44 protein-coding genes and 1 pseudogene (1 of these 45 running past the window's edge) are annotated in these 57,671 nt (G+C 61.0%); 26 read left to right on the top strand and 19 right to left on the bottom strand.

What is annotated here, in order from left to right; all coding sequences use genetic code 11:
- Window positions 1-1,055, bottom strand: partial view of a flagellin N-terminal helical domain-containing protein gene (locus tag BX592_RS29965; RefSeq protein ID WP_134196914.1) — the 5' portion only. The gene continues 391 nt to the left of window position 1, outside the view; 1,055 of the gene's 1,446 nt are visible here — the first part of the coding sequence; it begins with the start codon at window positions 1,053-1,055; the stop codon falls past the left edge of the window.
- A 227-nt stretch (window positions 1,056-1,282) separates the two neighbouring features.
- On the opposite strand from BX592_RS29965, the gene BX592_RS29960 reads away from it, so the two are divergent.
- The 4 genes from BX592_RS29960 (at window position 1,283) to BX592_RS29945 (ending at window position 6,281) form a co-directional block, all read left to right on the top strand.
- Window positions 1,283-2,395: a hypothetical protein gene (locus BX592_RS29960; RefSeq protein ID WP_134196913.1), complete on the top strand. Its 1,113-nt coding sequence runs from the start codon at window positions 1,283-1,285 to the stop codon at window positions 2,393-2,395.
- A gap of 406 nt (window positions 2,396-2,801) precedes the next feature.
- Window positions 2,802-3,713: a helix-turn-helix domain-containing protein gene (locus tag BX592_RS29955; RefSeq protein ID WP_166676506.1), complete on the top strand. Its 912-nt coding sequence runs from the start codon at window positions 2,802-2,804 to the stop codon at window positions 3,711-3,713.
- 294 nt (window positions 3,714-4,007) lie between these two features.
- Window positions 4,008-5,027 (top strand): helix-turn-helix domain-containing protein, encoded by a 1,020-nt coding sequence (locus BX592_RS29950; RefSeq protein ID WP_134196911.1) that lies wholly within the window; start codon window positions 4,008-4,010, stop codon window positions 5,025-5,027.
- Between the two features lie 192 nt (window positions 5,028-5,219).
- Window positions 5,220-6,281 (top strand): class I SAM-dependent methyltransferase, encoded by a 1,062-nt coding sequence (locus BX592_RS29945; protein ID WP_134196910.1) that lies wholly within the window; start codon window positions 5,220-5,222, stop codon window positions 6,279-6,281.
- A gap of 32 nt (window positions 6,282-6,313) precedes the next feature.
- Here the strand turns inward: BX592_RS29945 and BX592_RS29940 are convergent, their stop codons facing one another.
- From BX592_RS29940 to BX592_RS29920, 5 genes are all read right to left on the bottom strand, one after another.
- Window positions 6,314-6,793, bottom strand: a complete 480-nt coding sequence (locus BX592_RS29940; protein WP_134196922.1) for a RidA family protein — start codon at window positions 6,791-6,793, stop codon at window positions 6,314-6,316.
- Between the two features lie 102 nt (window positions 6,794-6,895).
- Window positions 6,896-7,096 (bottom strand): DUF2905 domain-containing protein, encoded by a 201-nt coding sequence (locus tag BX592_RS29935; RefSeq protein ID WP_134196909.1) that lies wholly within the window; start codon window positions 7,094-7,096, stop codon window positions 6,896-6,898.
- Between the two features lie 552 nt (window positions 7,097-7,648).
- A complete protein-coding gene (locus BX592_RS29930) occupies window positions 7,649-8,224 on the bottom strand; it encodes a hydrolase (RefSeq protein ID WP_134196908.1) in 576 nt (191 codons plus the stop codon).
- Window positions 8,225-8,329: 105 nt separating this feature from the next.
- Window positions 8,330-9,589, bottom strand: a complete 1,260-nt coding sequence (locus BX592_RS29925; RefSeq protein WP_134196907.1) for an MFS transporter — start codon at window positions 9,587-9,589, stop codon at window positions 8,330-8,332.
- 213 nt (window positions 9,590-9,802) lie between these two features.
- Complete coding sequence (locus tag BX592_RS29920; protein ID WP_134196906.1) at window positions 9,803-10,408, bottom strand: LysE family translocator; 606 nt, start codon at window positions 10,406-10,408, stop codon at window positions 9,803-9,805.
- 155 nt (window positions 10,409-10,563) lie between these two features.
- Between BX592_RS29920 and BX592_RS29915 the strand changes: the two genes are divergently transcribed.
- Window positions 10,564-11,748: a sensor histidine kinase gene (locus BX592_RS29915; RefSeq protein ID WP_243849799.1), complete on the top strand. Its 1,185-nt coding sequence runs from the start codon at window positions 10,564-10,566 to the stop codon at window positions 11,746-11,748.
- A 142-nt stretch (window positions 11,749-11,890) separates the two neighbouring features.
- Here BX592_RS29915 and BX592_RS29910 read toward each other — a convergent pair whose 3' ends face one another.
- Together BX592_RS29910 and BX592_RS29905 are read right to left on the bottom strand one after the other, a co-directional pair.
- Entirely contained in the window at window positions 11,891-12,898 is a 1,008-nt protein-coding gene (locus BX592_RS29910; protein ID WP_134196905.1) for a zinc-dependent alcohol dehydrogenase family protein, read from the bottom strand.
- 129 nt (window positions 12,899-13,027) lie between these two features.
- Window positions 13,028-14,017, bottom strand: a complete 990-nt coding sequence (locus BX592_RS29905; protein WP_134196904.1) for a 2-keto-3-deoxygluconate permease — start codon at window positions 14,015-14,017, stop codon at window positions 13,028-13,030.
- Between the two features lie 302 nt (window positions 14,018-14,319).
- Here BX592_RS29905 and fusA point away from each other — a divergent pair, with 302 nt between their 5' ends.
- Complete coding sequence (fusA, locus tag BX592_RS29900) at window positions 14,320-16,371, top strand: elongation factor G (protein WP_134196903.1); 2,052 nt, start codon at window positions 14,320-14,322, stop codon at window positions 16,369-16,371.
- Window positions 16,372-16,433: 62 nt separating this feature from the next.
- Here the strand turns inward: fusA and BX592_RS29895 are convergent, their stop codons facing one another.
- Window positions 16,434-17,408 carry a cysteine synthase A gene (locus BX592_RS29895; protein WP_134196902.1) on the bottom strand — a complete coding sequence of 325 codons (975 nt, stop codon included), beginning with the start codon at window positions 17,406-17,408 and terminating at the stop codon, window positions 16,434-16,436.
- Between the two features lie 298 nt (window positions 17,409-17,706).
- Between BX592_RS29895 and BX592_RS29890 the strand changes: the two genes are divergently transcribed.
- From BX592_RS29890 to pdxR (BX592_RS29875), 4 genes are read left to right on the top strand one after another with little or no spacing between them, the layout of a single operon-like run.
- Window positions 17,707-18,189, top strand: coding sequence for a GNAT family N-acetyltransferase (locus BX592_RS29890; protein ID WP_134196901.1), 483 nt, complete (start codon window positions 17,707-17,709; stop codon window positions 18,187-18,189).
- A complete protein-coding gene (locus tag BX592_RS29885) occupies window positions 18,186-18,812 on the top strand; it encodes an FMN-dependent NADH-azoreductase (RefSeq protein WP_134196900.1) in 627 nt (208 codons plus the stop codon). Before BX592_RS29890 ends, BX592_RS29885 begins: the two co-directional genes overlap by 4 nt.
- Window positions 18,813-18,839: 27 nt before the next feature.
- Entirely contained in the window at window positions 18,840-19,580 is a 741-nt protein-coding gene (locus BX592_RS29880; protein WP_134196899.1) for an NAD-dependent epimerase/dehydratase family protein, read from the top strand.
- Between the two features lie 4 nt (window positions 19,581-19,584).
- Window positions 19,585-21,036 (top strand): MocR-like pyridoxine biosynthesis transcription factor PdxR, encoded by a 1,452-nt coding sequence (pdxR, locus tag BX592_RS29875; protein ID WP_243849798.1) that lies wholly within the window; start codon window positions 19,585-19,587, stop codon window positions 21,034-21,036.
- Window positions 21,037-21,186: 150 nt separating this feature from the next.
- Here the strand turns inward: pdxR (BX592_RS29875) and BX592_RS29870 are convergent, their stop codons facing one another.
- Complete coding sequence (locus BX592_RS29870) at window positions 21,187-22,032, bottom strand: helix-turn-helix domain-containing protein (protein ID WP_134196898.1); 846 nt, start codon at window positions 22,030-22,032, stop codon at window positions 21,187-21,189.
- A 979-nt stretch (window positions 22,033-23,011) separates the two neighbouring features.
- On the opposite strand from BX592_RS29870, the gene BX592_RS29865 reads away from it, so the two are divergent.
- Window positions 23,012-24,151 (top strand): porin, encoded by a 1,140-nt coding sequence (locus BX592_RS29865; RefSeq protein ID WP_134196897.1) that lies wholly within the window; start codon window positions 23,012-23,014, stop codon window positions 24,149-24,151.
- A 63-nt stretch (window positions 24,152-24,214) separates the two neighbouring features.
- On the opposite strand, the gene pdxR (BX592_RS29860) is transcribed toward BX592_RS29865, so the two are convergent.
- Window positions 24,215-25,657 (bottom strand): MocR-like pyridoxine biosynthesis transcription factor PdxR, encoded by a 1,443-nt coding sequence (gene pdxR, locus BX592_RS29860; RefSeq protein WP_166676505.1) that lies wholly within the window; start codon window positions 25,655-25,657, stop codon window positions 24,215-24,217.
- A gap of 199 nt (window positions 25,658-25,856) precedes the next feature.
- Between pdxR (BX592_RS29860) and BX592_RS29855 the strand changes: the two genes are divergently transcribed.
- From BX592_RS29855 to BX592_RS29845, 3 genes are all read left to right on the top strand, one after another.
- A complete protein-coding gene (locus BX592_RS29855) occupies window positions 25,857-26,882 on the top strand; it encodes a hypothetical protein (protein ID WP_134196895.1) in 1,026 nt (341 codons plus the stop codon).
- A gap of 92 nt (window positions 26,883-26,974) precedes the next feature.
- Entirely contained in the window at window positions 26,975-27,757 is a 783-nt protein-coding gene (locus tag BX592_RS29850; RefSeq protein ID WP_134196894.1) for a DeoR/GlpR family DNA-binding transcription regulator, read from the top strand.
- A complete protein-coding gene (locus BX592_RS29845) occupies window positions 27,758-28,942 on the top strand; it encodes an MFS transporter (protein ID WP_134196893.1) in 1,185 nt (394 codons plus the stop codon). It begins immediately after the preceding gene.
- A gap of 51 nt (window positions 28,943-28,993) precedes the next feature.
- Here the strand turns inward: BX592_RS29845 and BX592_RS29840 are convergent, their stop codons facing one another.
- A complete protein-coding gene (locus BX592_RS29840) occupies window positions 28,994-29,446 on the bottom strand; it encodes a BON domain-containing protein (protein ID WP_243849800.1) in 453 nt (150 codons plus the stop codon).
- Window positions 29,447-29,835: 389 nt separating this feature from the next.
- On the opposite strand from BX592_RS29840, the gene BX592_RS29835 reads away from it, so the two are divergent.
- The 5 genes from BX592_RS29835 to BX592_RS29815 all read left to right on the top strand — a co-directional run bounded on the left by BX592_RS29835 (window position 29,836) and on the right by BX592_RS29815 (window position 36,385).
- Window positions 29,836-31,470 carry an L-lactate permease gene (locus BX592_RS29835; protein WP_134196892.1) on the top strand — a complete coding sequence of 545 codons (1,635 nt, stop codon included), beginning with the start codon at window positions 29,836-29,838 and terminating at the stop codon, window positions 31,468-31,470.
- A 10-nt stretch (window positions 31,471-31,480) separates the two neighbouring features.
- Window positions 31,481-31,699, top strand: coding sequence for an EmrB/QacA subfamily drug resistance transporter (locus BX592_RS29830; RefSeq protein ID WP_134196891.1), 219 nt, complete (start codon window positions 31,481-31,483; stop codon window positions 31,697-31,699).
- 136 nt (window positions 31,700-31,835) lie between these two features.
- A complete protein-coding gene (gene ggt, locus BX592_RS29825; RefSeq protein WP_134196890.1) occupies window positions 31,836-33,497 on the top strand; it encodes a gamma-glutamyltransferase in 1,662 nt (553 codons plus the stop codon).
- A gap of 56 nt (window positions 33,498-33,553) precedes the next feature.
- On the top strand, window positions 33,554-35,362 hold the full coding sequence (locus tag BX592_RS29820; protein WP_134196889.1) for an SLC13 family permease: 1,809 nt from the start codon (window positions 33,554-33,556) through the stop codon (window positions 35,360-35,362).
- Between the two features lie 102 nt (window positions 35,363-35,464).
- Window positions 35,465-36,385 carry an AEC family transporter gene (locus tag BX592_RS29815; RefSeq protein ID WP_134196888.1) on the top strand — a complete coding sequence of 307 codons (921 nt, stop codon included), beginning with the start codon at window positions 35,465-35,467 and terminating at the stop codon, window positions 36,383-36,385.
- Between the two features lie 67 nt (window positions 36,386-36,452).
- Here the strand turns inward: BX592_RS29815 and BX592_RS29810 are convergent, their stop codons facing one another.
- On the bottom strand, window positions 36,453-38,273 hold the full coding sequence (locus BX592_RS29810) for a chloride channel protein (protein WP_134196887.1): 1,821 nt from the start codon (window positions 38,271-38,273) through the stop codon (window positions 36,453-36,455).
- 198 nt (window positions 38,274-38,471) lie between these two features.
- Here BX592_RS29810 and BX592_RS29805 point away from each other — a divergent pair, with 198 nt between their 5' ends.
- Window positions 38,472-39,686: a YeeE/YedE family protein gene (locus BX592_RS29805; protein WP_134196886.1), complete on the top strand. Its 1,215-nt coding sequence runs from the start codon at window positions 38,472-38,474 to the stop codon at window positions 39,684-39,686.
- Window positions 39,687-39,750: 64 nt separating this feature from the next.
- Here BX592_RS29805 and BX592_RS34675 read toward each other — a convergent pair whose 3' ends face one another.
- The 4 genes from BX592_RS34675 to BX592_RS29785 form a co-directional block, all read right to left on the bottom strand.
- Entirely contained in the window at window positions 39,751-40,062 is a 312-nt protein-coding gene (locus BX592_RS34675) for a hypothetical protein (protein WP_243849797.1), read from the bottom strand.
- A gap of 436 nt (window positions 40,063-40,498) precedes the next feature.
- Window positions 40,499-42,037 (bottom strand): efflux transporter outer membrane subunit, encoded by a 1,539-nt coding sequence (locus BX592_RS29795; RefSeq protein ID WP_134196885.1) that lies wholly within the window; start codon window positions 42,035-42,037, stop codon window positions 40,499-40,501.
- The gene (locus tag BX592_RS29790; protein WP_134196884.1) at window positions 42,030-45,221 is read right to left on the bottom strand and encodes a multidrug efflux RND transporter permease subunit; all 3,192 of its coding nucleotides are present in this window, start codon (window positions 45,219-45,221) and stop codon (window positions 42,030-42,032) included. Before BX592_RS29790 ends, BX592_RS29795 begins: the two co-directional genes overlap by 8 nt.
- Window positions 45,222-45,232: 11 nt before the next feature.
- The gene (locus BX592_RS29785; RefSeq protein ID WP_134196883.1) at window positions 45,233-46,393 is read right to left on the bottom strand and encodes an efflux RND transporter periplasmic adaptor subunit; all 1,161 of its coding nucleotides are present in this window, start codon (window positions 46,391-46,393) and stop codon (window positions 45,233-45,235) included.
- Window positions 46,394-46,803: 410 nt separating this feature from the next.
- Here BX592_RS29785 and BX592_RS29780 point away from each other — a divergent pair, with 410 nt between their 5' ends.
- Both BX592_RS29780 and BX592_RS29775 read left to right on the top strand, forming a co-directional pair.
- Window positions 46,804-47,121: an RcnB family protein gene (locus BX592_RS29780; RefSeq protein WP_134196882.1), complete on the top strand. Its 318-nt coding sequence runs from the start codon at window positions 46,804-46,806 to the stop codon at window positions 47,119-47,121.
- Window positions 47,122-47,687: 566 nt separating this feature from the next.
- Window positions 47,688-53,180: an AAA family ATPase gene (locus BX592_RS29775; protein ID WP_134196881.1), complete on the top strand. Its 5,493-nt coding sequence runs from the start codon at window positions 47,688-47,690 to the stop codon at window positions 53,178-53,180.
- On the opposite strand, the gene BX592_RS29770 is transcribed toward BX592_RS29775, so the two are convergent.
- A complete protein-coding gene (locus tag BX592_RS29770; protein WP_134196880.1) occupies window positions 53,161-54,120 on the bottom strand; it encodes a homocysteine S-methyltransferase family protein in 960 nt (319 codons plus the stop codon). The two genes, BX592_RS29775 and BX592_RS29770, sit on opposite strands and share 20 nt — an antisense overlap.
- Before the next feature lie 671 nt (window positions 54,121-54,791).
- On the bottom strand, window positions 54,792-55,718 hold the full coding sequence (locus BX592_RS29760; protein WP_134196879.1) for a LysR family transcriptional regulator: 927 nt from the start codon (window positions 55,716-55,718) through the stop codon (window positions 54,792-54,794).
- Between the two features lie 129 nt (window positions 55,719-55,847).
- On the opposite strand from BX592_RS29760, the gene BX592_RS29755 reads away from it, so the two are divergent.
- From BX592_RS29755 to BX592_RS34660, 4 genes and pseudogenes are all read left to right on the top strand, one after another.
- On the top strand, window positions 55,848-56,780 hold the full coding sequence (locus BX592_RS29755) for a DMT family transporter (protein ID WP_134196878.1): 933 nt from the start codon (window positions 55,848-55,850) through the stop codon (window positions 56,778-56,780).
- Between the two features lie 113 nt (window positions 56,781-56,893).
- Window positions 56,894-57,061: a hypothetical protein gene (locus BX592_RS34670; RefSeq protein WP_243849796.1), complete on the top strand. Its 168-nt coding sequence runs from the start codon at window positions 56,894-56,896 to the stop codon at window positions 57,059-57,061.
- A gap of 52 nt (window positions 57,062-57,113) precedes the next feature.
- Window positions 57,114-57,209 (top strand): zinc-binding dehydrogenase, encoded by a 96-nt coding sequence (locus BX592_RS34665; protein ID WP_243849795.1) that lies wholly within the window; start codon window positions 57,114-57,116, stop codon window positions 57,207-57,209.
- 202 nt (window positions 57,210-57,411) lie between these two features.
- Window positions 57,412-57,524: pseudogene (locus BX592_RS34660) on the top strand (IS110 family RNA-guided transposase); the annotation flags it as partial.
- Window positions 57,525-57,671: the final 147 nt, after the last annotated feature.

Genomic DNA, 57,671 nt, shown 5'->3' with positions numbered 1-57,671 from the left:
CTGGTCGGCGCCGTGGCAAACGCGGCCGGAACCGTCGCGCTCGTCGCGCCGAACAGCGCTGCCTGAGCGGTTGCACTGAGCGGCTGGTTGTTCTGATCGATGTATTTGACACTACCTTTCCCGTCGGCTTGGACACTGATCGACGTGACCGTATTCGCCGTACCTGCAGTTGCGTTCAAGCCCGTTGCGGCGTCGACGTTGATACCCGAAATAGTGCCGAATACCGTCCCGTCAGCTGCACCCGAGCTGAAAGCGGCCGCGATAGCGGCCAGCTGGTTTGCCGGGTCGAGCGCGCTGTTACCACCACTGCTCAGCGACAGCGACGACACACCGTTGGTCGTCGTGATCGTGAACAAGGCCGCCGATGCCGCCGTCGAGATGGTGTTGCCATTCTGGTCGGTAAACGTGAAGCCACCCGTTCCGTTCGACATAACGTTGATCTGCTTGATCACGCCGGTGCCGCCGGACGTGTTTTCCGTGCCGTTCGCGTTCAGGTTCAGCCCGGTGATCGACCCGAGCACATCGCCCGCCTGCACGAAGCCGGTGCCCAGCGAAGCCGCCGAGACGCCTTGGCTCAGATCGAGCGTAACCGTCTGCCCGACGTTCGCGCCAACTTGAACTTGAATGAGGCCGGCCTGCCCCGTTAGCAAATTGATGCTGTTGAACTGTGTCTGCGAAGCAATACGGTTCACCTCCGAAATCTGCTGCGCCACTTCCTGTTGCAGCGCTGCCTGGTTGGCCGTCGTTAGCGTGCCGCCCGCCGCCTCGCCGGCGAGCTGACGAATGCGCTGCAGCCTGACCGTCATCTGGTTAAGGGCCGTGCTGGCCGTTTGCACCAGCGACACGCCGTTGTTGGCATTGGCCACGCCCTGGTCCAGACCCAGAATCTGCGTTTGCAACGAAGTCGAAATAGCGAGGCCAGCTGCGTCGTCCGCCGCGCTGTTGATGCGCTTACCCGACGACAGACGGGTGATCGCTTGCGACAGTGCATTGCCGGAATCATTCAGGTTTTCCTGAGCGACCAGTGACATCACATTGGTGTTAATGCTAAGCATAGGGTTTCCTTAGACGCGTTGATCTTGGAATCATCGAAGTATCGAGATCGGCGTGACAATCACTCATTGCCGGCCGCCTCATTCGCGTTGACGGCAAAAGCACGCATTGGTTAAGAGCTGAAGCCGGTGATGGCCCGCTAACATAAGAGAATGTGGTTTGGGAGTGAAGCGTCATTCAAGACGTTGCCGCAAGATACGGTCGCCGCGCACATCATCGAGCGACTGGAATGAATAATGAAGAACCTGTTCTTGCGCCGCTAACGCACCCCGACAACCGCAACAGTATTTCGCATGACGCATCGCTTCTTGAAGAACCGCAGGTCGATAAAGCGCTTGGTGACGCCCTCGACGGAGCGCACTTGACGGAGCGTCTGCAGACGCTTGCGCAACGCGGGAAAGAGGAAAACTGCCGCAAAACAGCGCTTTTATTCGCTGCACGACTGGTGGCCGATAGTCTGCTGGTCGAGTCGCTCGGCGCCATACATGTCATCCACTGTCTGAGCGCGCTGTCGAAGTGGGATAAGGAACCGGTGTGCCGTGCCGCGGTTACGCGCCTCGCGAACCGAATAGCCGGTGACCGGCTAAGCGTGCGTCAACTGAGTAAAGGTCTCGTTGCAGAGTGTCTAAACGCACTTGGCAGATGGCATGAAGAGATCGAGTGCCAACAAGCAGGCGCACAATTTTCAAGGCTGCTCCTTGACGATCCCAAATTTCTGCTCCGTCTTAATGGGCATGAGGTCGCTTGTTGCATGAACGCGTTTGGAAAATGGCGTAGAGAGCGATCCTGTCTGGATGTATGCAGGCACCTGGCGCGTCGCATCGCGACAGAGGACTCGTTGGTACGGCAACTCAATGGCTCGCGTCTCGCAAGCTGTATCGGCGCATTAGCAGAATGGAGCGAAGACGAGCCATGCCGGGCAGCCGGCTTCAGACTCGCGACGCGGATATCGGAAGACGGTCCGTTGAGACATAACCTCAATGCGAGGCATGTAGCGGTCTGCCTTCACGCTTTAGGCCATTGGCGAGAACACGAAATATGTCGAAAAGCAGCCGTTCATTTAGCAAGACGCCTCGCGGCAGATTCTTCGCTATGCGACCGACTTAGCCCGAAACATATCGCTAACTGCATGGAAACTCTAGGCAAGCTAAAAGCCGAGACGGCTTGTCAAGCAGCGGCGACACGCATCGCACGGCGAATCGTGAGGGATAAAGCGCTACGTGATGGCTTCGATCGCCAGCAGGTCGCCAGGTGCGCGACCGTTCTCGCCGTCTGGGGTTCTCAGTCTGATTTGGATAGTGCAAGGACATGCCTTGAACAAGCATTCAAAGATCGAGGCTGACCTTCACAGCACCGTAGGTACGAAACCTGAAGTGCCGTACCGGATAGTTGGGGTCTTCCGCCTATCCGGTCAACAAGCATGACCATCGGGTCATACATGATCCGCGGCACGACGCATAAACTTCCTGGAAAGAATTGATGCATACCCATTGCTGGATGGCGAACCGCGAGCGCGTGCCCGCGGACACGCTATATCGACGACGAGTCACGTGCTGTCATGTGCCAACGAAAGTTGTTTCGCATAGCGGAGGTTTCTCTCCCGACCAAACTCAGGATTCTGGAACACGAGCAATTGTTACTGTAACTTCGAATCACACCTTTTTATGCATTTCGCGACGTACGCCCTCAGACACAAGCGTGCCACGACCGAGCAGGAGTGGCGTGACCTGGTACGTAGAAGCTGGAGTATGGAGTGTGAGTTCACTCATGGCGAAGATCGGGAACTGCTCACGACTTCATGGCTAATGGGCGATTTGAGGTTTGAAGCCTTAGATCTGTCTCGTCAGCGATGGATATGGAGACCCGAGCCGGGAGTCGATAGTTGGCGGAGGAACACGATCGTCATTTTCCTGATTGAGAGTGGCATCGTCGAAATTGAGCAGGAAGGGGTATCGGTTCAGCTTACGGAATCCTCATTGCTTCTGCTGGACGCCAGCATCCCTTATACGCAGACGTCACCTGGACATTCTCGCGGTGTGATCTTGCGTGTGCCGAAAACTTCCCTTGCGCGTAGAGCAAAGGCAGTGTCCGGTCACGAGATGTTCCTGCCAGCCTCGACCTCGGCTGATGTTACGTTGCTGAGATCGCTGCTGGCCGCGACGTCGGCTTACGGCGAACGTTGCAGCCCGCACTGCAGCACACTGGTGGCCGATCATCTGACGGACCTGATGGAGATTCTTTCGGACGACGCTTCGGCACCGAAGCGCCTGCTAAGCTCAGATGTCATGCTAAGAAAGGTCAAGCGCTTCATTGAGCGCAACATCGGAAACGAGGACCTTGATCCGGACATGATCGCCCGCGCGACGGGTATTTCACGACGTTATCTCGCAAGGCTCTTTGAGCGCGATGGGTCTTCGGTCATGAGACATCTGCTGCAGACACGGCTTGAAAGGGCGAAGAAAATTTTGACTAGTAGTGGTGCTCGCGTTCGGATCAGCGATGTCGCGTGGCAATGTGGGTTTGTTAGTGCGGTGCACTTCAGCATGGCTTTCAAGAAGCAATACGGCAAAAGTCCAACGGATTGTCAAAGTGCCGGGACGGCCGGTAAGCATGACGGAGCAAATCACCCAACCTCACCTACCGACGAACGCGATGCTTGATCGCAGTCGTTGCGACGTCCGTCCTAAAGCGCTTTCTCATTTCCATGAGAATTGCACTGTTACACGAATCTCGCTACGCTATCGCTGATAGTTAGATTGTTTCCAATGCGAAGCGACGCTTTCGTGAGCGCCCGTAACCAGCCATTAAGAATCAGGAAAGAAATGGTTAAGGACCCGTAGAGGAAGCCTGGCTAGCGATGTGCGCAACTCAGCAAGGGCTTGGTTCACTCCCGTTCGAAACCGCAATATCGTAGGTAGACATACCATCTGTTTCGAAAAAGGGAATGTACGGCTGTGAGCGAGCGGTTTTGCGAAAATATCTGGAATAACGTGCCCATGTGCCGGAACGCGTGGATTGAAGCGATGGCGAGGCAAGGCTTAAGGTGCCGGTTCGATCCCTCACACTTTGGCAAATCCACGAAATACACCGCCCCTGCGGGCAGCACTGACATCGCGAAGCTGGATGTGGTGTGGCAAACCGTCTCGCCACTCAAACATGCTAACACCTGGAATCACGAGCATTTGTATGTGCAAATCGTGACCCGCGGCACAATCTGGATCGAACAATGCGGACAATTGATGCGCCTCGAATCGGGAGACATCGCGCTGATAGATCCACTGACTCGCTACGACGAGTCAGTTCGTGAATCGGCGAGTTTGTCGGTACTCTATGTCCAGAGGTCGGCATTGCGCGAGCGCGGACTTCGCGACCGCTTTCCAGCAGTCCGCCGCCCGGATCCCGCATCGCCCGATGTCCGCGCGGTCCGCGAGTTCGTGCTTTATTTGGCCTCGCAGGCCGGTAGCGTAGACGAGGCGCTGCTCGCACGGCTCGGCGACCAGTGTCTGGATCTGATGAACGCGCTGCTGGAGGACGGCAACCGACCCGGCTCGAACCAATCGGCTTGCATCACGGCGCTGCGCGCGAAACAGCTGATAGCACGCAGGATTGGCGACCCGGATCTCAGCGTTGCGAGCATCGCAACCGAACTGAACGTGTCGACCAGAACACTGACGCGCGCGCTGCAAGCCAATGGAATGTCGGCGATGCGCTATGCGTGGTTATTGCGCATCGAGCATGCCGCGCGGCTGCTCGCGAGCACACCGCACCGCAAGATTCAGGAGATTGCGTGCCGATACGGCTTTTCGGACGCGGCCCACTTTAGTCGAGAATTCAAGAAACGCTATGACATGACGCCGCGTGAGTATGCGGCAGATCGCAACACGACACGCGGCGGTGCGTCCGACGAGGAGCGGATGTGGAATGCGACGAACGCCGAGACGCCACGGCCATCACGTCGCACGCAGTCGCGATGATGAACGAACGCGCACCATTGAATTCGCGCAGGCATCACTATCAGTACCCGACAATCTTCTTTCACCCGCGTTTGCGTCACCTATACTCTTCAGGAATGGAGTCTCAACCGGCTCGATAGGAAGCCTACACATTCCAGCATCGCAAGACCCCCTTTCGTCCAATCAAATCTGTTTTCGTTAAGGAGATCACCCATGCGCTACGACGAACAGAGGGTTCAGGATTTTATGGCGCGGATGGTCGGAGAGTTTGGCGCAGTTGCGTCGGCGCCGCTCATTGCTCTAGGTGACCGGCTCGGCCTCTACAAGGCGATGGCCGAACAGGGCTGGATGACTTCCGCGCAGCTCGCCGAACGCACAGGTCTCGCCGAGCGCTACGTTCGAGAATGGCTTGCCGCGCAAGCCGCATCAGGCTTCGTCAGTTACGACGCGCCGACCGCCCGCTATCAGCTAGAAAACGAAATGGCGATGTGCTTTGCCGACGAGACAAGCCCGACTTTCGTCCCTGGCTTTTGCGACTGCGCCGAAGCGCTGTTTCGCGCATTGCCGAAACTCGAAGCCGCTTTCCGTACTGGACTTGGAGTCGGCTGGCATCAACATCATGAATCGCTATTCAGGGGCACCGAGCGGTTCTTTCGTCCGGGCTATGCCGCGCATCTGATTAGTGAATGGATTCCCGCGCTCGATGGTGTCGAATCGATACTGAAAGACCGTGGCGCCAGAGTGGCCGATGTCGGCTGCGGGCACGGCACGTCGACGGTTCTGATGGCGCAAGCCTATCCGCACGCGACGTTTGTCGGCTTCGACTATCACGAGCCGTCTGTCCAGCGAGCACGGGAGTTGGCTGATGAAGCCGGCGTTGGCGATCGCGTCACATTCGAAGTGGCCAGCGCACAGCAATATCCTGGGGCAGACTACGACCTCGTCACGTTCTTCGATTGCCTGCATGACATGGGCGACCCGACGGGCGCTGCCGTGCACGTGCTGCGTTCGTTAAAGGCCAATGGCACATGGATGATCGTCGAACCGTTTGCGCACGACCGGCTCGAAGACAATCTGAATCCGGTTGGGCGTGTGTTTTACTCGGCATCCACGATGGTCTGCACACCCGCATCGTTGTCCCAGGAAGGCAGAAAGGCGTTGGGTGCTCAGGCCGGTGAAGCGAGGCTCAGGGAAGTTGTGACCGCGGGCGGCTTCACCCGCTTCAGGCGCGCAACGCAAACGCCGTTTAACCTTGTTTTTCAGGCACAAGCGTGATCAGGCAGCCGTCAGACTCAAACGCATTGCCGCTAACGGGTCGCACGAATCCGGAAGCAAAAATCGATCTCGACCACCGCGCCTTTTGGCAATTGCAACACGCCCACTGAGGTACGCGTATGCGTGCCCGCGTCGCCGAGGACCGTTGCAAGGACATTGGACGCGCCGTCGGCGACCTCGCTTTGCTCGGTAAAAGCAGGCGCGCTGCGTACAAACACATTGATTCTGGGAGTAGCGACGATCGCATCGAGGCTACTGCAAACGTTCCTGACAAGAGCGAGTGCGCGCACCGCGGAGATCGCGGCTGCGGACCGTGCATCTTCCAGCGTGATCGTTTCTCCGGCTGTGCCGATGTAACGAATCTGATCACCGACTCTCGGAATCTGACCGGCGATATACGCAAGGTCGCCATCTACCAGAATCGGCGTGTACTTCCCGCCAACCTTGATTTCCGCATCCAGCGGAAAGCCCAATTCAGCGGCAAGCATCTGCAACTTTTCGTCTCGGGTCATCATGTCGGCTCGCGTTCGGGAAGCGCTGGTTTCGATGAAGACCATTGTAAGGGGTTTCGCACCCGCGCCACGATGCGTGTGCATTGCCGGGCGAAGCGGCGATTAACGCCGCAATAGCCATAGCACCGCTGAGATCACGATTGAAATCACAATGCACGTGACAATCGGGAAATGGAAGCTGAATCCTTCGCGGACGATATGAATATCGCCCGGCAGCCGACCGAACGGAATGCGAGCAAGCCAACGCCATCCCAGTCCAGCGAGGATGCAAAGAATGCCGGCAACGATCAGCACACGGTTCATCAGCGCGAGTTCAGACGGGATTGACGCCGGCGCATCAATGTCGTGCAGAGATGCGCGGCCGCCACGAGCAGGATTAGCGGTATGCCGGTGGGTAAGGTTGTCAGCGACGCCCAGAAAGCGACGGCCATTACGTACAGTGGGTGACTGATATCCCAACCGAAAGCATGGCAAGGCGACGGTCCACCTTCACTGAGGCGGCAATGAAAAGCGGCAGCGACGGAATTGGCCGCCACCACGCTTGCCACTGGCCAGAAGGTCCATATTGAAAGCAACACGTAAGCGGCCGCCCAAAAAGGTTTCATCCGGGAACGGACAACCTGGTTTCTTACCGACTGCATCGATCTGCCGTTGAGTGTGTGACATGCGCGTCATTCTAGCCCGCGGACACCGGCCAATCGTCAGTCCTTTAGTGTCGCGGCAGCCGCAGCGCGAGTGTGAAGCAGGTCGATATCGAGCGACGACGCGTTGCATGCATCGAGCCGCTCGCTTGTGAGTATCCGCTTGTGAGTATCCGCTTGTGAGTATCCGCTTGTGAATAACCGCTTTTGAAAATCAGCCCGCGAGCGCAGCAAGCACCTCGCTGGATTGCCGCACGAGGCCGAGCCTCGGGAAAACAAAATTCAGCGACGCGTGATGATGCTCCGGCGCGCCGCAGCTCATCGCGTCCTCGACCAGCACCAGCGAGTAACCGTGCTCGTACGCGGAGCGGGCCGTCGACTCGACACCGATGTTCGTCGAAATACCGCCAAGCACAATGGTCCGGATGCCACGGCGCCGCAACTGAAGATCAAGCTCGGTGCCATAGAACGCACCCCATTGGCGCTTCGTGATTTGAATGTCGCGCTCATTCACCGCGAGTTCGGCCGGGAAATCCCACCAGTTCGACGGCAGGCCGCCGTGCGCCGTCGGCTGATCGACGGGCTGCTTCAGCGCATCGGCGAAATCGGCGCCCCAGCCGACCCGCACCATCACAACCGGCGCATTCACTTCACGAAAGCGCGTGGCAAGCGTTGCCGAGGTCGCCACCACCGATTCGCCCGAGCGCGGCGCTTTCCCGAACGGCAGAATGCCTTGCTGAAGATCGATCAGGACAAGCGCGGTGGTGTCGGGGTCGATTTTCTGCAACATGATGGTTTCCGGTGAAAGTACGTGGCCGCCTCGAATATGAGGCAATACTCAGAAACAGTATATGAGGGTTGGCTCACGAACTCAACGCTGGCTGCGCGCATCGATTCATACTGTCGCGCGCAAGCGCAGCGCGATGACAATCGCGACCACCAGCAGCGAACTGGTCATCCATGTCACGCCGGACCATCCATCGGCGCTCCAGAACACACCGCCCAACGATCCCACGACGCTGGACCCGGCGTAGTACGCGAACAGATACATCGACGAGGCCTGGGCCTTGCCGACCTGCGCACGCGCCCCCACCCACGCACTTGCGACCGAATGGGAGCCGAAGAAACCGACGGTCAACACCGCGACGCCGAGAATGATGACGGGCAACGAATCCGCACGCGTAAGAAGCGTGCCGAGCAACATCAGCCCAAGCGTCGCGGGTAGCAGCTTATGCCGGCCAAGCCATCCCGACAGACTGCCGATCCATGCCGAGCTGACGATTCCACATAAATAGACCGCAAAAATCAGGCCGATTTGCGTCTGGCTCAGCGAATACGGCGGCGCGACGAGCCGATAGCCGACATAGTTGTACACGGTGACAAACGAGCCCGCCACCACAAAGCCCTCCGCGAACAGCCACGGCAGCATGCTGTCGCGCAACTGGACTGCATACGTTCTGGCGAGCGGTCCGAAATGCGGTGGTCTACGCACGAAGTGCCGCGATGCCGGCAAGCAGCGCGCCAGAATGACGGCCGACAGCACCGCAAGCACGGCCATCGTCATCACGGCCGCGCGCCAGCCCCAGTGGTCGGTGATCACGCCGGTCAGCAAACGTCCGGTCATGCCGCCCAGACCGGTGCCGCCCACATACAACCCCATCGCGGTGCCGAGCGAGCGCGCATCCATCTCTTCGCCGACATACGCCATCGCGACCGCCGGCAAACCGCTGAGCGCGACACCCATTACCGCACGCGTGACGAGAAACGCATGCCAGTGAGGCAGGACCGCACTCAAGCCCGTGAGCACCGCGGACAGGAACAGCGACGCAACCATCATCGGTTTGCGGCCCCATGTCTCGGACAGCACGCCGGCCACCAGCAGTGACACTGCCAGCAGACCCGTGGTCAACGATAGCGCGAGGCTGGCGCCCGCCGCATTGACATGAAAGCTTTCCGAAAACAGCGGCATCAGCGGCTGCACGCAATAGAGCAATGCGAAAGTCGCGAAGCCGGCGGCAAACAGCGCACAGTTGGTTCGCACGAATGCGGGCGTACCCACTTCGATTTTCCGGCTCGTCGTGGCCGATGCAGGCGTTGCCGGCGTTGATCGGGTCACCCGTTCCCGTTCTAGCGTGTCGCTGTGTTGTAGTGTCATGATCAACAGCTGTGTCAAAGTGCTTTGTCGATATATGAAATGATCCTTCGTGACGGAATATCCGTCCAATATGGAATTCGCTGGAATTGATACATCGTCGATATCACCGGCTTGCGCCCGATGCACGGTAATGTACCGGCCGGCCGGTGAAGGACTCACTCTATGCGGCGTGTTTCTAACTCAGCGTGGAACAAAAAACCGAGAGCGCATCGCTTAGCGAAACAGCGAATACGCGAGCAGAACGGAGAATGTAGCGAGCACGACAGACGCGCACTGCTGCACGCGCTCCGGTTTGATCTTCACAAACATCGGCCGATCGCTACCCAGCGCGGAGCCGAACGCGACCCATCCGATTCCGATTGGAACGAGTACGGTCGCGAATATAGCCATGGCTTCGAAGTATGCGGGCACGCGCTGAAACGCGACGGCGGGGAAGATCGTGCCCGCGAACAGAATCGCTTTCGGGTTCAGCAGCGTCGTGCAAAACATCGTGCGTACGCCAATCGTCCATTTCGACGACGACGGAAGGTCGACCGCACTGCGCCACATTCGAAGTGCAAGGTACGCGATGTAAATGCAACAGCCGAGGCGGACAAGCTTCGGCCATACCGCCGAGACATGCGCGACTTGCGCGAGAGAAACACCCCACAGCGTAATCGACACGAGGTAGCCGGCGAGTTCGGCGCCTGTCAGCCGCGCGGCGCGCCTGAAACCAAGCCTTAATCCAGCGGCTGCCAGCAAGGTGTTGGTCGGACCCGGCATGATCAGCACCACGACGATGCCCGTCAAAAACAGCACAGCACTGGAATTCGAAACCATCGGTCGGTGTGGCTATGAACGGAGGTGAATCTATCGGATATCGGCAGTTTGATCGCAAGGTTTAGATTCACGCGGCATAAAATGCGCTAGAACAAGGGTATTATGGAGCGTTCGAGGTGCGTCGCGCGCCCGTCTCATCGGAAGGAGCGACAACCGTGCTGAATCAGACGGTAGGGGCTCGCATTCATCAGGTCACGGAACGCATTGGGCTTGCGTCCAGTTTCGGCGGCGGACTCCGAAAAAAGTGGAACGTTTTGAAGGTCTCGCCAAAGCAGGCGATGATCCTGGCCGCTGCGCTCACGCTTTTCACTTTCGTACTGGACTGCTATCTGCCGGTCCCGCTTAACGTCGCGAAGCTGTATCTGTTCGTCGTCATCGTCCTCGCGTGGACCCGGTCTACCCGATGGCTGTGGAGCGGTGCGGTGGTGGTCGCCGCGCTATCGGTCGTGATCCTGACGATCCGAAGTGGACCTGCAGGTAATCAAACCATCATCACGATCGACTGGGCCAATCGCTTTTTCACCGCTGGCATGCTGCTGGTGGTCGCGGGCCTGGTCCATGCAGGAATGGCAATTCTCGCTGCCCGTCAACGTGCGGAGGAAGCGCTGCGGCGCGCAGAGGCGGATTTTGCGCACGCCGCGCGCATCTCGATGCTGGGCGAGCTCGCGGCGTCGATCGCCCATGAGTTGAAGCAGCCGCTCACCGCGATCTCGATCAATGGGCAGGCCGAACTGCGCTGGCTCGGCGAACCGGCGCCGAACTTGGTTGAGGCGCGCGACGCGACCACGCGCATGCTCGCTGAAGCGCAACGCGCAGCGGAGATCATCGACCGCATTCGCCGCATGGCGATTCGGCAGACGCCTGAGCAAACGCTCGTATCGCTCGACGCGCTGATCGACGAGGCGCTTGTGTTTCTCGAACCTGAACTTCGGTCGCGCGGCGTTAGCGCGTTCCACCCGCTCGCTTCAGACATGCCGAAAGTGTTGGCCGACCGCGTCCAGGTGCAACAGGTAATCGTCAATCTCGCGGTCAACGCGATGCAGGCGATAGAACAGGCCGACAGTCCGCAGCGCAAGATCACGATCTCGACTGCGATGCCCAACGCGACGACCGTAAGTTGCGCGGTCGAGGATAGCGGCCCGGGCGTCGTTCCCGAACACGCCGAGCATCTGTTCGAACGCTTCTACACGACTAAGCAAAGCGGTATGGGTATGGGCTTGTCGATTTGCCGTTCGATTATCGAAGGGCATGGTGGGAAAATCGCCGCGGATGCGGGATCGGCTCATGGTGGCGCGCGCTTTTATTTCACGCTTCCGGTTGCGGACATCGCGACCGGTTGAGCCCTTTTGGCACATACCGTGAAAAGCTATTTTCGAGCGGCGCTCGTCTGCCCGCTCGTCACCCGCGTTACCGCAAGCTTGCATAACGCGCGTGCGCGGCGCACCCGCAGGCGCGCCGTTTATCGCCGGATGGCCCCGCCAATCAGATCGACAGACACAGCTTGCCGAAATGCTTGCCCGCTGCCTGATGGGCAAACGCATCGGCAATTTCATCGAGCGGGAACGTGCGATCGATCACCGGCTTGATGCCCGTCGCGTCGAGCGCACGCACCATATCGCGTTGCTGGCTGCGGCTACCGACGATCAACCCTTGCAATGTCTGCTGTCTGCGCATGAAGTCGGCCGTGGGCACCGGACCTGCGACCCCGGTGAGCACACCGATCAGCGCGATATGACCGCCCGTGCGGCACGCACTGATCGACTGCGGCAGCGTGTCGGGGCCGCCTACTTCGACGACCAGATCGACCCCACGGCCATTCGTGAAGTCGCGCACCGTGGCAGCCCAGTCCGTATCGCGCCGGTAGTTGATCGTATGATCGGCGCCCAGTGCGCGAACGCGCTCGATCTTCTCGTCAGACGACGACGTCGCGATCACCGTCGCGCCCATCCGCTTCGCAAACTGCAGCGCGAAGATCGACACGCCGCCGGTGCCGAGCACGAGCACGCTATCGCCTGCCTTCACCTGCGCGTCGACGACAAGCGCGCGCCATGCGGTCAGTCCGGCTGTTGTCAGCGTCGCCGCCTCCGCATGGCTGTATCCGCGCGGCGCATGCGTGAACCAGTGTGCGGGTCGAACGACGCGCTCGCGCGCATAGCCGTCGACGCCGTCGCCCGGCACGGTCGCGAAGTCCGACAGCGTCGGGCCGCCGTCCAGCCAGGTTGGAAAGAAGGTGGATACGACCGCGTCGCCGACCGCGAATTCATCGACGCCTTCGCCGATTGCTTCGACGACGCCCGCGCCATCCGACATTGGAATGCGGCCATCGGCGCAGTGCATCCGCCCGGTGACGACGCCCAGATCATGGAAATTCAGCGAGCTCGCGTGAATGCGCACGCGGATTTCGCCGGGTCCGGGTTCGCCGGGCTCGGCAAGCTCGACCCGTTGGAGTTGATCCAGACCAGCAGGTTGGCGCAAGGTAATCGCTTTCATCGAAACAGTTCCTCGGTGAGGGGGTAGGAGAGCCGCGAACCATACGCGGCATTACTGCGATGAAGCGATTGTCCGAGCGTACGTCGTTTACCGCAAGAACGCGTGAGCGGCGCCGCTACTGGCGATGATTCAGACAGCGTCTGCGGGCTCGGCGAGCGGTAGCACCGCCTGCTTATCGTCCTGCGCTTTTTGACGCCCTTTAAATTTCTTCGCGTACAACGCGGTCAACAGCGGGGTAAGCAGCGATGTCACGATCGTCGATGCCGCAATTTGAGGTGTCGCAACCGCGATCAGCGAGGCGAGATGCGGATCCACCGCCGCGAGCGCGGTCGGTGTCGCAACCGCATTTCCCGCCGTGGTCGACACCGCGACGCCGGCAACGCCGGACCCACCAGCAAGCCGGGACGCGATTACATTCACAATGCCGCCGAATATCAGCGTAATCAGGCCCAGCACAATACCCGACGCGCCGGCCGCGAGAATCGCATGGAGGTTGATCTGCGCACCAAGGCCGAATGCGAAGAACGGAATCAGCAGGTCGCCTCCGGACTTGAGAAACGTACGCATATTGCGGTCGAGGTTGCCGAGCACCACGCCGATCAGAATCGGCAGGATCGTCGCCAGCAACTCGATAAACGGGATCTTCGCAAGCCCAGACACGCCAAGCGCGACCATCGTGATGAACGGACCTTCCAGAATGGACAGTACAGCGAGCGCCCCGCGGTCCACTTCATCGCCGAACTGTTTCGTTAGCGCAGCGTAAAGTCCCATGTTCGCATTGGTCATCGCCGCGATGATCACCATGCCCGACAGCCCGAATACGGGCTTGCCCTTGAACACATAGCTGACGAGCAGGCCCACCGCGACACCGCTTGCAAGCTTCGATATCGTGATGGCAGCGCCGTTCTTCAGCGCGCGCGGTGCGGTTTTCAACTGAATTTCCGCGCCCATGCAAACGAAGAACACCGCAAGGATAGGCAGCGCACCATGGGCAAGCGATGTCGAAAAGCTGCCGATTGTAAGGACGTGCGGGAAATAGGTGTTAAGCAGGCTGCCCCACAGCAACGGGATGACCATCATGCCGCCGGGGAATTTCTCAATCGCTGCCTTGATCTTCATATCGGTTTGTCTCTGTCGAACGGCGCCTCCGCGGTTGGCGGTCCAGCGCGCTACTGTCATTGGTCGCGTATGGTGGTTGCGTGTTCGGCATGACGCAAATTGGTCGGGCCAGTTTGTCCATGACCCGAACGGCTGTTCATCGATCATCTTGTGCATGCGCGTCAGCCATCGCATGGCCCGTGCCGCGATCGCCCCATGTTTCGAATAAACGTGGACACGCCCACGAAGCGCACGATTACGCCTGGCGCACCCGCCCTTTTTCGCCAATAATGGCCTACGTACAACACTGGATGGGGGCGCTCATGCAGTACGGTCCCGACGCCATTCGCACCGTTGCCCTCCTCGGGCATGCGGGATGCGGCAAAACATCGCTTGTCGAAGCGCTGCTGCATCGGGGCGGCGCGGTACACACGCCCGGCAGCGTGGAGCGCGGCACGACAGTCTGCGATTTCGATCCGCTCGAGCGCAAATATCACCACTCGCTGAATTCCGCCGTTGTCCACCTGCACTACCGGAACACGCGCATCTATATGCTGGATACGCCTGGATATCCGGACTTTTCCGGCCAGTCGATCAGCGCGCTGCCCGCGGTGGAGACTGCCGCGATCGTCATCAATGCGCAAAACGGCATTGAAATGACGACGCGCCACATGATGACTCGGGCCGAAGAACGCAAGCTCTGCAGAATGATCATCGTGAATGGCATCGATCGGGAAAAGGTCGACCTGACGGGGCTCGTCACGCAAATCCAGACTGCCTTCGGCAAGCGATGCCTGCCGATCAATCTGCCCGCGCAAGGTGGCAGTCAGGTGGTGGACTGCTTTTTCAACCCGGCCGGCGATGCCGATTGCCTGTCGGTTGCGGCGGTGCACAATACCCTTGTCGATCAGGTGATCGAAATCGACCCGGCGCTGATGGATCTGTACCTCGAGCAAGGCGAGGCAATCAGCCCGGAGCAATTGCACGAGCCGTTCGAACGGGCGCTGCGCGAAGGTCACCTGGTGCCAATCTGTTTCACATCGGCGGCCAACGGCGCAGGCATCGCCGAATTGCTCGACGTGTTCGTCCGGCTCCTGCCCGCACCCACTGAAGGCAATCCACCGCTGTTCTATCGCGACAACGGCGGTCGCAAGGAAGTGGTGCGCGCCGAACCGGTCACCGACAAGCATGTATTGGCGCACGCATTCAAAATCGTCGTGGACCCTTACATCGGCAAAATGGCCGTGTTTCGCATCCATCAGGGCACAATCCGGCGCGACAGCCAGCTATATATCGGTGACCGGCGCCAGCCATTCCGGGTCGCGCATCTGATGATGCTGCAGGGCAAAGATCACGTCGACGTCACGCAAGCCGGCCCGGGCGACATCTGCGCGACAGCGAAGGTCGACGAGATCGGCTTCGATACCGTGCTGCATGACGCGCCCGAAGACGGCAACATTCACCTGACGCCGCTTCATTTCCCAACGGCCATCTACGGTCTGGCGATCGAGCCCGCGCGCCGCGGCAACGAACAGCGCCTCTGGGAGATTCTGCAAAAGCTCAGTGCGGAAGACCCATGTCTGCGGATCGAACACCCGGTCGGCACCAACGAAACAGTCGTGCGAGGCCTCGGCGAGTTGCACCTGCGCCTGATGCTCGAGCGGCTATCCGACCAGTACAAGCTCGAAGTCGTCACGCATCCGCCGACCATCGCGTATCGGGAAACCATTGGCGCGAAGGCAGAAGGGCATTGCCGCCACAAGAAACAAACTGGCGGCGCCGGACAATTCGGCGAAGTGATGCTACGCATCGAGCCACTGCCGCGCGGCACAGGCTTTGAGTTCGTCGATGTCGTCAAGGGCGGCGCGATTCCGGGCCAGTTCATTCCGGCGGTGGAAAAAGGCGTCCAGCAGGTTATCGACAGCGGACCGCTTGGCGGCTTTCCGATGCAGGACGTGCGTGTCACCGTGTTCGACGGCAAGAGCCACCCGGTCGACTCGAAGGAAGTCGCATTCGTGTCCGCCGGTCGCAAGGCGTTTATCGATGCGGTCATGAAAGCGCAGCCCGTGCTGCTCGAGCCGATCGTGGATATCGAAGTGATGACGCCGGAAACCACGATGGGCGACATCATCGGCGATCTGTCCGCGCGACGCGGCCAGGTGCACGGCACACGCGCAGCCACTGGCAATGCTGTGGTCGTCGTCGGACAGGTGCCGCTATCGGAGCTCAACGACTATCAATCGCGCCTGAATGCGATTGCCGGCGGACACGGCAACTACAGCATTCAGCTCAGTCACTATGACCCGGTACTTCCCGCACAGCAGGAGCGAATCGTGTCGAAACACAGGAAACAGGGCGATGACGGCGCCGCATAAGCGCAATGCGGATCGCATCCGCCACGCCGATTCCGGCGTTCATGCCTGCTTCGGTTACCTTATCACCTCGTCGACAACCCTTTCTCCCGAAGCCAATCCTCGTTGAATAGCCGCGCGAAATACAGGTTTCCGCGATCACACAGCAAAGTGACGATCGTGTGCCCCGGTCCCATCTGTTTCGCCAGCTCGACGGCGGCCGCAACGTTGATTCCGCTGGAACCGCCTACTAACAGGCCCTCCTCACGCAATAGCCGATAGACCATCGTCACGCACTGCTGGTCATCGATACGTATCGCGTCGTCGATCGGCGTGCCTTCGAGATTCGACGTCACGCGGCTCGTGCCAATGCCTTCGGTAATCGAGCTCCCTTCCGCCACAATTTGCCCGGTCTTCACGAAGCTGTAGAGACCGCTGCCTTGCGGGTCGGCCAGCACGGTCCGCACCGCCGGCTTTTGCTGCTTCAGAAATCGTGCGACGCCGCCCAGCGTGCCCCCCGTTCCTGTCGCACAGACGAACGCATCCAGCTTGCCCGCCGTGTCGCGCCAGATTTCCGGCCCCGTGGTTTCGAAATGCGCGCGCCGGTTCGCGACGTTATCGAACTGATTCGCCCAGATCGCGTCAGGTAACTGCTGCGCAAGACGCTCCGCTACCTTCTGAAAGTTCTCCGGGTCCTTGTAGGGAACAGCGGGCACCGCGCGCACCTCGGCGCCAAGCGCACGCAGCAGCACCATCTTCTCTGGCGACTGCGTTTGCGGGATCACGATCACGCATCGGTAACCCCGAGCCGCGCAGATATGCGCGAGGCCGATGCCGGTATTGCCGGCGGTCCCCTCGACGACGGCGCCGCCCGCCTGGAGCACACCGCGTTCCTCCGCGTCCCGAATGATGTAAAGCGCCGCGCGATCCTTGACCGAGCCGCCCGGGTTCATAAATTCGGCCTTGCCGAGAATCTCGCATCCCGTTTCCTCGCTCAGCTTCGCGAGGCGAATCAGTGGCGTGTTTCCGATACTGCCGGCAAAGCCCGCATTGATGCTCATGATGACCGCTCCTCATGCTGTGCGCAGGTCGAACCCGCGATACAGCGTCGCGCCGCATCGACCCGGCCTTACGCTTCATATTCAGGTTTCATATTCAACTTGGTACTCCCACGCTGAGCGAATTGCAAGCCGGTTGCGGTCCAACGGGTGAGCCCGGCTCTCGCAGCGGGTTCGCCACGCACTGATCGTTCAACACGATCTTGGTCCACTCATTCTGAAGATTCATGGGCCTTAACGGGCCCAAAGCCCGCCCGTAAACTGACTTAACGCTCCACATGCCAATCCCGAGGGAATCAACGTGTCTACCCAGCAAGCAGCACCGCTAGCCGTCAAGGAACCCGTCGTCCTTCGACATGCAACCTGTCGCGACGAACTGACCGCCTGCTTTCCCGTGGTCACCCAATTGCGCCCTCGCCTGAAGGACGCGGCAGAATGGGTAGATCGTGCAACCGCCATGGCGCCCGCAGGCTATCGTGTCCTCGCCGCATGGAGCGGCGACACGGTGCTGGCCATCGCTGGGTATCGGGTGATGGAAAACCTGATCCATGGGCGCTTTCTCTATGTCGACGATCTGGTGACCGCGCACAGTCATCGCGGCAGCGGCCTGGGCGCGTCGTTGCTCACGGAACTGACTTCGGTCGCCATCAACGAAAACTGCCGACGGCTGGTGCTGGATACCGCGGCGGTGAATGCGAATGCACGTCGCTTCTATAAGCGCGAAGGCCTGATCGACGCGGTCGTCGGCTTTGTCAAACCATTGCGCGAGGACGCCGTACTATGAATATCCTGCACATCGATTGCAGCCCCCGAATGCAGTCGCACAGCCGCTCGCTGTCGTCCGCTATCGTCGACCGGCTGCTTACCGGCGATCGCGATGGCAGCGTCACGCGCCGCGATCTCGGCCGCAACCCGATACCGCATGCGGACGCACACTATGCGACAACGCTGGCGTCAACCGCAGCGCATGCAGCGGGTTCGCAGGGAGACGCGATGCGGCTGTCCGAGCAGTTGATTCAGGAGCTCGAAGCAGCGGGTAGCGTGGTAATCGGCACGCCGATGAACAATTTCACGGTGCCGTCGGTGCTGAAGGCGTGGATCGATCGAATCTTGCGCGTCCGCAGGACGTTTGTATCGACGCCGAATGGCAAGGTGGGATTGCTGCGAGATCGGCCGGTATTTGTCGCGATCGCTTCCGGCGGCTTCTTTTCCGGCGATGCGGCGAACCAGCCGGACTTTCTTACACCTTATCTGACTGCCGCGCTCGGTTGCGTGGGACTGAAGACACTGCATTTTCTACCTCTGCAGGGCACCGCGTCCCGGGATCAGCAGGCGGTCGCAACGGCTCGAAGCACTCTGCTTGCGACGCTCGAAACGCTCGAGACCCACACGATTGGCGCAGAATAGACACCCACAGCACCGATCACGAGGAGGATGGCGATGAGAATATTTCTGGCCGGCGCTTCGGGAGTTATCGGCAGGTCGCTTGTTCCGCTGCTTCGCAACGCGGGTCATCAGGTCACGGGCACGACCAGAACGAACGACGGAAGAGCCCGACTAGAAACATCGGGCATCGATGTGGCTGTCGTGGACATCTTCGACAAAGATGCGCTCGAGCACGCGGTGAGCGCAGCCGCACCGGATGTCGTCATCCACCAGCTTACCGATCTGTCCGCCGGTCTCGATCCCGCATCGCAGGAGGAAACGCTAAAACGCAACGCGCGCATCCGCCGCGAGGGGACCGCGAACCTCGTACACGCAGCACGTACCGCGCGCGTCAAACGAATGATCGCGCAGAGCATCGCATGGGCTTACGCGTCGAAGGAACCGCCGTATGTCGAAACGGACCCGCTAGACGTCGGCGCCACGGGCACACGCGCCATTTCAATTAGCGAAGGCGTCGTGCCGCTCGAGAGCGCTGTGCTGCAGCAATCCGACTTTGAAGGTATCGTGCTCCGATATGGCAGATTCTATGGACCAGGCACCTGGTCCCTCGAACCCGATCGCGCGATGCCGGTGCATGTCGACGCTGCAGCACATGCGGCCTTCCTGGCTATCGAGCACGGAAGGCCAGGCATATACAACATTGCGGAGCCGCAAAGCACGGTGTCGATCGACAAAGCAATAGACGAACTGGGATGGCGCGCCGACTTCCGCCGCGAACCCTACGGGTAAGCCGGTGAAACACGCGACGACGCTAAACATGGACGGGCTGACGCTTGATCGCGTCGGCCCGGCGTCGCTTGCGGAGCAGATTTCGCATCAGATCGAAGCGGCAATCGCGGAAGGATCGCTACCGCCCGGTGGACGGCTGCCGTCGTGGCGAGACCTTGCGGCACAGCTTGGCGTGGCACGCGGCACCGTAAAAGCAGCGTATGAAAAGCTGATCGACAAACACCTGCTGGTCACCGCCGGTTCCGCCGGAACACGCGTCGTAAGTCCTTTGCCTGCGAGCATCACACGGGCACCTGTCATCACGGACGCGGACCGCCTCGTCCCGCAGAACTTCCTTCAACGTTCCGATCAGGCGCTCGTGTTCCAGTTGGGCGTGCCGGCTCACGACGCCTTTCCGGCCACGCTATGGTCCCGGCTCTATCGGCAAGCGGTGCAATTCACCGCGTCGCGTACCGGCTATGCCGACCCGCGCGGCCTGATCGAACTCAGGTCCGCGCTCGCATCGCATGTCGCGATCGCGCGCGGCATCGAGTGCTCGCCCGAACAGATCATCGTGACGTCCGGATATCGCGGCGGACTATCGATTGCGCTGCGCGCGATCGATGCCACAGGAAGACAAGCCTGGGTGGAAGATCCGTGCTATCCGGTCACGAGGTTGGCACTTGAGCTATCGCGCGTGCACCCGGTGCCGGTCCAGATCGACGAGGCGGGATTCAACGTCAGGCGAGCGCGCGAACTGGCGCCGGCAGCCGCGCTCGCCGTCGTGACACCGGGGCAACAGGCGCCAAGCGGCGTCACGCTGGCCGACCATCGTCGCGTCGAACTGCTGCAATGGGCCGTCGAAGCAGGATCATGGATTGTCGAGGACGACTATCTCGCGGAGCTTCATTTATCGGGCCGGCCCGCCAATGCACTGGCAGCGCGCGGTGCCGACCGGGTGATTCATCTCGGCTCGTTCAGCAAGACGATCAGCCCGGCGTTAGGCATTGGCTTTATTGTCACGCCTTTACCGCTTGCGCGTCGTCTGATTGATGTTGCCACGTGGCTGGGCGCGCCACCGAACGCGGCGATTCAACTGGCGCTTGCAAGCCTGCTGCGCGAGGGTCATTACCTGCGCCACTTGCGGCGCATGCGCAAGCTCTACGCCGAACGCAGACAGTGCTTGCTGGACACGCTAGCGCGGTTCGGCATCGACGCTGCATCACCCGCGGGGTTGTCGGTCATGCTGCCGCTTCCAAACGGCTTCGATGATCAGCAACTGACCGTGTCGGCCCGCGCTGCGGGCCTTGGCCCCACTCCACTTTCACCATGGTTCGCCGACGCTTCGCGCTGCCGCGCGGGTCTGCTACTGGGTGTGACCAATGTGCTCGAACGGACGATTGAACGGGACTGTAGACGGTTGCTCGCGTTGATTGGCGACCCGATTGGCAGAATGAAGCCCGCGGCGGCGCACTAAAGTCAGCAAAAAAGCAGCGCGAAATCAGCACAAAGTTACGACGAAGCGGCCCCGCGCCCCCGGTTCGCCGCGCGTGCGGACGGCAAACTCATGCCCGGCGTCGAGCGATGCACGTTCGCAGTGCGCGAAGCAGGTGCTTGCAGTCTTTCGTTATCGACGTTTCGAATGTGCCGCGAGTAACGCGTTGTGATGGGTTTCGGTTTCGTCGTCAGCGGGAAACATGCATTCGAGGCGCAGCTCCTGCGCGGCAACGTTTTGCGGCGCGCCCACGGTCGTGACCATCGAGAAATAACGAAGCACGACCCCGTCGCTGATAAATCCCATTGGAATGACAGGCATTGTGGTCGCGGTGGAAGGCTCGCGATGGCTCTTCCAGTCGTGCGGCACGTCGGGATACGCCAGTAGTTCGTCAAGCAGATGCGTCGTTCTATCGTCAAGCACGTGCCCAACCGACTCGCGATACACCCGTTGCAGCAAGCTTCGCGCGACGTCGTCCCAGTCCGCCACATACGGCCGCATCCCCTGCGGATCGAACATCAGATGCAGCATGTTACGTGGCGCTTCGCGCGAATCGAGATCGATGAACTGGTTGAAAAAGCGCGGCGCGGCGTCATTGGTCATCAGCACGTTCCAGTACCGGTCCATGACGATTGCCGGAAACGGCTCGTGCTGGCGAACGACCCGCTCGAGCGCGCGGATCACACTGCTCATTTCCTGCGCGTTCCACGGCGCCTCCGAATACACCGGCGCGTAGCCCGCGGCGAGCAACAACGCATTGCGCTCGCGCATCGGCACTTCCAGCGTTTGAGCCAGCGCCAGCAACGTGTCCCGCCCCGGCACGCTGCGCCCGCTTTCGATAAAGCTGATCTGCCGTTGCGAGACCCCGGCGTCGAACGACAGATCGAGCTGACTCACGCCGCGCACATCGCGCCAGTAGCGCAACAGCTTCCCAAGTTCGCCGTGCGGCATATTCGGATCTGGACGAGTCGCGTTCATCGGATTTCGCCGGTAGAGGGAGAATTAATATAACGCAACGCATTCAGGATACGGACGCGTGCCGTTTGGCGCGATTTACGAATATCGCGGGCAAGATGGCCGTTTCGCCGGTGCGTCTCGCGCAATCGCCCGAGAACCGGCTTCGATTGCGCGGGAGCGGACTGGTCGTACGAGTGGGATAGCTGGACATCAAAACTCCTCAGCAACGAGCGCAGCCAGATTGGCGACGCGACAGCCGAAGAATAGAACCCGCGGTTCCTCGCGCCAATTACATCGAATGTAATAGGCGCTCGTTCAGCCAAGGCCGCGGGTGCATGTTCGCTGCCACCCGCGCCGGGCAGATCCCTATCGCGTTCAAACGAACCCTGCGGCGCCGCCGTTCAAAGGGATAATCAGACCGCCCTGTAGTGCAAGTCCCGGCGTACCGTTCGCTTGCATGACGACCGCATCCACCTGCAGACTCTTCAGTGCGACAGGCGCACTGTCACCGGTGGCCGCACCGCCGACGTCCGTAAATCACCTTCTATTTACATTATTACTAAGATATACGTATTAATTATAAACCCACACTCAACACTATCATGAAACAAATTCCGTTTGTTTAAAAACACGTGAATACCGGTTACTTGATCCGACCGATGCATTTCTTTCCGGCAGTCGCGCCGTCAAGGCCTGAAATAAAGGCCGATTCTCACGAGCACGTGACATTCGCCTTCGTTTGATCGGGCCTTCCCGATCCCTTATGTCTATTCATAAATTCGCCCGGGAAAAGCGTTCGGTTACAACAAAACAATGTTCTCAGTTTGCGAAATTCAAAAGAGCACGTGATGCCGGTCTGGCGATTCCCGGCGTTTCAATTCGCGCAATTTCTAATTGCTGAACATACATTTCCAAATTGTCAGCCTGCCTCGTACACTCGCTGCCTGTTATCAGAATAAACAGGTTTTTCTGCAGACCCTGATATGGAGGCAAGTGAGTGATGAGGAAAAGTTTTGTTGTTGCCTGTTCCGCGTTATGCGCAACACCGTTCGCCCACGCGCAAAGCTCGGTAACGCTGTACGGAATTCTCGACGCTGGTCTGCAATACACAAATAACGCGGGGGGCGCATCGCTGGTGCGCCAGACGAGCGGAAACATCAACGGCAGCCGCTTCGGCCTGCGCGGCAGCGAGGATCTCGGCGGCGGCCTTCATTCCATCTTTGTATTCGAGGGCGGTTTCGGCCTCAATAACGGCAAGTCCGCACAGGATGGACGGCTGTTCGGCCGCCAGGCGTACGTCGGGTTGAGCAGCGAACGCTACGGCGCGCTCACGTTCGGCCGCCAGTACGACGCGCTGACCGATACGCTGATCCCGCTCTCGGCAACCGCGCTGAGCTTTGGTGATACAGCATTCGCGCATCCGTTTGACAACGATGACATGATTCACTCGTTCCGTCTGAGCAATACCGCCAAGTATGTGAGCCCGGCGTACCGCGGCCTCAGATTCGAGGCGCAATACGCGTTCTCGAACAGCACGGACTTCGCGGTGAACCGTGCGTACAGCGCGGGTCTCGCCTACAGCGGCGGACCGTTGAGTGCAGGTATCGCGTACTTCCAGGTCAACGGCTCGAGGAACTCGACGATTAACAGCGCCGGAGCGGTCGATATCAACGAGTCGCAGGCCAACAACACGGCCGGCTTCGTGCTCGGCGCCGACGTGCAGCGCATCATGGGCGCGGGCGTGAACTACGACTTCGGCAAGACGAAGGTTGGCTTCGTGTACACGCATACCCGCTTCGAGGGCTCGACGTCGTTCGGCGCGAACGGCAGTTCGGTGAACTTTGACAACTACGAACTCAACGGCAAGTACTTCGTGTTGCCGCAGTTGTCGGTAGGCGCCGAATATGTGTTCACCAGCGGCCATGTGAACGGCACCTCGACGTTCGGCTCGTCGCCCAAATGGAACCAGGTCGGCCTGCAAACCGTGTACAGCTTGTCCAAGCGCACCGACCTCTATCTGGAAGGCGTCTACCAGCACGTCAGCGGACACAACTTCACCGCGTTCATCTACAATTCCGGCGGCGCTTCGTCCACCAATAATCAGGTCGTGGGCATCGCAGGACTACGCGTGCACTTCTGATCGAGCCCGTGCGTACGCTTCGTTGCGTACGCACGCAGTTTGGTCTGGCAAGCGCAACAATGCTCATACCGGACCGGTACGCAGCGAATGATCCTCGCTCTGCCAGGCCGATTCGAGCAGACAGAGGCCCTTTGTGATCTGTTGCACGGGCGTTCCGCCAAACCCGAAGACCAGCATGTCGGACGCGCGTCCCGCGCTTGAAAATACCGCACCTTTGTAAATTCCCACGCCCTCTTCGTCCGCGATGCGACACAGCGCATCGACATCGAAACCGGCGTTGACGCGCGCCGAGATTTGCAGCCCGCAATTGGACTCCAGTGGTGTCAACCATCTGGATAGACGATTGCGAATTGTGTCCAGCAACGTAGCGCGTCGCCTCTTGTACTCCTGTCGCATGCTACTCAGATGGGACGCGAAGTCACCGCTTACCATGAACTGAAGCAACGTATTCTGGACATGCGCGGACGTCTGCCTGTCTACTACCCATTTAGCCCGTCTAAGCGTGTCGAGGAGCCAGGGCGGGGAAACAACGAATCCTAGCCGGAAAGCGGGCGCAAAAGTCTTTGACAACGAGCCGAGGTAAATCACACGTTGTTCCGTATCCACGGACTGCAGACATGGCGAGGGCATCGTACCGTCGTAAAACTCGCAGTCGTAGTCATCTTCGACGATCACAAAATTTTCTCGCGCCGCGCGTGCGAGCAGCGCCTTACGCCGCTCCATGGAAAGCGTAACGCCTAGTGGAAACTGGTGGTTCGGCGTGCAGTACAGCGCAGCGATTCCATGTGGAATGTCCTCTACCTTCACGCCATGTTCATCAACCGGAAGCGGCAGCAACCGGCAGCCGGATAATCGCGCAATATCGGCGGCAACCGGGTAGCCCGGGTCCTCCATCGCAAACGACGTCCGCGGCCCGAGCAACAGTCTCGACAAAAGATCCAGCGACTGATGCGTGCCCGTGGTAATGACGATATCCGCGTCTGTGCAACGAACGGAACGCGATTGCCGCAGGTAGGCGGCAAGCCGCGCGCGCAATCGCGCATCTCCCTCTGGCTGGCCGTATTCAGCGAGCGGCCCCGGCAACGTATCGGTCGGCCAGCGGGCCAGGCGCTTGCGTCGAAAGACCTGTTCCGCATCGCTGGAAACGACGCCTGGACGAAAGTCCACATCGACGTCCTTGCTTGGCAATACGAATGTCTCGAGCGGAAGGCGCTCCGACCACTCGGACATCCGTAGCGAAGCAGACGAAGCGGAAACCGGAGAACGATTCTGCACCGGTATTGCACGCACGTATAAGCCGGAACCGACGCGCGCCTCGATCCAGCCTTCCGCGATCAACGCGGCCGTCGCATCCCTGATCGTGTTGCGCGATACGCCCAGCTGCAGTGCCCACGTCCGCGATGCGGGCAAGCGTTGCCCCGGTTCCAGGCGACCGTCTTGCAAGGCCGCGTAAATACCTTCGTACACCTGCTGCTGAATCGGACCCGTTCCGCTCAGGTGAATCAAAAGATCCTCCACACGGTCTCCTTACCTGATACGCGCTTCCCGTGAACATCCACATTGTCAGACGAGTCGTCCTTGCGGCCCAATTCATCCAGACAATTTCGGCCCACCCTCGGCGTCGCCGACACATAAAATCGCTATTCACGCTATTTTCACGCGAAGTATTCGCTTCGCGAGCACTTGAAGAACTGGAACCACGACTATGCATTCTACGGTCGCTCAGGCAAATCGAACCTTGCCGCTTTACTGGCACTTCACGCCTACCGCACTGGCGTTGGGCTATCCGTGGTACCTCGCGCGATTTTATGAAGAGGCCGGCAACCACCACACGCTTGGCGCGCTGTTCGCGATTGCACTGGTATGGGTGGTTCCGGCGAGCGCGTTCGTTAGCCTGCTGTCGCTCGCCCGGCTCGATGTCATCGACGCAAAGGCCGTTATCTTGCGACGCCTTGCGCACTTCACGTTTGCGTCGCCGCCACTGTTTGTCATCATCGGGGTGCTGCTTTACCTGATGAAGATAAATGGCGCGGACGGCAAAGTATGGCTCGCATTGTGGGCGACCGTGGTCGTCGGAACCGTATTGACGTTGACAACAGAGCGAAGCGATCCGACCCGCTCGCGCTCAAACCGCAACATGGGGCCAGTCCGCGTGCTTCACGGTGCGGCATCGGTCGCCATTATTGCGGTCTTCCTGTTTCCCCATCTTGGCAACCACGCTGTGGGCATTTTCGGCACCGATGTGCACAAGACGCTGATGCTTGCGCTTCGCCACGTCTATCGCGCGGGTTGGATCGAGCCGATTGTGATCACGCTCTTTTTCTTTCAGATCGTGAGCGGCCTCGTGCTGTTAATGCCGAAGCTTGGCCTCAAGCAACGCGTGCTTGAAACGCTGCAGACTGCATCAGGTGCGTACCTTGTCATTTTCATCGCATCGCATATCAACTCCGTCTTCATTCTCGCGCGGTACTTCGGCACCGATACCGACTATGCGTGGGCGACTGGTGCGCCAGCCGGCCTGATCGGCGACGCGTGGAACGTGCGACTGATTCCCCACTATTCACTCGGCGTCTGGTTAGTGCTTTGCCATATTGCTTGCGGCCTGCGCACCGTGATGCTGGCTCATGGCGTCAACGCGCAAAGAGCGGACCGGATCTGTTGGCTGCTGATTGCCGCGAGTTCAATCTGGGCGGCGATCGTGGTAGCGGGCATGCTCGGCGTTCGCATTTAAACTCGCACTGCTCCGGTCGTTCATCGCACCGCAGCACACCCTGCACGTTCTTGCACGTTTACATTCTTGTTTATGCACGATAACATTCGGGCATGAACGATGAAATTCCCCTCGCCCGGCGCGACGAGATCGCGCATCGGCTCGACCAGGGCCAGCCCGTCGTAGCGGCCGCGCTGGCAGTCGAATTCAACATTTCAGAAGACGCGATCCGCCGCGACCTCCGCGCGCTCGCCTCGGAGGGCCGGTGTCGCAGGGTGTATGGCGGCGCGCTGCCCATCACGCCGGCGTCCGCCCCGATGTCGAACCGGATGGACGCCGCGCGGGAGCGCAAATCAGCGTTGGCTCGCGCCGCGCTGCCGCTGATTCAACGAGGCGAACTGCTGTTCCTCGATAGCGGCAGCACCAATCTCGCGCTCGTCGATCTGTTGCCCGAAGAATGCGACCTCACCGTCGCGACCAATTCCATCGATATCGCCGCTGCCGTACTTCGCCGCGCCGATCTGCCACTCATCGTGATCGGCGGATCGGTCGACCTGCCCGTGGGCGGATGCGTGGACGCGAGCGCGCTGCAAAACGTCGCGCATTTGAATATCGACCGCTGTTTCATCGGCTCGTGCGCGATATCGGCAAAAGGCGGCGTTAGCGCATTTGGTCTCGCGGATGCTACGTTCAAACGCGCCGTGCTGACCGCAAGCGAACACAGCGTCGTCCTTGCGATCACCGACAAATTCAACACTCGCGCGCCGCACCGGGTCGCGACGATCAAGGCGATCGATTGCGTGATCGTCGAACACGATCTGCCGCGCGCGGACTATGCGGCGTTATCCAAAGCCGGCCCGTCTGTTCTGAAGGCCGATCCGCCAGGAGGGCACTGAATGCATAGTCCGTCACGCGTCGACGAACATCCGGTCACGTCCGACCGCCCGGCCGCACGGCTCGCGACCCGCCTTGCGTTCCTCGTGGCCGGTTTCGGCATCGCATGCTGGGTACCGCTTGTGCCGTTCGCCAAACAGCGGCTCGGCGTCGATGACGGCGTGCTCGGCATGCTGCTGCTTTGCATCGGTCTCGGTTCCGTTGTCGCGATGGCAGTCACCGGTGTGCTCAGCGCGCGATACGGCAGCAAGCCGATCATCATCGCCGGCGCTTTGGGACTGACCGCGTTCCTGCCGTTGCTGACCGTTGCGAACACACCCTTCACACTAGGCATCGCGTTGCTCGCGTTCGGTGCATCGCTCGGTTCACTCGATGTCGCGATGAATATTCATGCGGTCGAAGTCGAACGCGCGGAGGCTCGGCCGTTGATGTCCGGGTTTCATGCACTATTCAGCGTCGGTGGATTTGTCGGCTCGACGCTCATGACCTTTTTGCTGTCGGTACATGTCGACACGCTCGCGAGCACGCTGCTATGCGCAGCACTGATGCTTGGCGCGATCACTATCGCACGCTCGCGCCTGATCGAAACGGCCGCGAAGCATGACGGACCGCTGTTTGTCGCGCCACGCGGCATCGTGCTATTGCTTGCCGCCCTCGCCGCGATCACCTTTCTGGTCGAAGGCGCATTGCTCGACTGGAGCGCGTTGCTCATCACCGGCAAAGGACTGGTCGTCGCAGCCCAGGGCGGACTGGGCTACATGCTCTTTTCAATTGCGATGACGGCAGGCCGATTCGGCGGCGATGCTTTGACCGCACGCATCGGTGACCGGTCGATGATGTTCTGGGGCGGACTGCTCGCGACTGCCGGCTTCGTCGTGCTGCTGACCGCGCCGATCGCCCCGATCGCGATGGCCGGCTTCCTGCTGATCGGCCTGGGCGCATCGAATATCGTACCGGTGTTATTTCGCCGCGCAGGTTCGCAACGCGCAATGCCCTCCGCGCTCGCAGTCGCGGCGATCACCACCACCGGTTATGCGGGGATACTCGCCGGCCCGGCTGCGGTGGGTTTCGTCGCGAATCAGGTGGGTCTGCCAGGCGCATTCTGGCTGTTAGCAGCGATGCTCTGTCTGGTGCCCTGTTGCGCGCGTCTGGTCACCGCAACGCGCTCGCACGCCGACAGCGCGTAATCACCGCCGCGACTCGACGAGTGCGAACGAACCCGCGATAGAACCCGTCGCTCAACGGCCACTGCCGCTGCCGTGTCGTGTTCGCACCGTCAACCTGTTCTGCACCGACCTCACACCGCGTACCGACCTGGCCGCGTTGCCGGCCCGATCGACCTGCTGTCGATGTGATACCCAGCCCGTCAAAGTCACGATGCCGTGTCGCGCGGTGACGTGAATGCCGGAAGAGTTCAGGCCGGTTGTGCGCGTAAAGGCACGGCGAACGTCGCGAACCAGTTGGGCATCCGACCTCGTTTGATGCGGTGGTGTCGGGGCTGGCCGCCGTTGCGCGGACACGTCCGCGGACGGGGCGGTACTGGTTTGTGCGCTCGCCTGGGCCACATAACACGAGATGGCCACCGCTAACGTTGCACTCAAGACTTTGCTGATGCGGTTTGTCTTCACACTTCCTCCTTTGCCAATTGCCGCGATGCGAGCCAACGCGATTGATTCGACGATAGCAAACATCCGCAACGCGGCGAATACACGAGGCGACACGCCACGCTGAAAACGAGCGGCAGCAACACTACGTTGTAGATGAAATCCTTGTTGCCAGGAATAACAGAAAATCTGGAAGGCTTCAGAAAGGAAAAGCCTTGGCAAGCACGCCATTGCCATCAATGCGCATAACGATGCGGCGGCGCATCCGTCCGAATTTCACGTTAAATAACGAAATACCGTATAAATGAATGATGCCAATCAAATTTCTTGCTCGACTCATACTGCATCACGCAATACGCTTCAAGGATTTTTAACTTGCGGCATAAAAAAAAGAGCCTATCATCAGTTTGACCGTTTTCATAAATGGGCCTCTCAACATAAGACCAAAAATTCAACGATGTGAATGAGGGAGCGTGATGGGCGAGACAACCATTCCAATCGACCTGCTTCATTGGATTCTGGCAACACTTTCGATCATCGCGCTACTCGTCTTTCTCGTGCCACTCAAATGGCGCGCACCCGAGGCAGGCCCCGGCGCGATGTTCGTAGCCGGCCTGATCGCCCTGTTTGCGTTCCGTACTCCGATTACGACATTGACGGTCGCAAGCGCGAAGGGTGTGTGGGACGCAATATTCATTCTGTATGTGATGTGGCCGGCGCTGTTTCTCTATCAGATCACCAAACAGGCCGGCGGATATGACGCGCTTCGGCATGGTATTTCCCGCTTCAGCCGGAATGAGCTGTTCGTCATTCTTGGGCTTGGCTGGGTATTTTCATCATTTCTGCAAGGCATTGCCGGATTTGGCGCACCGATTGCTGTCGTGGCGCCGCTGCTGCTCGCAATCGGTGTAAGACCCGTCTATGCCGCCACCATCTCGATCATTGCACATGCATGGGCACGCTTCTTCGGCACACTCGGCGTCGGCTGGCTCGCGACACTTCAGGTGGCCGACATCCAGGACGTGACACGCGCCGCGTTCGAATCCAGCCTGCTGCTGCTGATTCCGACGTACTTCGGTGGCCTGCTGATCGTGTGGCTATACGGACGTTGGGCCGCGGTGCGTCATGCGTGGCCGCTCGTGCTGATTCTCGGCACGATACTCGGCTTCGGCCAGCTGATCTTCGCGTTCCTGAGTCCGGAACTCTCGACGTTCCTCGCCGCGACAGTCGCGATGATCGCGCTCTATCCGCTGTCCCGCTGGCGTCGTTTCAGCGAGCCCGTTCCGGCAGCCGACGTGCCCGATCGCCCGGCGATGGACGAAACCGCGGTACGCGCGCAGGAAGAAACCGGCGAGCCGGTGATGAGCATCGGCATGGCCTTTCTGCCCTACGTGGTGCTCACCATCGTCACGCTGGGCATTTTGCTGATCGACCCGCTGAACAATACGCTACGGCAATTCCGGATCGGTCTGCCGTTTCCCGAGGTGACCACCGGGTTCGGCGTGACGAACGCCGCAGTCGCCCGCTATGCGCCATTCTCGCCACTGACCCACCCCGGCACGATGCTGTTGATTGCCGCGATTATCGTATGGATCGTCTATCGCGCGAACGGCTACTACGGCGCATGGCAGTCACGTCACGGCAAGGAGAGCCTCGGGCGATCGCTGATTGTCGACGGCGTGCCCGCGTCGCTGCCGGTCATTGCGTTTCTCGTGACCAGCCGCATCCTGGACCACAGCGGCCAGACGATGGTTCTGGCGCACGGAATCGCCGACGCATCGCCACCGCTCGTCTATGCGGGCATTGCAAGCGTAATCGGCGCACTGGGCGCGTTCATGACGTCGAGCAGCACCGCATCGAATGTGCTATTCGGCGGGCTGCAGAGCGATGTCGCGCAACTGCATTCGCTGCCTATCGAGGCGATCATCGCCGCGCAGGCCGCCGGCAGTGCATATGGCAACGCGATCGGGCCGGCGAATATCGTGCTCGGCACCAGCATCACCGGGATCAAGGGACAGGAAGGCGCGGTGATGAAACTGGCCATCCCGTGGACGATCATCGTGGCCGTGCTGACCGGCATAGGCACGATCGCCCTCGTCATACTTGCGTGAGGTGCGTCGCATGGACAAGCTCGTTGCGGAAACGCTAGCGCTGATCCTGATGTTCGTGGCCTTTCCGCTCACCAGCGTCGGTGCGACCAACGGCAACGCGTTCCTGCTGATCGTCGGGCTGCTCTGCGTGATTGCCGGCGGCGTGTTGCCGATCATCACGCGTTTCATGGATCACTCGAAAGACAAGGTGAGGGACGCGGGCGTCGAGTTCGACGATCGGGCTTCCTGATCGATCGTAGCGATCTTCGCGTCCCTCTTTGGAACCCCGCCGCTTTGCCGCCAGACGTTTCCGGTTTTCCCACAAGCAGGAACCAGCGGCGCGAACCAGCGAAGTGGCGGACTAACCTCATGGGAGCTCATTGATCATGAGTCATCCAAACGGTCCTCGCACCGGTCGCCCGCCCACCCGCGCGCCGCACGGCATGGTGTCGACCCCGCACTATCTGGCCAGCCAGGCCGGCGTCGAAATGCTTCAACGCGGCGGAACCGCGGTCGATGCCGCGATTGCGGCAAACGCCGTGCTATGCGTCGCCTATCCGCATATGGCGGGACTAGGCGGCGACGGATTCTGGCTGATCGCCGACGGCAAGAGCGATCAGGTTCACGCGATCAACGCGAGCGGGCCTGCAGCGCAGCTCGCGACGCTGGCTCGCTATCGGGGCAACGCCGGCGCTGACGAAATCGCTGCGCGCGGGCCGCAGGCCGTGCTAACCGTGCCGGGCGCCATTGACGGCTGGCGCCTTGCGCACGAGCGCTTTGGCCGGCTGTCGTGGGCGGAACTGTTCGCGCCGTCAATCGGCTACGCGAAAGACGGCGTGCCGGTCAGCCGCTCGCTCGCGGATTGGACCGCCCAAGACGAACCGATCCTCACGCAATATCCGGAGACGGCCGCGATCTTTATGCCGGGCGGTCGCGTGCCGGTGGACGGGCAGCGTCTCGAGCAGGCCGCGCTCGCGCGATCGCTGCAACATCTCGCCGATCACGGTGCACGCGCGGCTTTCTACGAAGGCGATCTCGCCGCGCGAATCTGCAGCGGCATCGGGCCGGCGGGCTCGCCGCTGCAGCCCGGCGACTTCGCCGCCTATCACGCGGAATGGGTCACACCGATCAGCACGACCTACCGGGGCAGTACGATTTACGAGTTGCCGCCGAACACGCAGGGCTTCACCCCGCTGCAGATCCTGAACATGATCGAGGCCTACGACGTCGTCGCGTGGGGCGACGGCACAGCGGACTATTACCATCACCTCGCCGAAGCGGTGAAGATCGCGTTTGCCGACCGCGAGGAGTGGCTGACCGACCCGCGCTTCGTCGCGATCCCTGTTGAAAAGCTCATCTCGAAGGCGTACTGCGAAGAACGCCGCAAGCTGATCGACCCCGAGCGCGCGTTGAATATCGCCACCGTGCCGGCCGGCATTGCGTACCAGCATCCGCACGAGCGCCGCGCGCCGGACGGCGACACCTGCTACTTCTGCGCGGCAGACAAGGATGGAATGCTTGTCTCGCTGATCCAGTCGATCTATCACGACTTCGGCAGCGGGGTGATCGGCGGCGACACCGGCATCATCATGCAGAACCGTGGCGCGTTCTTCTCGCTGGACGACCATCATCCGAACAGTCTGCAGCCAGGCAAGCGCACGTTCCACACGCTGATTCCCGCGCTGATGACACGCTACGGCAAGCCCTATCTCGCGTTCGGCTCGATGGGCGGCGAAGGGCAGCCGCAGACGCAGGCCGCGCTCGTCACAAGAATCGTCGACTTCGGCTACGACGTGCAGCAGGCCATCGAAGCGCCACGCTGGCTGATGGGGCGTACATGGGGCACGAAAACGCGCAACATGTCGCTCGAAGGACGCATCTCGGACGAAGTGGTGCGCGAGTTGAAGCGCCGCGGCCAGCCGGTCCAGATGGTCACCCACTGGAACGACAACATGGGCCATGCGCACGCGATCCGGATCGATCGGGAACAGGGCTTTTACGAAGGCGGCGCCGATCCGCGCGGAGACGGCGCCGCGCTCGGCTACTAGCGCCCGTTGCCGACACAACGGCCGCTGACCTCACACCGATAAGACAGGTCGAACCGATGAACCCGATGATCGTTACCTCGCTGATCCTGTTCGTAACGATGGCGCTGTTCATCTGGAACAAACTGCCGGCCGCGGTGGTTGCCGTGATGTCGTTGATCGCGTTGTACCTGACCGGCGTGCTGACGATGCACGAGGCGTTAGGCGGATTCGGCGATCCGCTGATCGTCTTTATCGCAGCGCTGCTTGGCATCGGCATCGGCCTCGAAACGACGGGTGTCGGCACCTGGGCGGGCCAATGGCTGATTCGCCATGCCGGCACATCGCAGAAGCGGCTGATCGCGTCGCTGCTGGTGTTGTCCGCGGTGTCGACCGCGCTGATCGGCATGAACGGCGCGGTAGTCGCGATGCTGCCGATCGCGGTCATCATCTGCGTGCAGACGCGGCTTGAACCCTCCCAACTGATGATGCCCGTGTCGATCGCATGCCTGACCGGCGCGAAACTCACGCTGCTGGGCAGCCCCGTGAACGTGATTGCGACGCTCGCGGCCGACTCGGCAGGTAGCGCGCCGATCCGCTTCTTCGAATGGTCGATTGTCGGCCTGCCTTTGTTTGTCGGCGCCGTATTCATCATCCTGGTGTTAGGGCCACTGTTGTTGCCCAAACGCAGTTCGAACGCGCTGCCGCCCGATTTCAGCCAGCACGCGCATACGCTCGTCGAGCAGTACCGTATCGCGGACGGCGTGCACCGGCTGCGCATCCGCTCCGGCTCGCCGCTCATCGGCAAGACAACGCACGACATCGATCTGTCGCAATATCCGGGTGTCGCGCTCCTCGCACTCGTCGACGATCAGGATGCCGAACTCGGGGACCAGCCCGCGGCCGAAGGGCAACACCTGCTGGTGCGCGGCGATGCTCAGGGCGTCGCCCGGCTCGCCAACGACCAGCACCTCGCGATTCGCGAACCGCTTTCGGAATCGCAGGCGGTGACGAATGCGCTGTTCAACCGTTCGTCGGGGCTTGCGGAAGTCGTGATTCCGCAACGCTCGGCGCTGATCGGTCAAAGCGTGTTCCCCGGCATGGCGACGCACGAAGGCGATCTGATCGTGCTCGCCGTTCAGCGCGGCGGCGAAGACGTGAAAGCGCCATCGACCCAACTGCTCGCCGGCGACCATCTGCTGTTCAGAGGAACGTGGGAAGCGCTGGACAAGCACTTCTCCGACCCGCAGATCCTGATGGTCGATGCGCCGCAAGTCGTGCGGCGTCAGACGGTTGCACTCGGCCGCGGCGCCCGCGAAGCGCTGATCATCCTCGCGGTGCTGGTCGTGCTGCTCGCGACCAATGTCGTTCCCGCCGCGGTGGCGACGTTGATCTGCGTGACGGCGATGGTGGTGATGCGGGTGATCAAGCTGAACCAGCTATACAGCATCGACTGGAATACCTGCATACTGGTCGGTGCGCTAATTCCACTCGCGACCGCGATGTCGAAGACCGGACTGGCGTATCTGCTTGGCGACTATGTGATCCAGATGGTCGGCGCCGGCGGCCCGCGCGCGGTGATGGCGGGGCTGTTCGTCGTCGCCGCGGTGCTGACTCAGGTGATCTCCAACAACTCGTCCGCGCTCGTGACAGTGCCGATCGCGGTCGCGACTGCGCGGGAACTCGACGTATCCGCAACGCCGTTCCTGATCGCCGTTGCGCTGGGCGCGGGCGCCGCCCACCTGACGCCGATGAGCACGCCAGTGAACATCGTCACGTATGGTCCCGGCGCGTACGAGTTCGGCGACTACTGGAAAATCGGCTTGCTGATCATATTGTGGTCGATGGCGGTGGTGGTGTTCATCGCGCCGTTGTACTGGTCCTTCTAGCGGCACAGTTCCTCGACAGCAGGCCCGGCTCCGTATAGCATCGACCGCACGGATGGGACCCTGATAGCCGATGCCTTCTCATCTGCACACGGAGACCGCATCGTGCATATCGCCAGCCTGATAGTCCCGATCTTCGCGATCATCGCGACAGGCTGGGTCGCCGGTACATCGGGCTACGTGGCGCCGGCCCTTGCCGGCCCGCTGATGCAGTTTGCCTACTATGTCGCGATGCCGGCGCTGGTGTTTCTGACGGTTGCGAAGGAACCGCTCGGGTCGCTGCTGGAGTGGCGCTTCCTCGTCGCATTCGGCGGCGGTTCGCTGATCTGCTTCACCGCCGTGCTGGTCGCCGCACGCATCGGCGCGCGCGCATCGCTGGGAACGAGCGCGATGCTCGGTGCGATCGTTGCGATGACCAACACCGGCTTCGTCGCGCTGCCGATCCTGCGAGCGCTGCAGGGACCACAAGGCGTCCTCGCAGCAGCGGTCGCAACGGTTTTTGTCGGTGCTGTGATGTTTCCCGTGCTGGTCGTTCTGCTGGAGATCAATCAACAGACCCGTTCGCGACAAATGCGCACAGGCGCACTAGTCAGGCAAATCGGCACGAACCCGGTGATCCTTGCCACCGTGCTGGGCTTGCTTTGGTCGGTTAGCGAACTCACACTGCCCGTGCCCGTTGTCACATACCTGGGCTTACTAGGGGAAGCGCTCACGCCATGCGCCTTGTTCGCGATCGGCCTCGATCTTTCGATCAATCGCCTGCGTGGGCAATTGAGCCGCTTCGCGTTGCTGGCAGCGCTCAAACTGGTGGTGATGCCGCTGGTCGTGTACGGCATTTGCGTCGCCATCGGACTGAACCGGGTCTTTACCCTTGCCGCCGTGATCTGCGCGGCCGTACCCACAGCCAAAAGCGCGTACGTGCTCGCGACCGAATATGATGTCGAAAAGGCCACAACGGGCGCCGCCATTTCAATGACAACGCTGTTTTCGATCGTCACGCTGCTGGTCTGGCTGTATTGGCTTTAGCGCTCCGCGCGAACTTCGCTAAACCAACGCGCTACCTTCCGGTCCTCGCGCATTAGCCTGCGGTTCTTCACTGATCCACTTCCGCGCGCGTGCTTTGCCCCACTCTGAGATCTTCTTGCGTGCTGGTCGGCGCGAGGCGCGTACTCCGCGGAACCCATACGCGGCGGAATTGCTCCATTTCAAGTTCTTCCGTAAACACCGACATCGATGGCTTCACCAGGTCGTGCCGCGAAACAATGCCGAGTAGCCGATAGGATTTCTCATCTTCGACCACGGGCACACGGTCGAATCCGGTTATCGCAAGCCGCGCCGCGACGCTTCTGCAAGTCTCGCGCGGCAACGCGATTTCAGGTCGCGTGTCCGCGAAGAACATGCCAAGCGGCACATCGGCTTTCTCCGCGGAAATCCGATCCAGCAGTGCGCGATCGGTCATGCCGACCAGCACGCCGGACGCGACGACCGGATACGCGCGATATTTCTGCCGCGGCCCGAAGTAGTCGCGCAGCACATCGGCAACGGTTGCTTTCGCATCGATCGTCTCGACTGTGCGCGTCATGACCTCGTCGACGTAATGCCTTTCGAGCGGGTCGATGCTGTACTCGCGATAGATGTGAAACCCGCGGCGGGCCACTTTCTCGGTCAGAATGGAGCGGCGCATCATCAGGACAGTGAAGCCATACGCCACAGCGGCAGCCGATAGCAGCGGCAGCAACGCATTCGCGTCGCCGGTCAGTTCGAATGCGAACACGGCCGCCATCACGGGCGCGCGCATCATGCCGCCAAGCGTGGCGGCCATAAACACCAGCGGCCAGACTGCGGGGTCCCCTCCCGGCATATACGGTGCGGCAATCGCTCCGACGCCCGCGCCCATCATCAGCAGCGGCGCGAGCACGCCACCCGACGTACCCGACGCGAGTGCAATGACCCAGATCACCGCCTTCACGAGCACGATCAAAATCACTGCGTGCAGCACCAGATGGTTTTGCAGCAAGTCTCCGATCACGTCGTATCCGACGCCGAGCGTGCGCGGCTGAAAATACCCGCCAATACCGACCGCGATGGCGCCCAATGCCGGCCACCACATCCAGTGGACCGGCAGCTTATGGAACAGATCCTCCATCTTGTACAGCCATGTCGATAATCCCCAGGACAGCGCACCGGCGACTACGCCCGCGATGCCCGACGACACGATGCCAAGCGGGCCGAGGTCTGCCGTATGCAGCGGAAACAGAGGCCCGCTTCCCAATAGCAGCGGCCGCATAAAGCCCGCTACCGCGCAGGCGATAGCCGCCGGCAACAGACTGCGCGGCCGCAATTCGAACAGCAGAAGCTCGATCGCAAGCAGCACAGCCGCAACCGGCGTGCCAAACACGGCGGTCATGCCGGCGACCGCGCCCGACACCAGTAACGCTTTGCGCTCCGCACTCGACAGATGGAAGAATTGCGCGACCAGCGAACCGATCGCGCCGCCGGTCATGATGATCGGGCCTTCCGCGCCAAATGGCCCGCCACTGCCGATCGCGATGGCAGACGCAAGTGGTTTGAGCACCGCGACCTTCGACGACATCTTGCTTTTGCCGAACAGAATCGCTTCGATCGCCTCGGGTATGCCGTGGCCCCGAATCTGCTCGGAACCGAATCGCGCGATCAGTCCGACCACGAGGCCGCCAATCACCGGGGCCGCGATAACGAAAAGCCCGAGCGTGTTCTGCGACGGTGAATGATTCGCGGTAGATAGCGTCTGGAAGAAAAACAGATTCGTGAAGAAGCGGATGAGGTGCAAAAGGAAATCGGCGGCGACCGTACTCAGTGCGCCACTGACCGCGGCAATTGCACTGATGCGCAAGAGCCGGACATCTGTTGCGAAGTCGCCTTTATGCTCGCTCATGAGTTCCCCTGACAACTGAAGATCAATAGCGTGTGATGGATATATATATCATAACGTGATGTACATTGCTCAGAGACCGCGGCGATCCTTTCCGGTCGCACGTCGCGAGCTGACTGGCCAACGGCGCTGCGACGTTCAGCAAGATCTTCGTAATCGCGAGAAAATGCACTGTTGATCACCCCCCACATAGGTATCGACATGTCCGATCTCACTTCAACGCTTCAGCGTCGCACCGATATCGACCCCACTCCGCTCGGCGTCGCGCTGTTGCTGATCGTCGTTGGCGCGTGGTATCTCGCACAAACGGTCAGCCCGAATCAGGCGGCGCTGTATATGGTCGGTGCGCTGCTCGGCGTCGCGCTGTATCACGCGGCGTTCGGATTTACTTCCGCGTGGCGTGTATTCATCGCCGATGGCCGGGGTGCCGGGCTGCGCGCACAGATGCTGATGCTCGCAGTCGGCGTCGCGCTGTTCTTTCCCGCACTCGCATCAGGGACGCTGTTCGGCAGGCCCGTGGCGGGCTTTGTGTCGCCGGCCGGCACGTCGGTCGTCGTCGGCGCATTTCTGTTTGGCATTGGCATGCAGCTGGGCGGCGGTTGCGCGTCGGGCACGCTGTACACGGTGGGCGGCGGCAGTACGCGCATGATCGTCACGCTCGTCGGGTTTGTGGCCGGCTCGGTGGTCGCGACCGCGCATATGCCGTTCTGGACCGCCCTTCCATCCTTGGCGCCCGTTTCGCTCGTCACGACATTTGGCGCGGCACCCGCGCTAATTGCCAATTGGGCGCTGTTCGCGTTGATCGCGGCGCTGACCGTGGTGATCGAAAAACGCCGGCATGGCCGGCTGGTTCCGTCGCATATCCAGCCCGCGCATGTGTCGCCGTGGCTGCACGGCCCGTGGCCGCTGCTGGCAGGCGCGATCGCCCTCGCGGTGCTCAACTTCGCGACGCTCGCGCTATCCGGGCGGCCTTGGGGTATCACGTCGGCGTTCGCGCTGTGGGGCGCGAAGGCCGCCTCGGTGCTCGGGGTCGACGTGGCAAGCTGGACCTACTGGACGAGCAAGCCGAATGCCGCGGCGCTCGCCGCGCCGATCTCACATGATGTGACCTCGGTGATGGACATCGGCATCGTGATTGGCGCGATGCTAGCGGCCGCACTGGCCGGCCGCTATGCGCCGGTGTGGCGCATACCGCTGCGCTCGCTGGTCGCGGCCGTTGTCGGCGGGTTGCTGCTCGGATATGGCGCGCGGCTCGCATACGGCTGCAATATCGGCGCGTATTTCAGCGGCATCGTGTCGGGCAGCCTGCATGGCTGGGTCTGGCTGGTTGCCGCGTTCTTCGGCAATGTACTGGGCACACGGCTGCGGCGGCTGTTCGGACTGGAGGTCGAGCGGCTCGCGGCGACGACGTGTTAGATCCGGCAAGCGAAGCGCCCGGTGTTCCGGAAAACACCGGCGTATCAGGCCACCATGACGCTGCTTATTTGAAACGGACGTCGACCGTGAATAACGGATTGGCGTCCGCGTTGATTGCACACTGACGCCCAGTTTCGGTCGTATGCAAGCTCAAATACAGCTGCTTCAGTTCTTCCCGCGTACCGTCCGGCTTCATAAAGCGCATTCCTTCGATCTGCGCGTCACTGACGTTGTCGGGAGCGGACAGGACGGGCTCGCACTTCAGGCTGACCGGCTGCCCATGATAGGCACCGTTAATCCCGCTCGATGTCGCATCGTCGATGCCCTTGACGACCGACGTGCCGTCCATGCGCACTTCATAGATGTCGTGTGCCATCGAGCCTTGTGTGACACATAGTTCCACTGATTTCGCGATGTTCGCCGGTAGGGTCGCGCTACGGCATACCGTGCTGCGCGGCACCGCGTCGAGTGTCGAACTGTCAGGCGTTGTCGCCGCACAAACGTGACCGGCGACAAGGCTCGCCGAAACGGCAAATGCAGCCGCGTATGCACTGATTTTTTGTTTCGTCGCAATCAAAACCTGCACTCCCAGTAGTCAATCGTCGTAGGCATGCTCGCCCGTCATCCGCCTCGCGGTTGCTTGCGCAAGCATGGAGATAGATATATCGGCAGGATGGCCCTTCGGCTTGAGCCGCCATGCTCAATGGCGGATATCGTGCCGAGCGCATTTGGGTCGAGCGCCGCGATGCCGGCGGTCTTGCCATTCAGCCCTCGTCGACGAACTCAGGCTTCTCGCCGCCGAACAATCGCGCCTATCGCCGTGCGGACTGGTCAGCGTTCTCCCCGTCCTGGCCTCCGCCGAGCGCAATATACAGCGAAGCGCCGTTTTGCAAAGCGGCTGCGCGCAACTGGATCAACTGCTGTTGCGCGGCAAACAGGCTGCGCTTCGCGTCGACCACTTCGAGATAGATCGAAATACCGTTCTGGTAGCGAAGCTCCGCCGCCTCCGCGAGGCGCTGTTCGGAGGCCACTGCGCGCTCCTGAGCCTCGATCTGCTCCCTCAGCCGCTGACGCGCGATCAGCGCGTCGGACACTTCGCGAAACGCGACCTGAACCGTTCTCTGATAGTTCGCGACGAGTTCGCTGCGACGCGCTTCCGAGATACCGACTTGCGCGCTGCGACGGCCCGCGTCGAAGATCGGCAGTGTAACGAAGCCGGCTATCAACCATGTCTGCTTGCCCGGCACGAACAGATCGTTCAGCTCGGGCGACACGTAACCGAAATTGCCGGTGAGCGAAATGCGCGGAAAGTAGTCGGCACGCGCGGCGCCGATATCGGCGTCGGCCGCTCGCAACGATTGTTCCGCGGCGCGGATATCGGGGCGCAACGTCAGTAGCGAAGACGGCAGACCCGCGTCGAGCGTCGCGAACTGATCGGCGTCTCGCACCTCATGCCGCTCGGGCATATCCACGGGTAGCGGCCCGCCGATCAGCACCGCCAGCTGGTCGCGCTGCTGCCCGGTAATTCTTTGCAGTTCGGCTAGTTGCGTCTGCGCCTGAGTGACCAGGATTCTCGCGTGCTCGAAATCGACAAGCGATATCGCGCCGGCTTCGAGACGCAGTGTCGCCACTTCAAGCGCATATTCGCGGGTCGCGAGCGTATGTTGCGCAAGCGCAATGCCCTCGTCGCCCGACAGGATCGCGTAGTAGGTCGCGGCCACATTGCTGATCAGCGATAGTCGAAACGCCTGATTCGCCTGCACCGTCGCCAGGTAATTCCGGCGCGCGGACTCGGCCATATTCGCCACGCGTCCCCAGAAGTCAAGTTCGAACGACGTGACGGCCACCTGCACGTTGTACTGGTTGAAGTGGACCGAGGCGTTGGTGTTCGAGTCCTCGGGTTCGATCACGTTAAGCGGCGTTTTGCTGCGCGATGCGTCCGCCCCGGCCACCACTTGCGGGAACCGTGCGGAGCGCTGCACGCGATAAAGCGCCTGCGCCTGCTCGATGCGCGCGACGGAAGCGGCCAGATCGCGATTGCGCTCCAACGCGGTCGCAATCAGCTGCTTGAGCGTAGGATCGCGAAAGAACATCTGCCATGTAATTTCCGAAGCGAGCCGGTCACCGCCTGCCGTCGCGATATCCGCGCTCTCATAGCTGCCCGCGATCGGCAGATCGGGCTGCTGGTAGCGCGGCGCGAAATTGCACGACGCGAGCGCGATGCAGGCGATGCACGCAATAAGCGCGTTGATCGCGTTGACAACATTGGCCGCATTGCCTGCATTGGCCGCATTGGCCACGTTGCGCGCGTTGGCCGCATTAACCGCGTTGGCCGCGATACGCTTAGCCATCGCGTTCCCCAGCGAGTTGCGCTTCGTCCGCGTCGTCGTCATCCTGCGCGCGCCTGCGGCTCAGCCACTTGCGCGCGATCACATAGAACAGCGGCGTAAAGAAAATGCCGAACAACGTGGCCGTGAGCATGCTGCCCATAATCCCGGTACCGACCGCTTGCCGCCCCGCCGCGCCTGCGCCAGTCGCGAGCACCAGCGGCAGCATGCCGAGCACGAACGTCACGCTCGTCATCAAAATAGGCCGCAGCCGCTGGCGAGCGCCGTTCACCGCGGCGCTCACCGGATCGCGGCCTTCCGCTTCCTCCTTGATCGCGAATTCGACAATCAGAATCGCGTTCTTCGCAGCGAGGCCGATGATCGTCACGAGACCGATATTGAAGTAGATATCCGCGGAAAACTGACGGGCCGTCGTTAGCAGAACAGCGCCCAACACGCCCAGCGGGATGATCAGCAAAACCGCGACTGGAATGGCCCAGCTCTCGTACAGCGCCGCCAGCAGCAGAAAAACCACGATGAAAGACAGCACCAGCAACGCGCCGATCTGCCCGGCCGCCTGCTGCTCCTCGAACGCCGTGCCGGTCCATTCATAGGTCAGGTTGCCCGAGAGCACCGTGCCCGCGATACGCTCCATTTCCGCCAGCGCCGCACCGCTCGATCGGCCTGGCGCCGCCTGGCCGGAGATCGTCGCGGACGGAAAGCCGTTATAGCGTTCGACCTGCTGCGGCCCCGAGGTCCAGTGCACGCTCGAGAACGCAGAAAACGGCACCATCTCGCCGACGTCGTTGCGCAGCCGGATCGCGCCGATATCCTCCGGACGCATGCGCTGATCGGCATCGGCCTGCATCAGCACGCGCAGCACGTTGCCTTCGTAGACGAAATCGTTCACATAGTTCGAGCCGAACGCGAGTGACAGCGCGCTATTCACCTGGCCGATCTGCAGCCCAAGCGCGCGCGCTTTCACGCGATCGATATCGACATACAGTTGCGGCGCGGCCGGCAAGCCGTCCGGACGCACACCGACCAGCAGCGGACTGCGCGATGCTTCCGCGAGCATGCGCATGCTCGCCTGCTGCAACGCCGCGCCGCCGACGCCGCTGCGGTCGAGGATTTTCATCGTGAAGCCGCTCGCATTGCCGAGCGACGGAATCGCCGGCGGATCGAGCGCGAACACGAGCGCCTGCGGGATGTTCCGGAACGCGGCGTTCGCACGCGCGACCAGCGTCGCCGCGGAGTTCGCTGTACCAGGCCGCTCCGACCACGGTTTCAGATCGACAAACGACATCGCGGCCGACTGTCCCTGGCCGAAAAAGCTGAAACCGGTAACCGATGCGATATTGCGCACCTGCGGCTGCTGCCTGAGAAAAGCCTCGGCCTGATCGACGACCTGCTGCGTGCGCTGCGACGTCGCGCCCGGCGCTGCCGTATACGCAATGAAGAAATATCCCTGGTCTTCGTTCGGAATAAAGCCGCGCGGCAATTGCGTAAAGAGCCACCCGGTCGCTACGCAGACGACCGCGAAAACCACGAGCCATCGTATCGGCGTACGCAGCATCGCCTGCACCGCGCGCACGTAGCGGTCCGTGGCAGACTCCATGCCGCGGTTGAACCCATCGAAAATGCGTTGCTGGATGCGAGCCGGCCAACGCATCGCCGCACGCTTGCGTTCGCCGTTGTCTTGCTTCACCTTGTTGCCGAGCAGAGTCGCCGACATCGCCACACCCAGCGTCAGCGCGAGCACCGTGGACAGAAAGATCGACACCGTTAGCGTGACCGAAAATTGCCGATAGATCGCGCCCGTCGAGCCTGGAAAGAAAGCCATCGGAACGAACACCGCGACCAGCACCAGCGTGCTCGCGATTACCGCGCCCGCGATCTGTCCAATCGCCTTCACGGTTGCGCGCCGCGAACCGAGGCCCTCGTCCTGGATCACGCGCTCGACGCTTTCCACCACGACGATCGCGTCGTCGTTGAGTATGCCGATCGCGACAACCATGCCAAACAGCGAAAGCAGATTGATCGAGAGTCCGAACAGATAGATACCAACGCAGGCTCCAACCAGTGCGATCGGCACGACCAAGGTCGGAATCAGCGTTGCTCGCAGCTTCTGCAGGAACAGGAACACCACCACCGTGACCAGCAGCAACGCCTCGACCATGCTGCGCAACACGCCACTCAACGACGTCGTGATGAACGGCGTCGTATCGAACGGAACCACCCATCCAACGCCGCGCGGAAAACTCGACTGCAGTTGCGTGAGACGCTCGCGCACTGCCGTTGCAACAGCAAGCGCATTCGCGCCGCTCGCGAGCTGGATCGCGATCCCCGCAGACTCCTTGCCGTTCACCCGAAAGCTGAAGCCATAGCTATCGTTGCCCAGCTCGACACGCGCGACATCGCCCAGGCGCACGGTAGAGCCGTCCGGGTTCGATCGCACGATGATTTCGCGAAACTGCTCGGGCGTCGAAAAGCGGCCCCGCGTGATGATCTGCGCGCTGAGCTCCGCACCCGGCGCAATCGGCTGCTCGCCGAGTCCCCCGCCCGCGGTCTGGCTGTTCTGTTCCTGGATCGCCGCCATCACTTCATTCGCGGACAAGCCAAATCCGCCGAGTTTTTCTGGATCGATCCAGATGCGCATCGCATACGACGATCCGAACAGCTGCGCGTCGCCGACGCCAGGAATGCGCCGCAGTTCATTGATGATGTTGTTCGCGGCAAAGTTGCCGAGTTCGACGGCCGGTATCGAATTGCTGACCGATTGCAGCGCAACCAGCATCAGAAAGCCCGAGGATGCTTTCGTGACCCGCACGCCGATCTGCCTGACCGCGAGCGGAAGCCGCGGTTCGACACGGCTTACCCGATCCTGGACCTGCGACAACGCAACATCGAGGTTGGTGCCGGGCTTGAGCGTAACGGTGATCTGCGCGGTGCCGTTCGAGCGGCTCGCCGACGACATGTACAGAAAATTCTCGACGCCGTTCATCTCGTCCTCGATGACCGACGTCACGGTGCGGTCCAGCGTTTGCGCGTCCGCGCCGCTATACACCGCCGATATCGTCAACGAAGGCGGCGCAACGTCCGGGTACTGCTCGATCGGCAACAGCATCAGCGCGATCGCCCCGAACAGCGTGACAAAAAGCGCGACCACCCACGCGAACACCGGCCGGTAGACGAAAAATTGCTTCATGGGTACGCCGGTCAGGAGTGGCCGGCTGGAACCGGATGCGCGTCCACACGCTGTCCCGGCTGAACGCGCTGCCAGCCGTCGACGATCACACGCTCGCCCGGCTCCAGCCCATCCTTGACGACCCATAGTCCCGCTTGCTGCTGGCCCAGCACGACATTGCGGCGAACCACGGTGCCATCGTCAGCGACAATCGAAAGGCTTGTCGCATTGTTGTCGAATTGCACGGCGCGCGCGGGTACGACAAGGCCGTTCGGTATCGTGCCGATCTCGATGCGCCCGCGCACGAACTGTCCCGGCAGCAGTACGCGCGACGCATTGTCAAAGCGCGCACGCAGAACCTGCGTGCCGGTCGACGGTTCGACGACGAGATCGGTGAAGTCGAGCACCCCCGGCTCCTTGTATTCGTCGCCGTTCGCAAGCGTCAGCCGGACCTGCACGCGGTCCGCGGCAGGCGCCGCGATGGCGCCCGACTTGAACTGTCTGCGTAATTCCAGCAGTGAAAGGTTCGATTGCGTAAAGACCGCATTCACCGGTGTCAGCTGGTTGATCTGCGTGAGCAACGTCGCGCCGGCTGCGCTGACCAATGCACCTTCGGTGACGAGCGCACGCCCTACCCGTCCCGCGATCGGCGCACGCACCGTGCAGCGCTCGAGCCTCAAGCGGGCCAGCGTGAGCGCCGCGCGCGCGTCGGACACGTTCGCGTCGGCCTGCTGCATCGCAGCCAGTGCCGCCTCGTATTCCTGAGCGCTGACCACCTGACGCGCGACCAGCGGCTTGAATCGCGCAACCTCGGAAGTCGCATTGCGCTGCACCGCCTGCGCGCGATCCAGCGCCGCTTGCGCTTGCTGCAATGCAGCCTGGTAATCGCGTGGATCGATAAGAAAGAGCGGCGTTCCGGCGCGGACGTCGGTGCCCTCTTCATAGAGACGCCGCTCGACGATGCCATCGACACGCGCGCGAACCTCCGCCGTCCGGATCGCTTCGATGCGCCCGGGTAGCTCGACCACCCGTGGAATGGATTGCGCATCGACCGTTTCGACCAGCACGCTCGGCGGCGGTGGTGCGACGGCGCTTGCGACTTGCCGGTCGCGACATCCGAAGCCGGCGAGCAGCAACGACGTCGCGACGACGAGCAAGCAGGGGCGATAGCGTCTGAGTTCGCAGTCTGGCACTCGAGGCTCCACAGAGGTGGCGCGTCACGCATGAGTCTGATCGGCGCAGGCGATATTCACTCAAACTGTGATTCCGGTCCCCCTGGATGCGCGGCCCCGGCTCGAAGCACGCTTAATGCTTTACCCCTGAACTCCCTGCGGTAATCCGACAGGTAATGTTTTCAATTATCCACAGCGAATTACTGCGCGTTCTCACAGGCCGGTAGATCGAAAACTTCTTGAAGTCGGAGTTCTATTTAATACTATTGATTGGCAATGCACACGCTTAATTTTCTTTATCTTGAGCGATTGCCTATGTTAGAAGAGCATGTTTGCGCGGTCGGGCGACATTGCTTTCAGGACGTTCCAGTGCCGAAGGAACCGCTGCTTATGCGTGACATCAACGTCGTCTTTCCTCGGGAGATCGGATCATGAAAAGCCAATTTGTTCTTTCCATTATCGCTGCGCTACTGGTCGGCGTTGCACCTGCAGCGTTCGCGCAGACCGGGCCAGCCGGCGACCAGGGCTTCCCCCGTCAGCAGGTGATGCCGAGTATTCCAAGCAAGGACTGGAAAACCGGACAGCTGGTGCCTGCATACTACCGCGACAGGATTTATGTGATTGATCGGCCGCAGGACCATAGCCTGAGCGCGGCAGGACGGGGGCAGAAATGGCTCGGGATCAACGGCGACTACGTGCTCGCCAACCAGAACTGGAAAATCTCGAAGATCGTGCCCGGTGTGAAGTAAAAACGCGTCACAGGGCGTCGCCGCTATCACGGTCGGTCGCAGCATCGGGCAATCGTGTGCGGCACGCCTGTCTATCATGAATGATGGAGCGCATCATTTGACATGGGCGTCAAAATTCTGACGTCGCAATGGCGCGAACAGGTCAACTGGGCAGAAATTATCCGCTGAAGGTCAAGCGACCTGCGCCGCGTGTCGATATCTGTGCTTTGCTATCCGCGTGTCTATCGCCGTTCTGTATTGCCAAACAATCTGCTGACAGCTCGCAATATGCATGCGTTATTCACGCGCGCTTTAAGTTATCTTGTGGCACAAACCGTGCAATCGTTTCGTCCGACGTAAAGAATAACGAACGGGCGTTTGCAATCTCCGGACACCGCGACAGCGTAAGAACACCCCCTCCCCTTGGTCAATCCGGATGGCATCTTCGCCGTCAAAATGCGATGCTTTCCGGATGCCTGCGCGTTGATTCCCGCAAGTCCGGTGTATCGATCCCAACCTGAGCGCTTGCCCCATCCACGGCCCGGCTTGAACGCAGCAAAAGATCCATTCGCATGGTTCGACTGCCCATGAATAACAATCTCCAGGTGCTGTGGGATGACGGCGAGCGCATCTTGTGCCGCGGGCCGCGCCCGCGCGGCGGTGGCAACGATACCGTGCTGCTCGCACGTCCGGCCGCCGAACGTCCCTCGCCCGCCAGCCTTGATCGCCTCGCGCACGAATTAAGGCTGAAGGACGAACTCGACGGCGCATGGGCCGCGCGACCGTTGTCGCTTTCGAGCGACGGCGGCCAGAACGTGCTCGTGCTGGAGGATGCGGGCGGTGAACCGCTGGCGCGATTGCTCGGCGAGCCGATGGACGTCGGCAAGGTCCTGAGCGTTGCCGCGGGTATCGCGGCCGCGCTAGGCAACGTTCATCGGCGCGGTCTCATCCATAAGGACCTGAAACCGGCCAACATTCTTGTCCATTGCGCGGACGGCCAGGTGAGGCTCACAGGCTTCGGCATCTGCTCCCGCCTGCCGCGCGAGCGCCAGGCGCCGCAGATACCCGAGACCATCTCCGGCACGCTTGCGTACATGGCGCCCGAGCAGACCGGCCGGATGAACCGCTCGATCGATTCGCGCAGCGACCTGTATTCGCTGGGCGTCATTCTCTATCAGATGCTCACGGGTGTACTGCCTTTCGCGGCAACCGACGCGATGGAATGGGTGCACTGCCATATCGCGCGCAACCCGGTGCCGCCGAACGCGCGGTCGGCCGATGTGCCGCCGATGCTCTCGCGCATCGTGATGAAGCTGCTGACCAAGACCGCGGAAGAGCGCTACCAGACAGCGGCAGGTGTCGAACGCGACCTGAAGCGCTGCCTTGCCGACTGGGAGCGTCAACATCGGATCGATGATTTCACGCTGGGCGAGCATGACAAACCCGATCGTCTGGTGATTCCCGAGAAGCTGTATGGGCGCGAGCACGAGGTCGGCAGGCTGCTCGCGGCGTTTGACCGTCTCGCCAGAACCGGTACACCGGAACTCGTGCTGGTGTCGGGCTATTCAGGCATCGGTAAGTCGTCGGTGGTCAATGAACTGCCGCGGGTGCTGGTTCCGCCGCGGGGTTTGTTCGCATCAGGCAAGCTTGACCAGTACAAGCGCGACATTCCATATTCCACGGTCGTCCAGGCTTTTCAGGGGTTGGTGTGGCCACTGCTGGGCAAGCGCGACGCCGAGCTCGACAGTTGGCGGCGCGCGCTGCTGGCCGCGCTCGAGCCTAACGCGCGGCTGATCACCGACCTGATCCCCGAACTGAAACTGATCATCGGCGACCCGCCGCCGGTTCCCGAGCTCGAGCCCCACCAGGCGCAACGGCGTTTTCAGCTGGTATTCCGCCGTTTTCTCGGCGTCTTCGCGCGTCGTGAACACCCGCTCGCGCTGTTTCTCGACGATCTGCAGTGGCTCGACGCCGCCACGCTCGACCTGTTGCCCGAGCTGCTGACCGGCTCCGATGTTCAATATCTGCTGTTGATCGGCGCGTATCGGGAAAATGAAGTCGACGCGCGGCATCCGCTCACGGGCAAGCTTGACGAGATCCGGAAATCGGGCGCCCGAATCGAGGAAATCCGGCTCGCGCCGCTGGCGCCGGAGCATATCCGGCAATTTACCGCGGACGCTCTTTGCAGCGATCGGGAACGCATCGCGCCGCTCGCGGCGCGAGTGGATGAGAACACCGGCGGCAATCCCTTTTTCGTCATCCAGTTTCTGTTCGCGCTCGCGGAAGAGGGACGGCTTCGCTTCGATCATCACGCGGCGTGCTGGTCGTGGGAACTCGAAGGTATCGATACGAAGCGCTACGCGGACAATGTGGTCGACCTGATGGTCGGCAAGCTGAACCGCCTGCCCGCCGACACGCAACAGGCATTGCAGCATTTCGCGTGCTTCGGCAATGTCGCCGCTGTCCAGACGCTGTCGACCGTGCTCGATATTCCGGACGCGCAGGTGCACGCGGCGCTATGGACAGCGCTTTGTCAGGAACTGGTCGAGCGTCTCGACGGCACATACCGTTTCGCTCACGACCGGATTCAGGAGGCCGCCTATTCGCTGATTCCCCCCGCTATGCGCGCCGAAGCGCATCTGCGGATCGGCCGGCTGCTCGCCGCGCAAACTCCGCCGGAAAAGCTCGAGGACATGATTTTCGAAATCGTGCATCAGCTAAACCGCGGCGCGGCGCTGATCACGCAACAGGAAGAACGCGATCACGTCGCCGATCTGAATCTGATCGCCGGACAGCGCGCCAGGTCGGCGACGGCTTACGGCTCCGCACTGACCTACCTGAACACCGGTGCCGAACTGCTATCCGACGATGGCTGGAAACGCCGGCACGCGCAGCGTTTCGCGCTGGAGCTGAACCGGGCCGCGTGTGAGTTTCTAACCGGCAAGCTCGCGAAGGCCGACGAGAGATTAGCCGCATTGTCGGATCGCACCGCGACGCCCGTCGAAGTCGCACAGGTCGCCAGCTTGCGCATCGACGTGTGCACGACGCTCGATAGCGCCGACCGCGCGGTCGCCGTCTGTCTCGACTATCTGCGGCAGATCGGCATCGAATGGCCCGCCCACCCGGCCGACGACGAAGTCAGGCGCGAATACGAGCACATCTGGTCCGTGCTGGGCGAACGGACCATCGAAGATCTGGTGCATCTTCCTCCGATGCACGATCAGGTATCGCTTGGCACCGTCAACGTGCTGATCAAGTGCTGGCCGGCGGCCTTTCACACCGATCCGAATCTTGCCTGCCTGATGACATGCAAGGCGGTGAGTCTCAGCCTCGAGTGCGGCAACTGCGATGCGTCGTGTACCACGTATGTGATGCTTGGCAGAATTGCCGGGTCGCGTTTCGGCGACTATCGCGCCGGCTTCCGGTTCGGCCAGCTCGGCTACGAACTCGTCGGCAAACGCGGCGGCGGGCGTTTGGAGGCCAGCACGTACGTGTATTACTCGGCGTTCGTATTGCGCTGGATGAAACACGTGCGGGCTTGCCGCGATGTATTGCAACGCGCGTTCGAAGCGGCAAACCGGATTGGGGACCTCACCGCTGCCGCCTATGCATGCAACAATCTGAATTCGGACCTTCTTTTCGCGGGCGAACCGCTGCAAGCCGTGCAGCGCGAAGCCGAAAGCGGACTCGCGTTCGCGCAGAAGACACGCTTTGGCCTTGTCATCGACATTATCGACACGCAGCTGTCGCTGGTCCGCACGCTGCGCGGCGCGACGCAGCGATTCGGATGCCTGGACGACCGGCAATTCAGCGAAGCTCGCGCTGAGCGCCATTTATCGAGTAACCCGGCTTTGGCGATCGCCGCGTGCTGGTACTGGATCCGCAAACTGCAGGCCCGTTATATGGCCGGCGACCATGCAGCGGCAATGGACGCCGCATCGCGCGCACAACCGCTGCTGTGGACCTCATCGTCCTTCTTCGAGGAAGCCGAATATCACTTTTACGGCGCGCTCGCGCGTGCAGCCTGGTATGACCGCGCTGCGCGAAGCGAGCAGCCGCAGGTACTGTCTTCTGTCGTCGAGCATCACCGTCAGCTCGAGGTCTGGGCGAAACACTGCCCGGAGAATTTCGCGGATCGCGCCGCGCTCGTCGGCGCGGAAATCGCGCGCATCGAACAGCGCGAAGGCGACGCGATGCGCCTGTACGAACAGGCGATCCACTTCGCTCAGGAAAGCGGCTTCGTGCATAACGAGGCGCTAGCCAACGAGCTCGCGTCCCGATTCTACGCAGCATGTGGTCTTGCGAAGGTGGCGCGGCTGTACTTGCAGGACGCGCGCTACCTCTATCTGCGCTGGGGCGCCGACGGCAAGGTGCGACAACTCGAAGAGCAGTCGCCCCAGCTACGTGCCGAAGCGTTCGCGCCAGGCCCGACCGGCACGATCGGCGCACCGGTCGAACATCTCGACCTCGCGACCGTGATCAAGGTGTCGCAGGCGGTCTCGGGCGACATCGTCCTCGACAAGCTGATCGAGATGGTCATGCGCACCGCGATTGAACAGGCAGGCGCCGAACGAGGTTTGCTGATTCTCCCGGACGGCGGCGAACTGAGGATCGTTGCGGAAGCATCGACCGACAGCGAAAAGTTCGTCGTCGACCTGCGTGATGAGCCCGTCGAACCGCTCGCGCTTCCGGAGTCGGTTCTGCACTATGTGCTGCGCACGCAGGAGACCGTGATCCTCGACGATGCCGCGAGTCACCCGCGGTTTGCGCGGGATAACTACATCGTCGAACACGGCGCCCGGTCGGTGCTCTGTCTGCCGCTAGTCAATCAGGGCAGGCTCAAGGGCGCGCTGTATCTGGAAAACAACCTGACCACGCGCGCGTTCACACCCGGCCGGATCACCGTGCTCAGTCTGGTTGTGTCGCAGGCGGCCATTGCGCTCGAAAACGCCCGCCTTTACCGCAACGTCGCGGAACGCGAGGCGAGAATCCGGCGGCTCGTCGATGCGGACATCATCGGCATTTTCGTGTGGAACATCGATGGCGACATTCTGGAGGCCAACGATGCGTTTCTGCGGATGCTGGGCTATGCGCGCGACGATGTCATGCTCGGCAAAATGCGCTGGACCAGCCTGACGCCAGCGGAATGGCATAGCGTCGACGAACAGGCGACCCGGGATATCATGGTCAACGGGCGCGCACAGCCCTATGAAAAGGAATACCTCAGGAAAGACGGCAGCCGGGTGCCGATCATGATCGGCCCAGCCAGTTTCGACGCGGGCGGCAAAGAAGGGGTTGCGTTCGTGCTGGATCTGACCGCGCGCAAGCAGGCGGAACGGGAAGCGCGTGACAGTGAACGGCGCTATCGCGAGATGCAATCCGAACTCGCGCACGCGAGCCGCGTCGCAACGATGGGGCAACTGACCGCATCGATCGCTCATGAAGTGAACCAGCCGATTGCCGCGACCGTGACCAATGCGCAGGCGGCGCTACGTTGGCTGGACGCCCAGCCGCCCGACTTCGACGAGGTACGTCAGGCGCTTTCGCGGATCGTCAACGAAGTGAATCGAACCAAACAGGTGATCGGCCGAATCCGCGCATTACTGAAGAAAGCCCCTCCGACGAAGGAGCGCGTCGACATGAACCGGGCCATTCACGAAGTGGTCGAACTGGTCCATGGAGAAGCGATCAAGCACGGCATCACGATCCGGACTCAACTGGCGGACGGCCTGCCGCTTATCGATGGCGACCGGGTTGAACTGCAGCAGGTGCTGCTGAACCTGATCATCAACGCGATCGAAGCGGTGAGCAGCGCCGGCGACGGTCCGCGCGAAGTGTGTGTCTGCGATCAGAACACCGAGACAGACGCGATACTCGTCTGCGTGCGCGATTCCGGGCCGGGCCTCGGCTCGGAGTCCGCCGAACATCTATTTGCGCCTTTCTACTCGACCAAGCCGAGCGGTCTGGGCATGGGCCTGTCGATCTGCCGTTCGATCATCGATGCGCACGGCGGCCGGTTGTGGGCGAGCGCGAACGAGCCGCGCGGCGCGGTGTTTCAGTTCACGTTGCCTGTCCGCTAGCCAGTTTGATCGCCCGCCATACCTGATCGGCGTGCCGATGATCGGTACCGCAACATCCGCCGATGATGTTCATGCCCGTCAGAAAGCCGCGCAATCTCACGGCATCCTGGCCGAATTCCACCGGGTCGCCGTCGTCAAGTTCGTCGGCCTCGTCAAGTTCGGCATGGCTGCGTCGTGACGCATTCGCTCGAACGCCGCGAATGCGTTGAAGCCACTCGCCTCCGTTTCGCAGCATCTCTTCGAAATGCGATGCGTGCGCGCAATTGATCATGAAGAACGACGCATAGCCGTCCGTTTCGGCATCGGTGTGTTCGATCGCGTACCGCAATGAATCGCCGGAAGGCAGCCTGCCATCGGTTTCCAACGTGAACGAGATCGAGATGGGCACGCCGGCCGCTTTGGCTGCGCGGATCATGCCGATCGCTTCATCGATGTAGTTCAACGTAAATCCGCCAACCATATCGACTTGCGTCGCGGCGAAGGTATTGATCTGTTCCGCGTGGTAGCGCTGCGCGTCGCCGGCGTTCATCCGCATGCACGACTGATATCCGTCGCCGCGCGGTCCGAGCGTGCCGACGATGACAATCGGCGTCGACGGTGTTTCCCATCTGGACCGCAATTGAACCAGCATATCGACCGCGCGGCGGTTCGCGGCGGCGAGCGTGGTATCCGTATAGCCGAGCTTGATGCCCCAATCCCGGCTCGCACGCCAGGTCGGTGTCGCGAGCACGATCCCAACCTCATGCTGGCGGGCGAGTTGAGTGAAGCGCTCGTAATGACTTTCGATTAATGCGGTACCTGCCTCCGTTTTGAGTAGATCGTATGACGCGAAATACGGCAACTCGACACCTTGATGGAATATCAGGGACGTTTCGAGTCCGCCATCCGTCATGAAAGGACGATCCTCCAGCAACGGCAACTGCTTACGGTATTTGCTCATCGTAGTACTCATTTCGGTAAAAGGGCTACGCAGAATTCGAAAGAATTCTGGAAATCTGACATGCAGGCGTAATGATCGAACATGCGCCCCGCCAATTCCCGTCGATTCCGAACGCGTGGCAAACGACGCGAATACGGATGACATGTGCCGCACGCATTGATTAATTTCCCAAAACAGGATTATTGGGTATCCTTATTTCAATCAGATAATCCATAAATCGACGCAGAACGTCCATTTGACTAAAAAGATTGCATCATCCCGGTGCATCTCGCATGTCGGATATACGCTTATTTCAGGACATTTTGACGCGACACGGTTCATCTGCGCCATCTGGCCGGATTCCGTCTTTTTGCAAAAGAACGCGCGCCACGCCGCGAAAAATCGACTCGAAATGACCCACACCGAACGGTAGAAAACGGTTTGCCTGGGCAATATTGCGAGACCCGGACGCGACGTCCGTACGGAGAGCACGCGCGATGACCAGTACATGCCTACACAATCTGCCGTTATGGAAAATGACGCTCGTCGTTTTTGGTGCAACCTTTCTTGTCGGCACGGCAACTCACATCGTCACCAGTTGGCTTGCTGACGGTCAGCATCGACGGTTATTCATCGCCGTCTCCGCCCGGCTTGCTGTCTCCCATCGGTGTCATCTTTGGCCAGCCATGAAATCAATCATCCGGTATGTCGCGCAGTTGCGCGGCAAGATAGTCGATCAGCGCGCGCACCCTGGATGGCAGGAAGCGGTTCGGCGGATACAGCAGCCAGATCGGTCCCATATAGGCGCGCGCGTCGAACTCCCAGTCGACGAGAACCTGCACAAGGTCACCTTGCCGTAACGCGTGCGCAGCGGCAAAGTCGGGCAAGCTCGCAATGCCGAGGTCTTGCAACGCCGCATCGAGACGGGCGCCCGCGTGGTTCGCGATATAACGCCCCCTCACCTCCAGCGATTGAGTTTCGGTGCCGCGCCGGAAATGCCAGCGATTATCGTCGACGGTTTCTCCCAGATACAGGCACGCGTGACGTGCAAGATCGTGCGGTTCGATCGGTGTTCCGCGCGCTTCGAGATAGGCAGGCGACGCGCAAAGCAGCCATTTCACCGATCCGAGGCACCGCGCGGCCAGGCCCAATGGCGGTGAGCGGGTCAATCGGATCACCAGATCGACGTCGTCGCGTAGCGGGTCGATTTCACGGTCGGCGAACACCAGTTGCACGTCGACGTCCGGCCAGCTGCGCAGAAATGCCGGGATCAGCGGGTGGATCACGGTTCGCGCGAAGGCAATCGGCGCACTGATGCTGACTTTGCCGCGCGGCTCGCCGATCACTTGCCCAGCGACGTCGACCGCACCGGACGCGGCGCCGACGATGTCGCGGCAATAGCGATAGACCTGTGCGCCCGAATAGGTGACCCGCACGCTGCGTGTCGAGCGCTCCAGCAAACGCGTGCCCAGCGATTGCTCAAGACGTTTGATTTGCCGGCTGATCGTCGAAGGCGTGGTGCCCAGTTGGCGCGCGGCCTCGGAGAAGTTGCCCGCATCGACGACACGGGCAAAAGTCGCCATGTCCGGTAACAATGCGAAAAGGTCAGTGGGATTCATTGTCGTGCTCGCATCGACCCAGGTATTTGTGCGCCCGCGACATAAAAGATGTTCCGCGAGCCCCGATTATAGTTTCGGGCGCAATGCTCGACAATCTGGACCATTCGAATAGATAGAGAAAGGTCTGCGATGTCGACTGAAAAACGTGCGCTATGGCTATCCGACCTGATGCTGCTCGCGGTCGCGATCGTGTGGGGCACCAGCTATGGGGTCGTCAAGGGAGCACTCGCGTTCTATCCGGTGTTGGGGCTGCTGGTGCTGCGCTTTGGACTGACGTTTGTTGTGTTGTCGCCGGCGTTGCGCTCGCTACGGCAGGTCAACGCATCCGCGCTGGCGGGTGCGCTCGGGTGCGGTGTATTGCTGCTAGGCGTGCTGCTGGCCGAGACGTTCGGCATATCGTTGACACGCGCGTCTAACGCAGCGTTTTTAATCAGTTTGTGCGTCGTGCTAACGCCGCTCGTCGAATGGGTGCTGCTGCGCAGAAAGCCTTCAAACGTTGAATGGATCGCTGTCGCGTTATCGTTCGCGGGCGCCGCACTCGTGAGTGGCGGCGTGTTCATCCCGCGCGCAGGCGACGCGCTGATTCTTCTCGCAGCGCTGCTGCGCGCGTTAATGGTGTGCGTGACCAAGCGCGTGATGCGCGACTCGGCCCTCGCGCCGCTGCCGGTAACCGCCATTCAGGCGGGCACCGTGGCGCTCGGCAGCGTGATCGTTGCGCTAATGTTGCCGTCACAGCAGTGGCATGCATTGCCGTCGCTAGCTGCGCACGGAGTCTTCTGGTCGAGCATCGTTTATCTGGTGCTTGCATGCACGCTGTTCGCGTTCTTCGCACAGAATTTCGCCGTCAAGCGCAGCAGCCCGACGCGCGTCGCGTTACTGATGGGAAGCGAACCGGCGTTCGGCGCGCTATTCGCGTACGCTTGGCTCGGCGAACAGATCACGGTGTGGGCCTGGTTCGGAGGCGGGCTTATCGTGTTTGCGTCCGTGCTCGCGACGGTGCGCTGGCAAAGAAGCATTCGCGCACCGGAAGAAATGCAACCGGTGGTCTCAAACGACGTTTGAGTTACACGCGACACGGCGAGATAGGGTTCACGGACTTCGCTGCTTATTCAAACGCAGCGAACGCCGACATCCACGTGCTATAGATTTTCCAGCGGCAAGGGGCCGCAACGTGGATGGCTTACACCACCGCTTACGGCGCGTTGATCCCATTCGCCAGGTTGAACGCCGCGGACGCCGTCGTGCTGGGCGCGGCGGCCAGTAGCGTCGGTATTGCCGCGATCCAGATCGCAAACAGCGTTGGCGCAGTGCCTATCGCACTGACGCGAAACGCCGACGCTTGAGGGCGCGAAGCAATTCATCAGTCGCGCGCTCGCCGGAAATGCGCTGAGTCCGTTGATTGACCGGACGTTCACCGTGGACCAGATCGCGGACGCTCATCGTTATATGGAAGGCGGCAACCAGGTGGGAAGGATCGTCGTCACGCTCTAACAGGTCCGATAAACATAGGCACCATTCCCGGCAAAAACGGATCGGAACGTAGTCGAAAGCATTCGTTCCAGATTCGCGAATATCGCTTCTCCCATCGACCTGCGCGTCGCGTCCTGAAAACACCTTATTTACGACATATGGGCCGCCTGACGCGACGTTATTCTTTTGCGGTTGCTTCAAGCTAGCAGGCAGGTCACGTCGCAAACTCGCCCGCCCACAGTTCGTCAAGCCTTCACGAGGGGCAACGTCGCTGATGGCAACGATGCCGAGGCGATCTGCGAAGCATTGCAGCGACCATCAATGTGCTTTGTGCCGGGAAGTCCTTCGCCTTCCCTGTGCCCGCAGCCGTAGTCACAACCATCCCCCTTACCATGGCACAGACTCTCTACGACAAATTGTGGAACAGCCACGTGGTCCACACCGAAGACGACGGCACGACGCTTCTTTATATCGACCGTCACC

The organism is Paraburkholderia rhizosphaerae, assembly GCF_004366595.1.
In the GTDB taxonomy this organism is placed as follows: domain Bacteria; phylum Pseudomonadota; class Gammaproteobacteria; order Burkholderiales; family Burkholderiaceae; genus Paraburkholderia; species Paraburkholderia rhizosphaerae.
This window is presented reverse-complemented; position numbering and strand designations above follow the sequence as displayed.

Bases quoted from the DNA above. Each gene is read 5' to 3' on its own strand.
- BX592_RS29960 (WP_134196913.1), top strand. From the start codon at position 1,283: ATGAATAATGAAGAACCTGTTCTTGCGCCGCTAACGCACCCCGACAAC.
- BX592_RS29955 (WP_166676506.1), top strand. From the start codon at position 2,802: ATGGAGTGTGAGTTCACTCATGGCGAAGATCGGGAACTGCTCACGACT.
- BX592_RS29945 (WP_134196910.1), top strand. From the start codon at position 5,220: ATGCGCTACGACGAACAGAGGGTTCAGGATTTTATGGCGCGGATGGTC.
- BX592_RS29940 (WP_134196922.1), bottom strand. From the start codon at position 6,793: ATGACCCGAGACGAAAAGTTGCAGATGCTTGCCGCTGAATTGGGCTTT.
- BX592_RS29935 (WP_134196909.1), bottom strand. From the start codon at position 7,096: ATGAACCGTGTGCTGATCGTTGCCGGCATTCTTTGCATCCTCGCTGGA.
- BX592_RS29930 (WP_134196908.1), bottom strand. From the start codon at position 8,224: ATGTTGCAGAAAATCGACCCCGACACCACCGCGCTTGTCCTGATCGAT.
- BX592_RS29925 (WP_134196907.1), bottom strand. From the start codon at position 9,589: ATGACACTACAACACAGCGACACGCTAGAACGGGAACGGGTGACCCGA.
- BX592_RS29920 (WP_134196906.1), bottom strand. From the start codon at position 10,408: ATGGTTTCGAATTCCAGTGCTGTGCTGTTTTTGACGGGCATCGTCGTG.
- BX592_RS29910 (WP_134196905.1), bottom strand. From the start codon at position 12,898: ATGAAAGCGATTACCTTGCGCCAACCTGCTGGTCTGGATCAACTCCAA.
- BX592_RS29905 (WP_134196904.1), bottom strand. From the start codon at position 14,017: ATGAAGATCAAGGCAGCGATTGAGAAATTCCCCGGCGGCATGATGGTC.
- fusA (WP_134196903.1), top strand. From the start codon at position 14,320: ATGCAGTACGGTCCCGACGCCATTCGCACCGTTGCCCTCCTCGGGCAT.
- BX592_RS29895 (WP_134196902.1), bottom strand. From the start codon at position 17,408: ATGAGCATCAATGCGGGCTTTGCCGGCAGTATCGGAAACACGCCACTG.
- BX592_RS29885 (WP_134196900.1), top strand. From the start codon at position 18,186: ATGAATATCCTGCACATCGATTGCAGCCCCCGAATGCAGTCGCACAGC.
- BX592_RS29880 (WP_134196899.1), top strand. From the start codon at position 18,840: ATGGCGATGAGAATATTTCTGGCCGGCGCTTCGGGAGTTATCGGCAGG.
- BX592_RS29870 (WP_134196898.1), bottom strand. From the start codon at position 22,032: ATGAACGCGACTCGTCCAGATCCGAATATGCCGCACGGCGAACTTGGG.
- BX592_RS29865 (WP_134196897.1), top strand. From the start codon at position 23,012: ATGAGGAAAAGTTTTGTTGTTGCCTGTTCCGCGTTATGCGCAACACCG.
- BX592_RS29855 (WP_134196895.1), top strand. From the start codon at position 25,857: ATGCATTCTACGGTCGCTCAGGCAAATCGAACCTTGCCGCTTTACTGG.
- BX592_RS29850 (WP_134196894.1), top strand. From the start codon at position 26,975: ATGAACGATGAAATTCCCCTCGCCCGGCGCGACGAGATCGCGCATCGG.
- BX592_RS29845 (WP_134196893.1), top strand. From the start codon at position 27,758: ATGCATAGTCCGTCACGCGTCGACGAACATCCGGTCACGTCCGACCGC.
- BX592_RS29840 (WP_243849800.1), bottom strand. From the start codon at position 29,446: ATGTTTGCTATCGTCGAATCAATCGCGTTGGCTCGCATCGCGGCAATT.
- BX592_RS29835 (WP_134196892.1), top strand. From the start codon at position 29,836: ATGGGCGAGACAACCATTCCAATCGACCTGCTTCATTGGATTCTGGCA.
- BX592_RS29830 (WP_134196891.1), top strand. From the start codon at position 31,481: ATGGACAAGCTCGTTGCGGAAACGCTAGCGCTGATCCTGATGTTCGTG.
- ggt (WP_134196890.1), top strand. From the start codon at position 31,836: ATGAGTCATCCAAACGGTCCTCGCACCGGTCGCCCGCCCACCCGCGCG.
- BX592_RS29820 (WP_134196889.1), top strand. From the start codon at position 33,554: ATGAACCCGATGATCGTTACCTCGCTGATCCTGTTCGTAACGATGGCG.
- BX592_RS29810 (WP_134196887.1), bottom strand. From the start codon at position 38,273: ATGAGCGAGCATAAAGGCGACTTCGCAACAGATGTCCGGCTCTTGCGC.
- BX592_RS29805 (WP_134196886.1), top strand. From the start codon at position 38,472: ATGTCCGATCTCACTTCAACGCTTCAGCGTCGCACCGATATCGACCCC.
- BX592_RS34675 (WP_243849797.1), bottom strand. From the start codon at position 40,062: ATGGCACACGACATCTATGAAGTGCGCATGGACGGCACGTCGGTCGTC.
- BX592_RS29795 (WP_134196885.1), bottom strand. From the start codon at position 42,037: ATGGCTAAGCGTATCGCGGCCAACGCGGTTAATGCGGCCAACGCGCGC.
- BX592_RS29790 (WP_134196884.1), bottom strand. From the start codon at position 45,221: ATGAAGCAATTTTTCGTCTACCGGCCGGTGTTCGCGTGGGTGGTCGCG.
- BX592_RS29780 (WP_134196882.1), top strand. From the start codon at position 46,804: ATGAAAAGCCAATTTGTTCTTTCCATTATCGCTGCGCTACTGGTCGGC.
- BX592_RS29775 (WP_134196881.1), top strand. From the start codon at position 47,688: ATGAATAACAATCTCCAGGTGCTGTGGGATGACGGCGAGCGCATCTTG.
- BX592_RS29770 (WP_134196880.1), bottom strand. From the start codon at position 54,120: ATGAGCAAATACCGTAAGCAGTTGCCGTTGCTGGAGGATCGTCCTTTC.
- BX592_RS29760 (WP_134196879.1), bottom strand. From the start codon at position 55,718: ATGAATCCCACTGACCTTTTCGCATTGTTACCGGACATGGCGACTTTT.
- BX592_RS29755 (WP_134196878.1), top strand. From the start codon at position 55,848: ATGTCGACTGAAAAACGTGCGCTATGGCTATCCGACCTGATGCTGCTC.
- BX592_RS34670 (WP_243849796.1), top strand. From the start codon at position 56,894: ATGGCTTACACCACCGCTTACGGCGCGTTGATCCCATTCGCCAGGTTG.